Source organism: Musicola keenii (assembly GCF_014855505.1).
GTDB lineage: Bacteria > Pseudomonadota > Gammaproteobacteria > Enterobacterales > Enterobacteriaceae > Musicola > Musicola paradisiaca.
Map to the genome: position 1 here is coordinate 230,285 of NZ_JAAWVW010000004.1, position 57,671 is coordinate 287,955.

A 57,671-nucleotide genomic window follows, 5' to 3' on the forward strand; every position below is an offset into this window, starting at 1 on the left:
CCGGCAAACCGGTCAATACGCCGCGCGAACGCCGTTTTGACGAAACCTACAACGCCACCCGTGGCGATCAGGACACCCTGACTTTCCAGCTCGATCATTCACTCAACGACCGCTGGAAAACCGGGCTTAATTACACCTATAGCCGCAATACCTACAACGACAATCAGGCCCGCGCCACCGCCTTTAACGCTAATACCGGCATTCTGACCCGTCAGGCCGATGCCACCGCCGACGCGCGCAGCCAGTCGCAAAGCGTACAGATGACGCTGAACGGCGATATTGACTGGGGCCGCATCAACCACCAGCTGCTGCTGGGCGTCGATCACGAGGCGGATCGCACCTACCGCGGTGATATGTTGCGCAGCACCCGGCGCTACAGCTTCGATGTCTATAATCCGGTTTACGGCTTGCAGCCAGCCTCCACCACGATCAGCGCGGCGGACAGCGACCAGCGTGAAAACGTCGACAGCACCGGCGTCTTCGTTCAGGACGCCGTTCGCTTGAACGAACACTGGCTGCTGCTGGGCGGCCTGCGTTATGACCATTTCGACGTCATGGCAGGCAAAGGACGCCCCTTCAACATCAATACCGACAGCGCCGACAGCCGTTTAATTCCGCGTGCCGGCGTGGTCTACAACCTGACGCAGAGTTTGTCGCTTTACAGCAGCTACAGCGAATCCTTCAAACCCAATGTCTCCATTGCCAGCCAGATCGGCGCCATGGCGCCGGAGGTCGGCCGGTCGTATGAAGTCGGCGCCAAGCTGGATCTGCCAAACCGCGTCACCGCCAACCTGGCATTGTTCGACATTCAAAAACGCAACGTGATGGTCAGCGAACTGATCGCCGGCGAAACCGTGACCCGTACGGCGGGGAAAGTGCGCTCCCAGGGCATTGAACTGGATATGTCCGGCAAACTAACCAACAGCCTGAGTGTCATTGGTTCCTACGCCTTCACCGATGCGCGCGTCACATCCGATCCGGACAATCAGGGCAACGAAATGGCTAACGTGGCACGCCACACTGCATCGCTCTTCCTGACCAACGACTTCGGCGCGCCCGGCCTGCATGCCGGCGACAATCTTCGGGCGGGCGTGGGCGCACGCTATGTTGGCCGTCGTCCCGGCGATGCCGCCAACAGTTTTTACCTTGACGACTATACCGTAGCCGATGCTTTCGTCGCCTATAGCCTGCCGCTCAACGGTTACAAGGTAAAATGGCAGCTCAACGTCAAAAACCTGTTCGATAAGACCTACTACCCGTCGAGCGGCAACAACCTGCGTGTCGCCATCGGCGATCCGCGGGAAGTGGTGCTGCGCGCCAGCGTCGACTTCTGATCACCAAAACCGCGCAGCCTGCCTCTGGGCTGCGCGTCCTTCATTTCCTTATGACGATCGTATCCGCTAATCACACCGCAGCGGAAAATCCGGAATCGACATCAAGGCCATTCATGTGTCGACAAGTCAGGCGTTGTACTGGCGGAACAGCGCCCTACCGCGCAGCAGGCGCAACCCCAGCCAGCCACCGCATAGCGACAACAGCAGCGCCGACAACGGCGGCAAACCTACCCACAGCCATCCGTTAGGCTGCCAGGGGAAATCAAATACCCGGCGCTGCAACAGCCACAACGCTACCTCCGCGCCGATCGCCGCCGCCACGCCGGCCGCCAGCCCCAGCACCGCGAACTCCCACCACAGGGTGCCGCGCAACAAACGCTGACTGGCGCCCAACGTGCGGTACACCATCAGTTCTTGGCGACGTTGCCGCATGCCCACCTGAATCTGCGCCAGCAGCAGCAGCGCGCCGCAGACGATCACCAGAATAACCATCACTTCCAGCGCCAGACCGACCTGCTGCAACACCTGACCAATCTGTTTCAGGATGGCGCCGACGTCCAACACCGTCAGTGTCGGAAACTGGCGATTCAATTGGGCTATCAAATTATCGCCGCCGTCGTGGCGAAAGCTGGTCAGGAAGGATTGCGGCTGAGCGGCCAGATCGCCCGGGGGAAAGATGAAAAAGAAGTTAGGTCGCAGGCTCTCCCAGTCCACCTGTCTAAGGCTGGAAACCCGCGCGCTGAACGGCTGGGTATCGCCGGTAAACGTCAAGGTATCGCCGATATTCACCCCCAGCCGCTTGGCCACGCCCTGTTCGATAGACACTTCGCCAGGTTTAGGCGGCCAGGTGCCGGCCAGCAGCGGATTATGCGCCGGCAGCGCCGCCAGCCAGGTCAGGTTCAGCTCACGATTGACCGTTTCACCGCCGGGATCGTTTTCCCGAACCACCTCCGTGGATTTCCGACCGTTAATTTCAGTCAGCCGCGTGCGAATAATCGGGTAGAAAGTTTGCGGCGCGACCTGGTGTTCGGCCAAAAATGCCTGTACCGGCGCCACCTGTTCCGCCGCGATATTCAAGACGAAATAGTTGGGGCTGCCCGGCGGCAATTGCTGCTGCCAGCGCTCCATCAGATCACCCCGCAACAGCAGCAACAGCGCCAGCAGCATGAACGACAACGAAAAAGCGGCCAGTTGCCCCAGCGTCTCCCAGGGCTGGCGCAGCAGGCGATTGACAGCCAGCCGTAACGCCAGCCGCTTGAGCGTCAACCGCCGCAACAGCAGCAGGCCGCCCCAGCCAATCGCCGCCAGCAGCGCAGATACCGCCAGCACGCCCCCCAATAATGACCACAACAGCGCGCCGCCGCCGGAGATCGCCGCCAGCAACGCAATCACCACCCCGACCGCCGTCGGTAGGTAATAACGCAACGGCCAGACCTGCGCCGTCACATCCTGGCGTAACACCCGCAGCGGCTGCGTCGCCAGTAGCAAACGATACGGCCGCCAGCCGACCAGCAGGGAAATCAGCACCAGCGACCCCAGCGCCCATCCCCACGGCCACAGCCCTGCGGCAGGCAGGGCCGCAGGCAACACAGGCGCCAGCAACGTCATCAATATCGCTTCACCCACCATCCCCAACACACTGCCGCACACCCCGGAAAACAGCAGCAGCGACAGCCACTGGCCGACGATCAGTTTGCGCAGCGCCTGCCGGCCGGCGCCCAGCGTTTTGAGAATAGCCACCAGATCGTAGCGACTACGGCAATAATGCCCCATCGCCACGGCGACCGCCGCCACCGACAACAACAGCGTCAGCAAGGCCGACAGCAGCAGAAACTGTTGGGCCCGTTGCAGGGTTTTCCCCAGCGCATTTTGCGAATCCTCCACGCCATACCAGCGCTGATCCGGTTTCAACTGCGGCGTGACGATATCGCCGAAACGGGCAATCTGCCGGGCGTCGCCGGCGAACATATAGCGCCAGGTGATACGTCCGCCGGGTTGCACCGCGCCGGTTTTTTCCACATCCGCCATGCTGATCAGCACACGCGGCGCAGTATCGAACGGATTAAACCCGGCGTCAGGCTCCTGCACCAGCTCGCCGGCAATACGCAGCGTGGTATCACCCACGTCCAGCTTGTCGCCGACGTTCAGATTCAGCAGCGCTAGCAGGCGCGGCGCCACCAGCGCGTTACCGGCGGATGCCCGCAGCCCGGCGGGCCGGGTCTGTAATTCGCCGTACAGGGGATAACGATCGTCGGCGGCTTTCACCTGCGCCAGTTGCGCATTGTCGCCGGCATACGTCATGGTCATGAACGACACTTGCCGGCTGACCGCCAGTCCCTGCTGCCCAGCTTGTTGCAACCACGATTCATCCACCGGCCGGGCGGCGCGTAACACCCGGTCGCCCGCCAGAAAATCCCGGCTCTGCTGGCTGAGGCCCTTGTCCATCCGATCGCTGAGCGTCCCCAATGCCAGAACGCACGCTACCGATAGCGTCAGCGCCACCCAGACGATCAACAACGACGGCGATCGCCATTCCCGCCAGAACCAACGCCAAATCATGCATCCTCCCATAACTGGCCGTCCCGCAGCCGCAACCGACGCTCGCAACGCAGCGCCAGACGTTCGTCATGAGTCACCAGAATCAAGGTGGTGGCGAAATCGCGATTCAGGGAAAACAGCAGATCGGCGATGCGATCGCCGGTATGACGATCCAGATTGCCGGTCGGCTCGTCGGCGAACAGCAAACGAGGGCGACCGCTGAAGGCGCGCGCCAGCGCAACCCGCTGCTGCTCGCCGCCGGAAAGCTGCGCAGGCAGATGCGTCAGCCGTTCCCCCAGACCCAGTTGTTGCAACAGTTGTTCCGCCTGTTGCCGGCTCTGTGTGTCGCTTTCACCACGCAGCAACGCGGGCAATTGCACATTCTCCAGCGCCGTCAGCGTCGGCACCAACATGAATGATTGAAAAACAAACCCCACGTCCCGCGCCCGCAACGCCGCGCGGCCTTCCTCATCCAGCCGATCCAGCCGTTGCCCCAACAGCGAAACCTCGCCGCCGCTGCCATCATCCAGGCCGGCCAAAATGCCCAGTAGCGTGGACTTACCGGAACCGGACTCGCCCACCAGCGCAATGGTCTGAGCAGGTTTGACAACCAGCTCAACTCCGGTAAGGATGGAGAGCTGATGTTCCCCTTGACCAACGTGCTTATTAAGATGATGAACTTCAAGAATGTTTTCCGCTGGCATCTCGTTGTCTCTCTGTTTCTGTGCCTGTTCAGTTTACGTGCGCTGGCGACGGACACCCTGCTGGTGCTGGGCGACAGCCTGAGCGCGGGATACCGGATGGCGGGCAATCAGGCGTGGCCGGTATTGCTCAACGATCGCTGGCGCGCCCATACGCCGGATATTCAGGTGGTCAACGCCAGCATCAGCGGCGATACCGCCGCCCAAGGACTGGCTCGACTGCCCGCACTGTTGAACCAGCATCAACCGCGCTGGGTGCTGATCGAACTTGGCGGCAACGACGGGCTGCGAGGCTTTCCCCCGCAAAACCTGGAGCGGGATCTCAGCAACATCATCGCGCGGATCAAAATAGCCAACGCCGAACCGCTACTGATGCAAATCCGCTTGCCAAGCAACTATGGTCGACGTTATACCGAAACGTTCAGCGCCGTTTATCCGCGCCTGGCCCAACAATTTTCGATTCCTCTGCTGCCGTTTTTCATGGAGCAGGTCTATCTGAAGCCGGAATGGATGCAGGATGACGGGATCCACCCAACACGCGATGCCCAGCCGTTCATCGCCGATTGGATGGCCAGACAGCTTGAACCGTTAGTTAACCACGACTCTTGATATTTAGAGCTTTTTAGTTAGGTAAAGTTATGCAAAAAGCGGTTTTGATTACCGGCTGCTCCAGCGGCATAGGACTGATTGCCGCCCAGTATCTGCAACAACGCGGCTATCGCGTGTTGGCGGCCTGCCGCCGCCCCGAGGATGTGGCGCGCATGAATACACTGGGTTTTGAAGGGATCGATCTGGATTTAGATAACAGCGCCAGCGTCAAGCAGGCGGCTGCTGCCGTGATCGCCCTGACAGGCAACCGGCTGTACGGATTGTTTAATAACGCCGGCTATGGCCTGTACGGCCCGCTGAGCACCATCACCCGGCGGCAACTGGAACAACAGTTTTCCAGTAATCTGTTCGGCACGCACCAACTGACCCAACTACTGCTGCCAGCCATGCTGCCGCATGGCGAAGGCCGCATTATCCAGACCAGTTCCGTGATGGGATTGATCTCCACGCCCGGCCGTGGCGCCTACGCGGCCAGTAAATATGCGCTGGAAGCCTGGTCCGACGCACTACGGATGGAACTGCACGGCAGCGGCATCCGCGTTTCCTTGATTGAACCCGGCCCGCTGACCACCCGGTTTACCGACAACGTCAGCCAGACCCGCCAGGAAAAACCGGTGACTAACCCCGGTATCGCCCGGCGCTTTACCCTGCCGCCGGAAGCCGTGCTGCCCAAGTTGCTGCACGCACTGGAAAGCCCACGGCCGCACCTGCGCTACCCTGTCACCGTGGTCGCCCACGCCATGAGCGTACTGCGCCGGGTACTGCCCGGCTGCGCGCTGGATTACCTGTTGCGGACAAAATCCTAAAAAGGCTTGAACCGGAGCGTTTCTGCCCCCATTACACCTGAAAATGGTGAAGAGAGAACAACATGCTAGAACAACACGCCAACGTGATTGATATCAATGAAACTAACCTGCATCAGGTGCTGGAACAGTCCATGAGCGCCCCGATCATGTTCTACTTCTGGTCTGATCGCAGTGCCCACTGCCAGCAGTTGGGGCCGATGCTGGACAAACTGGCTGCGGAATATGCAGGTCAGTTCGTTCTGGCCAAAGTGAACTGCGACATCGAGCAGCGCGTGGCGGCACAATTTGGTTTACGCGCCATCCCCACCGTTTACCTGTTCAAGGATGGGCAACCGGTCGACGGTTTCCAGGGGCCGCAGCCGGAAGAGGTCATCCGCGATCTGTTGCAACAGGTTTTACCGAAACCTGAAGACGTGAAACTGGCGGAGGCACAACAGCATATTCAGGAAAATCAACTACCGGAAGCCTTGACGTTGCTGAAAGACGCCTGGGCCCTGGCGCCTAAGCGCAGCGACATCGCGCTGCTGCTGGCGGAAGTGCAAATCCAGCTCAACCGGGCGGATGACGCCGAGGCCGTGCTGGCCGCCATCCCATTACAGGATCAGGACACCCGCTACCACGGGCTGGTCGCGCAGATCGAATTGATGCGTCAGGCTGCCGATACTCCGGAAATTCAACAGTTGCAGCAACGATTGGACGCCGATCCGCAAAATGCCGACCTGGTAGTGCAGCTCGGTCTGCAATTGCATCAGGTAGGCAGAAACGAAGAAGCGCTGGAATTACTGATGGGGCTGTTGAAAAAAGACCTGAGCGCCGCCGACGGCGCAGTACGCAAAACACTGATGGATATCATGGCCGCACTCGGCACCGGTGATGCGCTGGCAGCCCGCTATCGCCGCCAATTGTACTCTCTGCTGTATTGAGCCTTAATCCTCTGCACGAGCCCGGCATCCACCGGGCTCGAGTCTAATGGTGCCCCGACTACAGTGTTTCCACCACAGTGATCCACCCGTGACCGCCATACGGCGACCAACCATTCAGCCAGCGCCGCAGCATGTTCATCGCCAGCATCGATACCATATCCTGATAGGTTTTCCGGTGATAACGCCGGGTATTGAAATGCACTGTCTGGGCGAAAGCTCCGTCCGGGGTATGCAGTACGATCGACACTGTATCGTCCTGCCAGCCGCCGACATAGAGCGCCAGCGCCGCACCCTGCTTTTCCGCCAGATGACGACTTTCCGCCGCCAGCAACGACAGCGCCACCGCTGACTGCTGCGCCAGCAGTTCGCCGCCCACCAGCGGCGTATCCGCATCACGCAACTGCCAGTTCAGCAGCCCGGCGGTAAAATCCTCCGCCACCGCCAATTGCAACCCACGCTCTCTTAGACGGCGGGCCAGATGCCCCGGTAGCCCTTCCGTTCCCTCAAAGATCGCATTTTCGCCGGCAACCTCCCGCACCCGTTGCCACAGCGCTTCCATTTCCGGTAGGCGCGCCGCCGGGCCGGTAAGTTTCAACTCGATGATCGGCATGGAGGAGCGATACCCCAGCACCACATCTGGCGGCAATGGCAAGCCGTCCAGCTCGTTAGCCAGATCGCTTTCAGAACGGCCGAAGGTGGTCAAACGCAGGCAACGCGGCGCGTCGGCGACGGCAAAGCGCTGACGCAGACGCGGCACTATCTGCTGCTCCACCATTACCTTGAATTCGGAAGGCACGCCGGGGGTAAAAAACATCAGGCAGCGGTTCAATTGTATGGCGAAACCGCAGGCGGTGCCGACCGGGTTATCCACCAGCTCGGCGCTGGCGGGCAGCTGCGCCTGCTTACGGTTGCTGGGCGCCATCACCCGCCCACGCTCGGTGAAAAACGCCTCCATACGCGCTATCCAGGCGGCGTGCTCCACCAGTTCCTCACCGGCTGCCGTCGCGGCGGCCAACGAGCTCAGATCGTCGCTGGTCGGCCCCAGCCCGCCGTTAACGATCAGCACATCGGCAATCTGGCTGCGCTGCGTCAGCGCGGAGACCAGCGCGTCAAGGTTATCCCCGACCGTCATACGGCTCGCCATCGGCAATCCCTGCTCAAACAAATAATCCGCCAGCCAGGCGGCATTGGTATCCACAATTTGCCCATGCAGCACTTCATCGCCGGTACACAACATTTCAACCCTAAGCATCCGCGTCACTCCCCTGATGGTTTTCCCCCACTTTAAAAACTCGTTGTGACAAACACAACGATTGCTTATGGCTGGACGAAGACGTAACGGCAAGAACGACAAGGGGAAACCACCAGGCAGGCGAAAGACACAAAAAAACATAGCGAAGCCGCAATCTCCGGCCACGAATGGCGCTCACGCCGCCGCTCACAATGTGCCGATACGGCGTAAGACGCCTCATAGTCCTGATGGTGTCTACGACGAGGGGTTTTCTATAACCACATGATTTTACAGGAAGGATACTAGCAGCACACGGCAAAGCGGAAGGCGCGACGGACGATTACCCGCCCATCCGCGCCGCACGATAACATCAGAAGTTCAGGCCCAGACCAACATAGGCGGTATCCGCCACTTTGTTGTCATTCTCGCTCTTGCCGGACGCCATATTAATGTAACGATAGCCGACATCCAGGGATAACGGACGGAACGGCTGCCACCGCACGCCGCCGCGCGCTTCGACATAGTGATCGACATGGCTGGAGAATGCGTCCGGCGCGTAATAGCCTTCGCCAAACAGCGAGATGTCGTTGCCGACCGGTACCTGTAAGCCGCCGCCCAGCGCTACGCCGTAACCATCGTCAAACTTGTTCTGGTTCAGGTATAACCCCTTGGCGCCGACCTTCAGCGAGGCATTACTCAGGGCGAAGGTGTAATCCAGACCCGCGCTATACACGTCGTTGCTGTGTTTTTCGTCATGACCCCAACCCGCATTGGCGGACAACCCCGGGATCCCAAGCCCCATATTGGCGTTGGCGCCGACATAGTCACGTCCGGTCTCACCAGAAATACTCACCGCATGCGCAGAAACCGTCGCCAACATCAGACTACCCGCACCGGCCATAACCCACTTTTTCATCATCACTATCCTTCAAGGCAAGAATACAATAGTCATCTAACCATCTATGCTAACACGAATTTTAGCCTAATCATTTCTGTAAAACAGGATAAATAACCACGCTATCCCCTCAATAATTCGCGAAATAGGAAGGCGCAAGCGAGTGAATTCCGGTGGGTTGACTGCGGAAAGAGAACCGGGTGAACGCCAAATTGGCGTAAACCGATTTGAACGCCGCAGGCTGCGGCCCCGAAGGGACGAAGCCCATGGAATGGGCCGAGTAACACGGCCAATGCTCCTGCAACGAGAAGCCTGACGGATAGATGAGTCTGATGCGACAACGGTTAACGCGACGGTGAACCATGGCCAGCCACACCGGGCGCATCATTGTGCACGCGATTGTTGCGCCACCCAATTTGCGAGCTGCTGACGGGAAATTTTGATACCGCCGTTTTTCAACGCATCAGGCAATAGGAAATAAGCCACCGGGCGCTGGAACCCTGCCAGTTGCGGCGCAGCCCAGTCTCGCAGCGCATCGAACGACAAGGAAGAGGCGAACTCCACCACCGCGACCGGACGATGCCCAAACTCCGCATCCGCCACCGGCACCACACAGGCATAGCTGACATCCGGATGTCGCAACAGCACCGCCTCCACGTCCTCCGGCTGAACGCCTTCCCCGCCACTGAAAAACTGGTTATCCAATCGCCCTAGCACTCGCCATTCGCGGCCGTCCCACTGCCCGCGATCGCGAGTATGAAACCACCCCAGCTCATCGGTCAGCGGCTGCAACCGGCCGTTGCGCCAGTAACCGGACGCCATACTCGCGCCACGCAACAGAATTTCGTCATGTTCCAGACGAATCTCCCGCTCGGCCAGCGGCAGGCCGACGCCCGGCTTGCCGTCGGCGCGCTTGGCACAAACGGTGGACGCCAGCTCCGTCAAACCATAGCCGCACCAACACCGGATACCGCGCGTTTCCGCCTGTTCGGCCAGGCTGGGCGCGATCATAGCGCCGCCCAGCAACACGGCCCGCAAGCTCGCCGGCACGGCGTCCTGCGACAGTAAACGCCAGAGTTGCGTCGGCACCAACGACGCATGGGTACAGTCATTCAGCGCGTCTTCCAGCGGCATGTCCGGCTTCACCACCAGCGTGGCGCCCGCCGCCAGCCAACGCCAGACGATCCCCTGCCCGGAGACATGAAACAGCGGCAGTGACAACAGCCAGCGATCGCCTGAGGAAAACGCCATCAACTGCAGTACGCCCTCCGCGCTGGCCAGATGCGCCGCAGCGGTGTGCACCGCTGCTTTCGGCATACCGCTGGAGCCGGAGGTCAGCGTCATGGTCGCTAAACGCGACGCCTGCCACGCCAGGCGCGGCATGTGCGCGTCGACAATCGCGTCTACCGGCAATAGCGAGCGGATGCCGGCCGGCCATGAATGCGGACTGAAACAGATCCCGGCATCAATATTCAGCGTAGGTAACAGGGTTTCGACCAATGCGTCCGGGAGTTGGGGATTGAGCGGCAACAGGCGCGCGCCGCACTGCAACAACGCCAGATAACACAACAGCATGTCCGTACTGTTACGGCCCCGCAACGCGATACCCATCCCCGGCTCGACGCCCTGACGCACAAATCCGGCGGCCAACGAATCCACACGCTGGGCCAGATCGGCCCAGCGCCAGACGCCGTCGTCATGTATCAGCGCGGGCGCCAGCGGTTGCTGCTGCGCCCAGACGTGCCAGGGCCAGTCCGTCAGGCTTGCCATACCCGTTCCAGCTCTTGCACCGCGATCAGCGGCAATCCGCTGTCCGGCCAGGGGCGCACCACCTGCGCCTGCATCAGTTCCAGCGTATCCAGCCCGGGGATTACCTCAGGCGTCAGCCAGCATGCCAGCCGGGCAAGCTGCGTCAATCCAAGGCTGGATTCGATACTGGAGCTGATTACCGCCGTCAGCCCGGCCTGTTGCGCCTGCTGCGCCAGTTCGCGACAACGGGCGATGCTGCCGGTCAGCGACGGTTTGATCACAATGGCGGCAACACCCGGTTCGGCTTCGACACGAAAATCCGCTTCGCGCACGCTTTCGTCCCAGGCAATAGCGATGCCGCTGGCACGGGCAAAATCCCGCGACTCATCACGGGTTTTGCAAGGCTCTTCCAGAAACGCGATGCGGGAGCGGTAATCAGGGTTGACGTAACGGACGAAGCCCTCGGCTTTAGCTCGCGTCCAGCTGCGATTGGCGTCCAGACGCAGGCGCAGCGTCGGCAGCGCCTCCAACAGCAGATTGACGATCATGCCGTCGCGCACCGCCTCATACAGCCCGACCTTCACTTTAGCCACCGGATCCGGCAGATTCTGCAACATGGCGAACAGCTCATCCGGATCGCCGCTGCACAGCGGCGCTTTGCGGTAATCGGCCGTTTCGGGCAACTCGCCGGACAGCTCCGCCAACGCGCAGCTCAACCCGAAATCTACGGACGGAATACCGCATTCGGCGATATCGCCGCCGGCCTGCCAACTCCGCAGTTGCGTCAACGCCGCGGCTTCCGCCTCCGCCAGCGTTTCACGGCTAAACTGCGGCAGCGGCGCAATTTCCCCCCAACCTTGCCGATCGCCGTCCTGTAGCTGGACGATTAACCCATCGCGTGTTTTCAGGCGCTGGTTACGCAACACCACGCCCGCGTCCATCGGCACGTGGTAACGAGAGAGAGTGGCCTGTCGCATCAAGGATTCCGCTTGAATTTACTGAAGTCGGGCTGACGTTTTTCGTTAAAGGCATTACGGCCTTCCTGCCCTTCTTCCGTCATGTAGAACAGCATGGTGGCATTGCCCGCCAGTTCCTGCAGCCCGGACTGACCGTCGCAATCCGCGTTCAGCGCCGCTTTTAGGCAGCGCAGCGCCATCGGGCTGTTTTGCAGCATTTCCCGACACCAACGCACGGTTTCGCGCTCCAGTTCGGCCAACGGCACCACGGTGTTTACCAGCCCCATATCCAGCGCCTGCTGCGCATCGTACTGGCGGCACAGGAACCAGATCTCGCGTGCTTTTTTCTGGCCAACGATACGCGCCATATAGGACGCGCCCCACCCCCCATCAAAAGAACCGACGCGCGGGCCAGTCTGACCAAAAATGGCGTTTTCCGCCGCAATGGTCAGGTCACACATCATGTGCAGCACATGGCCGCCGCCGATGGAATAGCCCGCCACCATCGCCACTACCGGTTTCGGGCAGGTACGGATCTGACGCTGGAAATCCAGCACATTGAGGTGATGCACGCCGCTGTCGTCTTTATAGCCGCCGTAATCGCCGCGTACTTTTTGGTCGCCGCCGGAGCAGAAGGCTTTCTCGCCCGCGCCGGTCAGAATAATCACACCGATACCGTCGTCATGGCGGGCATTTTCCAGCGCCTGAATCATCTCTTTGACGGTTTGCGGGCGGAACGCATTACGCACTTGAGGGCGATTGATGGTGATTTTGGCAATGCCGTCGGCAGATTTGTGATAGAGGATGTCGACAAAATCACCGCTGCAATCGTGCCATGCGATCGGTGCGTAAAGCAGTTCTTCACTCGGATAAAGCATATGGATTATTCCTCTGCGGGATGCGAAACAAATTCGCGAATCCGGGCGCCGAACGCCGCGGGATTCGCCTGATGTGCGTTATGACCCGCGCCGTCCACCGTCAGTACCCGAAATCGGTACCGGGCGGCCAGCGCCTGAAACTTGTTATCGAGGCTACCACACAGGTAGCCGAACGGAATGTCGAGCCGGCACAGCGGCTCCGCCAGCAACGGCTGACGGGATAGCGAAGTGGCTTCCAGCATATCCGCCACTGCATTGCCCTGATTATGCGCACGGCGTTCGGTCAGCGCGGCGCGCTGCGCGTCGGAAAGATCGGCGAACACCGGCTGGCGGTACCAGTCGGCCAATACCTGCCTGATGGGTTCCCGGCGAAAACGTTGCGCCCAGCCCGCATCATGCAACGCCCGCGCTTCGCGCTCAGCGGCCGTCGTCAACCCAGGGTGTCCGCCTTCCACCAGCAGACCGCTCAGGCCGCTGCTGTCGCCATGACAGGCATGATACATAGCGATGCGTCCGCCGAGCGAATACCCCATCAGCCAATAGGTTTCAATACCTTGTTGCGCCAGCAACGCATTAAGTTGGCGACTCACATCGGGAAAACCGTCGGTGCGGCAATCGCGGGAAAGGCCGTGCCCTGGCAAATCCACCAGCAATACCGGCCAGTCGGCAAGATGCGGCAGGAACAGCCGCCAGTCTTCGCCGCTGCCCAGCAGACCGTGCAGGATCACCAGCCAGGGAGCGCCCGGACGCGCCTGCCCCACCTGACGCCCCTGCATCACCATGAAGGGACTCCATCCAGCAGCCGGCGCATCATCTCGGCACCCGCTTTAGGTTCCACCACCACTTCCACCAGCGTCGCGCCGCACTGGCGCCAGCCGGCCGTCACGGCGGTCTGCACTTGCTCCCAGTCGGCGGCACGGGCATACCGTAGGCCGAACAGCGCCGCGGCATGGCTGAAATCCACCCCTTGCGGCATGCAGTAGAACGCATCGCGATGCTGCTCCGGGGTCGGCAACAGCGAAAAAATCTGACCGCCGTCGTTATTCACCACCACCAATACCAGCGGTGCCGGCGCCTGCCGCAGCAAGGCCAGCGCATTCACGTCGTACAGCGCGGACAAATCGCCGATCACCGCCAACGTCGGGCGGCCATTGGCGCGTTGTACGCCGGCCAATGTCGAAATCAGCCCGTCGATGCCGCTGGCGCCGCGGTTACTGTAAACCGGATAGCCGGCCGGCAACGTCGCCAGCGCATCCACTAATCGTACGGTCAAACTGTTGCCGACAAAAAACTGCCCATCCGGCGGCAATAGACGTGGCAGGCGATGTGCCAGTTGCGCTTCGCCGAATGCGTCATCGGCAAAATATTGCTGCACGCGCTGGCCGATGCGTCTGGCGCAGGCGTCCGCCTGCCGGGCCCAGAGTGGCCTTTCGATCGACGGATGCGCCGTCAGCCAATCGCCGATATCCGCCATCAGTCGACGCCCTTTATGCCATGTCGGGTCGAGTCGCCCCGGCATCTCATCCACCAGCCAGTATTGCGCCGGGCGAACCGCCGCCAACCACTGCAACAGACGCTTACTGGTCAGGCTTGCCCCCAACTGCACCACGATATCGGCCTGATTCAGCTCTTCCGCCTGCGGGTGCGTCAGCCATAAATCAGCACAGGCCAGCGGCTGGCCGGTTTGCGACAGGACATCACCAATCAACGGCCAGCCCAACTGCTGAGCCCAGCGGGCGATGCGCAAGCCTTGATCGGCCGGAACCCGACCCACGACCACCACGCCGCGTCGCTCGCGCCAATGCGTCCAATCTGGTTGTGTTGCCGCCTGCGGCGTCGCGTCGCGCCCCTGTAACCAGGGATGTGGTTCACGCCACCAGTCTCCCAACGCCTGCAACCATGCCTGATCCGCGTGCGGATCGTCTTTACCATACAGGGGTTCGGCAAACGGACAGTTGATGTGCAGCGCGCCATGCCGTAACCGGTTCATCGCCTCATCGATGGCCGATGCCAGCCAGCAGGCCGGAATGTCCGGTGTAGGGCGCGGCAGCGTTAATGCCTGCGAGGGATGAGAGGCAAACATGCCGGGCTGGCGGATCGCCTGATTGGCGCCGCTGTCGATCAACTCCGGCGGGCGATCAGCCGTCAATACCACCAGCCGCTCCCCGGTTAACCCAGCCTCAATCACTGCCGGGTACAGGTTTGCCGCCGCAGTACCGGACGTCACCACCAGTGCAACCGGCTCGCCGGAGGCCTTCGCCAGCCCGAGCGCCAGATGCCCTAAGCCGCGCTCGTCGAAATGAGTATGACAAATCAGCGCCGGGTGCTCAGCCGCCGCCAGGGTCAACGGCGTAGAACGCGAGCCCGGCGCAATACAAACATGACGCACGCCTTGCCGACTCAGCGTTTCAAACAGCACGTTCGCCCAATGGCGGTTAAAAACATGTGTGGACATATTCGACTCAATAGCAGTGACTAAACTATTCTGTTCGCAGGGCAATAATTATATTTTTTTTCATTCTGCCAACTTTGATGTAAACCAGTAACTGACGCAACAAGCATAAAACGTTACCGGTTATACCCCTTAGCACCTATTGAGATAGGTTTTTAATCAGTAGTAGTGCATCGCACCGCGCGTCTAGGCGATATCGTCATCCAGCAACGATCGCAGCCCAGCCGCCTTGTTCTCCAGTTCTTGCCATTCCTGCTCAGGATCCGACCCTGCGACGATGCCCGCTCCGGCATACAGCGTCAGGTCATTATCCATCACATTGGCGGAACGCAGTGCCACGCTAAATTCGGCCTGTTGGCGGGAAAGATAACCGGCCGACCCGGCGTACCATCCGCGTTGAAACGGCTCATGCCGGGCCAGAAACTCTCTGGCTACCCCTCGCGGCAACCCGGCTACCGCGGCCGTCGGCTGTAACAGCGACTGACATTCGCTATCGCTCGCCTGACGCAGCGTGGCCTGAATGGTGCGCCGCAGATGTTGCACCCGTCGCAGGCGCACCACCTCCGGCGGCATGACATCCAGCGACTGCGCCGCCTGATGCAGGCGCTGACAAATATCGTCCACCACCAGCATGTTTTCGCACTGATTTTTGCGGTCGTTCATCAACCAGTCCGCCAGTTCGGCGGCGCGGACATCATCGAGATGCCCGGCGACCGTTCCGGCCAGCGCTTCGGTTTCCAGCGCATGCAGACGCCGGCGATAAAGACGTTCGGGACTGGATCCCATGAATGCCTGAAATGGAGCGAATGCGAGCATAAAGTGATAACAGTGGTGATTTACCGCCCGACTGGCCGCCATGAATGTCGTGGCGCGTAACGGCGTATCAAGGCTAAGCGTGGTGGCCCGTGCGGGCACCACCTTTTCCATGTTGCCGCGCTGAATCTCCGCTAATGCCAGATGGAGCAGTGCGATCCACTGTTGACGATTCGGGCAATGCCGAATACCGAGAATACGGTTTTGCAGCTGCGGCAACGGCGCCAAAGGGCGCAATCCGGCGATAAATGCCTGAGCCTGAAGCGCATCGTCAGACAGCGAACGCGCACTAAACAAATTGACCCGCACCCGCAGGCGATCGCCCTGCCTAAGCAGCGCGACTCGCGGCAAGAACAGGAAACTGGTTCGGGCTTTCCCCGCCACCACCTGCTGATCAAAAGCGTTCAATCCCCAGATCCGCACACTGTTATCGGTGTTGTAGCGTTGCAGGAAACGCTCGGCTTCCGCCATCGTGTCGAAATCGCAAACCTGCCCACAGACTGCAGCCTCTTCGTCATCCTGACGGTGCTGCCAGTAAAATTGCGGGTAGACGGGTTGAGCCGCCAGCCACGCCAGCAATAATCCGGCATCAGCCAACGTCACCGACAGCGTTACGGCATGAAAACCCGGCCGGTTCGGCAAAGGTTTGTCGAGCGCCTTTTGTATCTGCCCCAATAAGTCAGTGAGTTGCTGCACGTGAACCCCGATCCCCTAACCGAAAGTAGGGAATTATACGGGGCTATACGCAGAAAAAAAGCTATCCATCACCGGGATGACGGTGACGCCGCACCCAATGTTATTGTTTTGACTGGCCACCCGCGCGTCAGCAGCGATGCCAGAACACGCGACACCGGATCCAGACGGTGAATACGCTGGGATATCAAAAAATACGCCCGGTCGATAATACGACGCTGGACACCCGAATAAAAAACACGGCCAGAATTAATCAGGTCAATTAACAAAAATCACCCGACTTTTTTCTCGTTGTAAATAGGTATGTTTATATTCATTCAGAAATGATTTCGGATTAAAAATGATTCATTGCTGCTAATTTCCGCACCCAAGAATCAGTGGCATGTATAAATAAACGCCCTCCCAAATAATGATAGAGAAATAATCTCCCATCACACCATGAGCCCGAATTGGGTATTATGCTAAAAGCAATACAGGATGCCGTACCCATCGGTTTCATCACCATAAATCCGACTTTTCGCCCCCCTACACCCTAAATAATTCGGGTTGCAAGAAGGCGAATGCTGATGCGTTAAATGATAAAAGCCGGCGCAATAATAAACGTCCAGAATTATATTGCCGTCACCATTTTCTTTATTTCGCCACGCCGTATTTATTCACCCAACACCGCATCAATATTGCAGCATTAAGTGATCAATCTTTTGCAGTCGTCAGACTTAGAATGACGTCGCTGTCATCAATTAACTATTCCGCTTTATCATTAGTGATCTTCCGATTGCCGGTTTATCCGGCATTTTTTTTATCACGAAACACCTTTTCTTTATCAGCAACCTGAATGCAAATAGGCTATATCTCCCCGACGGATGCCCACTGTCATCGCATCTGCATCGATCACCCTCGACGATTGTGGTAAAAAGACTTTTCTGTCCGGTTTACAGCGATACTTTTCAACGATGAATGCTTATTTACGTCTCTGCATGCTTGCGTTTTCACCTGTTCAGCCCGCCAGGCGAATGCGGCCTCTGCTCCGACCAACACCGGCGTCCAACAGAGATTACCGCGGAATGTCGTCCGCATTGCCGTTTGCGGTATGTGGAGCCTGAATCTCATGCCAACCGTCATCATCCGTTTTTTCGCACTGTTTACCCTACTGCTGGTGCTGATCAGCGGGGCTTACAGTTACAACTACATCAATAGTACGCTGACCGAAAAACGCAACGACCTTGTCGACATCGCGGAAGACATGCAGAAGCGCATTGATACTTATCGCTTTTTTACTGATCAGATTTACAAAAACCTGCTCAACGAAGCCAGTTCCCCAGCAGATGATAACGTCAACCTGATTACGCTGGTGCCAAATGTATTTTATGCAGAGAAAAGCGGCCATAAAGTTGATGCGCTGATTTTCGGCCAGCATGACAAAAGCACACTCGGCTCGCTGCACCGTATATCGCAGTATCTGGACATCTTGTGGGGCGCAAAAACCGATATCTATTCGATGTACTACCTCAATGGTCAAGACAACAGTCTGACCATGGTTTCCACGCAGCCACTAAAAGATATTTCGTCCCAATTTCGCGGGAGTTATCTGTCCAATATGGTGGAAGCGCGCAAAGCGGAAATGCTACAACAGGCCAACACGCTGGATGAACGGGAAAGCTTTTCTCCATTGCGCAAACTGCGTTTTTACAACGACTACTACTTCACGCTGCGTACTACCTTCAATCAGCCTGGGCATTTGGCTACCGTCATCGCGTTCGATCTCTCCATCAACGATTTGATCCCGCGCACTTTGTCGCGGGAAAATTTTATGCTGCGCACGCAGACGCCACCGGTCAACGTTGACGCCAATGCGGAGAGTGAAATCCCGACGGACATTCATCGTTCCGGGTCGCTACTGGAAGTGTCGGCACAGTTGATGAATGCGCCGATCAAAATCATTTATGTCATTCCACTGGAACGGCTGATCGCCGACATGGTGCGCAATAATGTCTGGATGATCGTACTGAATCTGGCACTCCTGATCGTCGCGCTGGCGGGATTCTATGCTTTTCGTCGTTTCTACACCCGCCCGCGGGAAGATCTGTCTCACCGGATGCAACGACAGCAACACATGTACGATGAAATCGTCAATCGCGTGCCGGTTGGAGTCTTGATCTACGATTTCGACGACAATCGGATAGTCGTCGCCAATGCCCTGGCGGAACGCCTTTATCCTCATCTGAGTCTGAAAAAAATCGCCACGCTGGCCGAAGAGCATCAAGGCGCGATTCAAGCCTCGGTGGAAAACGAAATGTTCGAAGTGCGCGTCTTCAATAGCCAGCACATTCCCGGCTATTGCCTGTTTCTGCTACGCGAACAGGACGAAGAGATTCTGGTAGCCAAAAAACTGCAGTTGGCACAGCGGGAATATGACAAGAATGTCGCCGCCCGCCACCAGCTATTCCAGCATTTGAGTCAGGAACTCAAACAACCTTTGTCCACCGTACACCAACTGGCGCAGTCGCTACGCTGTATCAATGCTTCGGCAGAACAGCAAACGGCGATTCAACACCTGATCACCGAAGCCGCCGACGCAATGAGGCTCACGGAAAATATCGCCCTGCAGACCAGATTGGAAAATCAGGATTGGAAGTTGGTGCAAGATTCCTTTTCGCCGCTGACGCTGATTGACGATTTGCTGCTGGAGTTACTGCCGCGTATCCAGCAGAAAGGCTTGTCGTTATTCAACCACTATCGCCCGGATATCCGCCAACACTGGCATGGAGACAGTGAATTGCTGAGGAAAACGCTGTCGCTGTTGTTGGATTATGCCATCACCAATACCGATTACGGCAAAATCACGTTGTCGTGCGAGCAGTCCCCTCAATCGGCTGGACAGCTCATCATCAGCCTCAACGACACCGGCGCCAACGTCTCCGGCAAGGTATCGGAAAACCTGCGGCACCCTTATTCAACCGACCCACGGTCAGACCGTTACCGTCGGAATTCAGGACTAACCTTATTCTTGTGTAATCAGCTATGTAGCAAACTGGGCGGCCAATTGCAGATCAACAGCCGTCCGGGACTGGGTAGTCAATATGTCCTGACGGTGCTAATGGAGCCGGATGCTCTGCCAGAGGAAGAAGAAGAAAAATTACTGGAAGGCATCACGCTGTTGCTGGATATCACCTCCGATGAAGTACGCGCTATCGTCGGCCGAATGGTGAATCAGTGGGGCGCGGAAGTGGTGGTATACGATGAGCGGCTGGTGAGCCAGGATGCGGAAATCACCATTACCGACAGTACGGAAAAAGTGGCCGACGATACGCTACTGGTCACTGGTGACGATACCCGGTTGGTGCCGCTTGGACGCCGTCGCCTGCGCACTAATTACAATATCAGCCAGTTATTGCTGGACGGATTGCTGAAGCTTATCGAACAGCAATTGGACACTTCCTCTGAGGATGGGCAATCGGAAGAAGGGCATGATATCGGGTTTTATGCCCGCCAACTCCGCCACAGTGACTACTATTCTCTGTTTGTTGAGACAGTACCGGAGGATTTAAAGAGACTGTATACTGAAACCCGGAATGGCGATTTTTTATCACTTGCACAAACGGCACATCGCCTCAAAGGCGTTTTTGCCATGTTGAATCTTCATCCCGGCAAGCAGTTGTGTGAAACGCTGGAAAAGCTTATCGCCAGCCAGGATTGTGCGCAAATTGAAGATATCCTTCATCAGATAGAAGGGTTTGTCGCTGCGCTGCTGCAGCCTGGCAGCCAACAATATGAGTAAAAAACAATGAGCACTTTAAACGTCATTATTGCAGACGACCATCCGATTGTTCTTTTCGGCATCAAGAAATCCCTCGAACAGCTCGACTGGGTGAACGTGGTCGGTGAATTCGAAGACTCGACATCGCTGATCAACAACTTACCCAAACTGGATGCCAGTGTATTAATTACCGACCTGTCGATGCCCGGCGATAAATACGGCGACGGCATCACGCTGATCAAATACATCAAACGACACTTCCCGCATCTTTCGATCATCGTGCTCACGATGAACAACAACCCGGCGATCCTCAGCGCCGTGCTGGAACTGGATATCGAAGGGATTGTGTTGAAGCAGGGAGCCCCCACCGACCTGCCAAAAGCGCTCGCCGCATTGCAGAAAGGCAAGAAATTCACACCGGAGAGCGTCAGTAAAGTGCTGGAAAAAATCAGCGCTAGCGGTTATGGCGACAAACGCCTTTCCCCCAAAGAAAGCGAAGTGCTGCGTTTGTTTGCCGAAGGTTTTCTGGTGACGGAGATCGCCAAAAAACTCAATCGCAGCATCAAAACCATCAGCAGCCAGAAGAAATCAGCCATGACCAAGCTGGGCGTGGAGAATGACATCGCACTGCTGAACTACCTCTCCTCCGTCGGCGTATCGCCTGCCGACGCCGACAGCGAATAACCCCGACAGGCAGGGAGATTCACCTCCCTGCCCCCGTCACATACCACTCAATGTTTATCATGACGACACGTTGTCGTTCTTGCTTTGCCTCACCAGGTTACTGTAGTAAGACAAGGACTGCTGCAACGTCTCCAGCGTTACCGGTTTGGAAAGGCAGTTATCCATACCGGCCTGAAGACAACGCTGACGCTCTTCCGCCAGCGCGTTGGCGGTAACGCCGATGACCGGAAAAGTCTGCGCCATTTCCCTCAGCCGTTGGGTAAAGCGGTAGCCGTCCATGTTGGGCATGTTGACATCCGTCAACACGATATCGACCGGATTTTTACTTAAAACATCCAGCGCATCCAGACCGTCCTTGGCGGTAATAACCTGATACCCCAGCGAACCCAATTGATCAGCCAGCAATCGCCGGTTTATCGGATGGTCATCCACCACCAAAATCCGGATATCGCCATTTGCGGTACGGTCGTAACTGGCGCTCGGCAATACCGGCGCTTCGCCCGGCAGCGCCTCCGCCCCTCGATAAATACGCTGTAGCAACAACGGCAAATCATGGAGAGCGGCCGTGCTGTGTACCCACTGGCCGGCACCGGTTTCCTGCGCAGTGCCGGTGTGCATACCGCTGATAAAAATGCGGGCGTGGGGATTCAGCGCGATATCCAGCGAGTCATCAAAAATAACCACATCTTCCGCACCGACCGCCGGTTCCTCACCATATCGTACCGCCATACCACAAGCAGACAGCAATGCCTGCAGGTAACGCTCCATATAGCTATTTTTTATCCACAGCCAGCACACCTTGCCCTGCAACTCCGGATTGACGAGCGTTTGTGGATATTGCGCCTGATACAAGGGAATACGCACGCCAAACAAACTTCCGAGACCCGGTTCAGATTCGATGGAAATATCGCCATCCATCAGACTGACCAGTTTCTCGCAGATAGCCAGCCCCAACCCCGTCCCCTGAAAGTGGCGCTGTACGCCGGTACCGGCTTGGTAGAAAGGATCGAACAGTTTCATCACCGAACGAGGATCAATCCCCACCCCGGTATCACGCACCTGAAACGCCAGATAACCGTCATGTCGCTGCTGAACCTGTAACACAATGCATCCGGTATCAGTAAACTTGATGGCATTGCTGAGCAAATTAGACAAGACCTGCTGCAGGCGCACCGCGTCGCCCAGTATGCTCACCGGAACCGAAGGCTCGATATAGCAATAAAGCGTCAACCGTTTCTTCACCACCAGGGGCAGGTAATTGCTAATGATATGGTTGATGACCTCGCGCGGCGCAAATCTGCCCGGCTCAATCTTAAGCTGTTCGGATTCAATTTTAGAAAAATCGAGAATGTCGCTGATGATTTTTAACAGCAGCGACGATGAGTTCTGCATCGCCTCAACCAACCGATTGGCATCGCGTGACAATGACTTCGTCCGCAGCAGGTCGAGATTGCCGATAATGCCATACAGCGGCGTGCGCAATTCGTGGCTGACGGTCGCCAGGAACATAGACTTAGATTGGCTGGCCTGCTCGGCCGCGTTGGCCATCTCCTGCAGCGACTCCTCCATCCGCACGCGGGCACTGACGTCCAGCAAGACGCAAATCGCCACGTTCTCATTGCGATAGCGGGAATGCACAAAGCTGATTTGCAAGTGATGATTACGGCTGGTCACTACGTCCAGCGATTTGGATTGCTGCTCGCAAATAATTTTGGTGATGCGCGTCCGGTCTTCATAGGCCAGCAGGTTAAGATAGTTATGCGCCAGTTCGTTGCTGATCATGTTGGTGCCGTCGCTGATGCGTAAAATACTGATGCCGACCGGCGCAGAAGCCACAATCTTGCGATTAAACTGCTCATTCTCCTCCAGTTGAAGGGCGTTCCGCTCGGCCGGCAGGAAAATCCGGCGCTCAAACAACCGCGTCAGCACCAACAACACGATGGCGCCGGCCAGATTCAGCAATACCAGATTCACGATTTGTGAATTCAGCGTGGCCAGAATGCTTTCCAGCGGCAATGAATACACCACGCTGAGCGTCGTTGGCGGCAACGCCTTTTTCATAATCAGCGTGTTGTAACCATCGATATAGCCAAAATAATCGAGCGCGTCCGGGTAGAGGTTGCTGCCTACGCCATCCGCAAGCTGTAACAACGGCTTATTGTTTTGATCGAGCAGCTTGACGCCCAACGGCAAATCGTTACTCAGCACAAAATCATCCAGCCGAATAGCCTGTTCAATGCCGATGGTCGTCACTAATTGATTATCCACATAGACCGGCGTCAGCGAATAGAGATAGCCCGTGTCGGACGATGGGCCGGGGGTTATCCAAAAGAGGCTGTCATCACGCCTGCCGGTCAACCGATTAGTCTGCTGATCCTGCAGATGCTCCTGCACATTCCGCAGTAAACCATCCCGATCCAACGACGGGTTGCGAATACCGAAATCGACGATGCACTGCTGCGCGTTGTCGATAAAGAACAGACGGTTTAGATCGTAAATCGAAGAAAAATCATCGCGCCATTGGGTAAAAAAACGGGTCAACTGTTGCAGTTTGGCGGCATTTTTTTCATACAGGGATCCGCAATCCACACTTTGTGACAACGGGTAAACCGCAAACGACGGTGCCTTGACCGGCGCCAGCCGATCCTGGCGAACCGGAACCGTAGCGAGCCGGTTCGCCGCGATATACTTCAACTCGTGGGCGACATCGTTCACATGGTGAATATAGCCAAGCGATTGATCGAAATTCAGCGCGAAAATCTGACGCAGGTAGGACTCGCGTTCATGCAACGCCTTGTTGAAATAGAACGCCGAAATCACCATACCCAGCAACCACAACACCATTGACAGTACACGGAACATGTACCGTGAAACTTTTAGTGTGGTCTGAAAGGAAGCGACGATTTTCACAGGTGTACCATAAGGTGATCAGATCAGGGGAACAGGCCGAAACAGCCGATACAGTACCATTCCGCATAAAAAAAGCCAGCGCACCGGACGCTGGCTTGGTATCGAAAACGCGAGGACTTATTCGTCGTCCACCGGCGCGTCATCCTCGTTATCAGGCTCATCTGGCATGTCTTCCGCCAGCTCTTCACCGTCCACGGCGACAACGCCATCCAGTTCATCATCCTCTACCGGTTCCGCGACGCGCTGCAGGCCGACTACTCGCTCTTCCTCTGCGGTACGAATCAGCGTCACGCCTTGTGTATTACGGCCCACAATGCTGACTTCTGACACACGAGTACGCACCAACGTGCCGGCGTCAGTGATCATCATGATCTGATCGGTGGTATCCACCTGAACCGCGCCGACCACTTTACCGTTACGCTCGCTGACCTTGATGGAAATGACGCCCTTGGTGGCGCGAGATTTGGTCGGGTAGTCGTTAATAGCCGTGCGCTTACCGAACCCATTTTCGGTTACGGTCAGGATATCGCCTTCCCCACGCGGCACAATCAGCGATACCACGCGATCGTCATCCTGCAGATTGATGCCACGCACCCCGGTAGCAGTACGGCCCATGGTACGCACCGCCGACTCGGAGAAACGCACCACTTTACCCTCAGCGGAGAACAGCATGACTTCGTTGCTGCCGTCGGTAAGATCGACGCCAATCAACTCATCGCCTTCATTCAGATTGACGGCAATGATGCCGGCGCTACGCGGACGGCTGAATTCAGTCAACGCCGTTTTCTTCACCGTACCACTGGCCGTAGCCATAAATACGTTCAGGCCTTCTTCGTATTCACGTACCGGCAGAATAGCGGTGATGCGCTCATTCTGCTCCAACGGCAACAGGTTGATGATCGGCCGGCCACGAGCGCCACGGCTGGCCTCCGGCAACTGATACACCTTGAGCCAATAGAGGCGACCGCGGCTAGAGAAGCACAGGATGGTGTCGTGAGTATTCGCCACCAGCAACTGATCGATGAAATCTTCTTCCTTGATGCGAGCCGCCGATTTGCCCTTGCCGCCGCGGCGCTGGGCCTCATAGTCGCTCAACGGCTGGTATTTCACATATCCCTGATGCGACAGGGTCACTACCACGTCTTCCTGGGAAATCAAATCTTCGATATTGATATCGGCGCTATTGTGGGTGATTTCGGTGCGGCGCTGATCGTTGTACTGTTCCTTGATCGCCTCAAGCTCTTCACGGATCACCTCCATCAGGCGCTCTGGGCTACGCAGGATGAACAACAGCGCGGCGATCTGCGTCAGCAGTTCCTTATACTCATCCAACAGCTTTTCATGTTCCAGCCCGGTCAGTTTCTGCAACCGCAGATCCAGAATCGCCTGCGCTTGCTGCTCGGTCAGGTGATATTTGCCGTCACGAATGCCGAACTCCGGCTCCAGCCATTCCGGACGCGCGGCGTCATCACCCGCACGTTCCAGCATAGCGGCCACGCTGCCCAGCTCCCACGCCTGCGCCACCAGGGCTGCTTTGGCGTCAGCCGGGGTAGAGGCGTGACGAATCAACTCAATGATCGGATCGATGTTGACCAGCGCGACCGCCAGCCCTTCCAGGATATGGGCCCGTTCCCGTGCTTTGCGCAGTTCGAAAATGGTACGGCGCGTCACCACTTCACGACGGTGGCGTACAAACGCGGCCAGAATTTCCTTCAGTGTCATCAACTTCGGCTGCCCCTGATGCAGGGCTACCATGTTGATGCCGAACGACACTTGCATCTGGGTCTGGGAATACAGATGGTTGAGCACCACCTCGCCGACCGCATCGCGTTTGATTTCAATCACGATGCGCATCCCATCTTTGTCAGACTCGTCACGCAGCGCGCTAATGCCCTCAATACGTTTGTCTTTGACCAGTTCGGCGATTTTTTCGATCAGTCGCGCCTTGTTCACCTGATAGGGAATTTCATGCACGATGATGGTTTCGCGGCCGCTTTTCTCATCCGCTTCCACTTCGGCGCGCGCACGAATGTACACTTTGCCACGGCCGGTGCGGTACGCTTCTTCTATGCCGCGCTTACCGTTGATGATGGCCGCCGTCGGGAAGTCCGGGCCGGGAATATAGGTCATCAGCCCTTCAACGCTGATGTTCTCATCATCGATATAGGCCAGGCAGCCATCAATGACTTCAGACAGGTTATGCGGCGGAATGTTGGTCGCCATCCCCACCGCGATGCCGGAGGAACCATTGACCAGCAGGTTCGGGATGCGGGTAGGCATAACATCAGGGATCTGCTCTGTGCCGTCATAGTTGGGCACAAAGTCCACCGTTTCTTTATCCAGGTCGGACAGCAGTTCGTGGGCAATTCGGGCCATACGGACTTCGGTGTAACGCATCGCTGCGGCGGAGTCGCCGTCGATGGAACCGAAGTTGCCCTGCCCGTCCACCAGCATATAGCGCAGTGAAAACGGCTGAGCCATGCGCACAATGGTATCGTAGACCGCGCTATCACCATGCGGGTGATATTTACCGATAACGTCCCCGACCACACGGGCCGATTTCTTATAAGGCTTGTTCCAGTCATTGCCCAGCACACTCATCGCGTACAGTACGCGGCGGTGCACCGGCTTGAGACCATCGCGAACATCCGGTAACGCACGCCCGACGATAACGGACATGGCGTAGTCCAGATATGAACTTTTCAGCTCTTCCTCGATGTTGACCGGTGTAATTTCTCTGGCAAGGTCGCTCATGGAGCCGCTATCCCTCTATTCATACCCGAGTTTAAAAGGTGGAAAATCATATCACAAAGCGGGGTTTCAGGGGAAATTCCACGGCGTTTCCTTCCGTCTTCTTTTCAGCGGGATAACGCCTCGCCGGGCGGCGAATCCCGCTCAAGCGACTACAACATCCGCCGGGGGACGGATATACTCGCCACAGCGCAAATAATGAAAGGTTACTCCCCCCATGAATGCAGAAACATCCGTTCCAAACGTCGACCATGACGAAATCGCCAAATTTGATGCGGTAGCCTCCCGCTGGTGGGATCTGGAAGGCGAATTCAAACCGCTGCACCGTATCAACCCGCTGCGCCTGAACTACGTCATCGCGCGCGCAGACGGCCTGTTCGGCAAAAAAGTGCTGGATGTCGGCTGCGGCGGCGGCATTCTGGCGGAAAGCATGGCGCGGGAAGGCGCGCAGGTCACGGGCCTGGACATGGGCAGCGAACCGCTGATGGTGGCGCGGCTGCACGCGCTGGAAAGCGGCGTCGCCGTAGAATACGTACAGGAAACGGTGGAAAGCCATGCGTCAGCCCACGGCGGCGAATACGACGTAGTGACCTGTATGGAGATGCTTGAACACGTACCGGATCCGCGCTCGGTGGTTGAAGCCTGCGCCCGGCTGGTCAAACCCGGCGGCCACGTCTTTTTCTCCACCATCAACCGCAACCCCAAAGCCTGGCTGATGATGATCGTCGGCGCCGAATACCTGACCGGCATGGTGCCGCGCGGCACCCACAACATCAAAAAATTCATCCGGCCGGCGGAATTGCTGGGCTGGATAGACGACACGCCGTTACGCGAGCGCCACATCACCGGGCTGAGCTATCAGCCGCTTACCGACAGCTTCCGCCTGGGGCGCAACGTCGACGTCAACTACATGGTTCACACTTGGCGCGACGACGCTCCCGCCGGTCATTAATCATTTCCGCATCCTTGCCGTAAGTTTCTCGAAAATGCCGCGCCGATGGTTTGCTTCATCGGCGTTCGAGCAGGATACATTTTCGTCAAACACCACCGCCGGGCAATGCGTCGCCGATAAACATCAAGGATGCCGCGCACCGCTCACGCCATTCGCATCGGAATCAAGTTGACGTTTTTCAGCGTCGCGCAAGAAACCGGCACTCGATCAATTTTTTTATTTTCCCTCACGGCTGATTGACAGAAAACAAAGCCGCACCACGGCTGGGATGCAGCATTTTTGCAACACATCTTCCCTATGTTATCCACAAAAACAGGCGCTTTTGTTCTCTTGCAATACAACATTTTTCACATTATCTTGTTATCAAATTCAACCCCACCCCCTATATATAGTGTTTTCTTCTAGTGAGAGGCACTATTTTTCATTTACATTTTCAGCCATTGAAAATGAAAGGGGTAAAAACCACACAGGTACCAGCTCAATGAACCAGAGTCTGCTCGTTACCAAACGCGATGGCAGTAAAGAACGCATCAATCTGGACAAAATCCACCGGGTGATTACATGGGCGGCAGAAGGTCTGCATAACGTCTCTGTATCGCAGGTGGAACTGCGTTCCCACATCCAGTTCTATGACGGCATCAAAACTGCGGACATTCATGAAACCATCATCAAGGCGGCCGCTGACCTGATCTCCCGCGAAAGTCCGGATTATCAGTACCTTGCCGCCCGCCTGGCCATTTTCCACCTGCGCAAGAAAGCCTTTGGCCAGTTCGAACCGCCCACACTGTACGACCACGTAGTGAAAATGGTCGATATGGGTAAGTACGACCGCCATCTGCTGGAGGATTACAGCCAGGAAGAGTTCACACTGATGGACGCTTTCATCGATCACTGGCGGGATATGAATTTCTCTTACGCTGCGGTGAAACAGCTGGAAGGGAAATATCTGGTTCAAAACCGAGTGACCGGTGACATCTACGAAAGCGCCCAATTCCTGTACATTCTGGTGGCGGCCTGCCTGTTCTCCGGTTATCCACGCGAAACCCGTCTGGACTATGTGAAGCGTTTCTACGATGCGATTTCCACCTTTAAGATTTCGCTGCCGACGCCCATCATGTCCGGCGTGCGCACCCCGACCCGTCAGTTCAGCTCTTGCGTGCTGATCGAATGCGGCGACAGTCTGGACTCCATCAACGCCACTTCCAGCGCGATCGTCAAATACGTCTCCCAGCGCGCCGGCATCGGCATCAATGCCGGTCGCATCCGGGCATTGGGCAGCCCGATCCGTGGCGGCGAAGCGTTCCACACCGGGTGCATTCCGTTCTACAAACATTTCCAGACGGCGGTGAAATCCTGTTCTCAAGGCGGTGTCCGCGGCGGTGCCGCCACGCTGTTCTATCCGTTGTGGCATCTGGAAGTGGAAAGCCTGCTGGTACTGAAAAACAACCGCGGCGTCGAGGGCAACCGCGTGCGCCATCTGGACTACGGCGTACAGCTCAACAAACTGATGTACCAGCGTCTGGTAAAAGGCGAGGACATCACGCTGTTCAGCCCTTCCGACGTTCCGGGGTTGTATGACGCCTTCTTTACCGATCAGGATGAATTCGAGCGTCTGTACGTGCAATACGAACAGGACGACAGTATCCGCAAGAAACAGCTCAAGGCGGTGGAACTGTTTTCTCTGATGATGCAGGAACGTGCCTCCACCGGGCGTATCTACATCCAGAACGTTGATCACTGCAATACCCACAGTCCGTTCGATCCACTGGTTGCGCCGGTTCGCCAGTCCAACCTGTGTCTGGAAATCGCGCTGCCGACCAAGCCGCTGGAAGACGTCAACGACGAGAACGGTGAAATCGCGCTCTGTACGCTGTCCGCCTTCAACCTCGGCGCCATCAGCGATTTGAGCGAACTGGAAGAGTTGGCGACATTGGCGGTACGCGCGCTGGATGCCCTGCTCGACTATCAGGACTATCCGATCCCGGCCGCCAAACGCGGCGCCATGGGGCGTCGCACGTTAGGCATCGGCGTCATCAACTTCGCCTACTATCTGGCAAAACACGGCGTCCGTTACTCCGATGGCAGCGCCAACAACCTGACGCACCGCACCTTTGAAGCCATTCAGTATTACCTACTGAAAGCCTCCAACGTTCTGGCGCAGGAACAAGGCGCCTGTCCGTGGTTTGGCGAAACCACCTATGCGCAGGGCATCCTGCCGGTCGACACTTACAAACGCGATCTGGACAGCGTCTGCAACGAAGCCTTGCATCTCGACTGGGAAACGCTGCGCGAGAGCATCAAAACCCACGGCCTGCGTAACTCGACGCTGTCCGCGCTGATGCCGTCGGAAACGTCATCGCAGATCTCCAACGCCACCAACGGTATCGAGCCACCGCGCGGCCATATCAGCATCAAAGCGTCCAAAGACGGTATTCTTCGCCAGGTCGTACCGGAATATGAAACGCTGAAAGACGCCTACGAACTGCTGTGGGATATGCCGTCCAACGACGGCTACCTGCAACTGGTGGGGATCATGCAGAAGTTCGTTGATCAGGCGATTTCCGCCAATACCAACTATGATCCGTCTCGTTTCCCCTCGGGCAAGGTTCCGATGAAACAGTTGCTGAAGGATTTGCTCACGGCGTACAAGTTCGGGGTGAAAACGCTTTACTACCAGAACACCCGCGACGGCGCCGAGGATGTTCAGGACGACCTGCTGGACACCACGCCTCAGGACGACGGCTGCGAAAGCGGCGCGTGTAAAATCTGAGCCAGAAATGGCTGTTTGCCGCACGGGCGCCCGCCGTGGTGTTCCGTGCGGTCGATAACAGCAATGTCGTCATTGCGTCATACCTGCCCTGCAGGTATCCATCCTGATACCAACAATATACTGACGATGGATCCCCCCGCTTATCGGGGATGACATAATCCGGTCACTGCACGTTGTCAGAGTTCGGCGTCGCAGCCCGTCGCCGAACGGTTTGGAGATACCATGGCCTATACCACTTTTTCACAAAACAAAAACGACCAGCTACAGGAACCGATGTTCTTCGGTCAACCGGTCAACGTAGCGCGTTACGATCAGCAAAAGTATGAAATCTTTGAAAAGTTGATTGAAAAACAGCTTTCCTTTTTCTGGCGTCCCGAAGAGGTCGACGTGTCCCGCGACCGTATCGACTACCAAGCGTTGCCGGAACACGAAAAGCACATTTTCATCAGCAACCTGAAATACCAAACGCTGCTGGATTCCATTCAGGGCCGCAGCCCCAACGTGGCGCTGCTGCCGCTGATCTCCATCCCGGAACTGGAAACCTGGGTGGAAACCTGGTCATTCTCGGAAACCATTCACTCCCGCTCCTACACCCACATCATCCGCAATATCGTCAACGATCCGTCGGTGGTCTTCGACGACATCGTGACCAATGAGGAGATCCTCAAGCGCGCGCGCGACATCTCCGGTTTCTATGACGAACTGATTGAACTCACCAGCTATTACCATCTGCTGGGGGAAGGCACCCATCAGGTCAACGGCAAGACGGTGGACATCAACGTCTACGAGCTGAAGAAAAAACTTTACCTGTGCCTGATGAGCGTCAATGCGCTGGAAGCTATCCGCTTCTACGTCAGCTTCGCCTGCTCCTTCGCCTTCGCCGAGCGTGAATTGATGGAAGGCAACGCCAAAATCATCAAACTCATCGCCCGCGACGAAGCACTGCATCTGACCGGCACCCAGCATATGTTGAACTTGATGCGTTCCGGCCAGGACGACCCGGAAATGGCAACAGTGGCGGAAGAATGCCAGCAACAGTGCTACGACCTGTTCGTGATGGCGGCCCAGCAGGAAAAAGAGTGGGCGGAATATCTGTTCCGCGACGGTTCGATGATCGGCCTGAACAAAGATATTCTTTGCCAGTATGTGGAATACATCACCAACATCCGCATGCAGGCCGTCGGGTTGCCGCTGCCGTTTGAAACCCGCACCAACCCGATCCCGTGGATCAACGCCTGGCTGGTGTCCGACAACGTGCAGGTAGCGCCGCAGGAAGTCGAGGTCAGTTCTTATCTGGTCGGCCAGATTGATGCGGAAATCAACGCTGACGATCTCAGCGATTTCCAGCTATAACCGCCATGAGTATCGCTACCGTCACACTGCGCATCTCCGGTGCGCAGTTGATGTATTCCGACCAGCATGACTCCCTACTGGATGCACTGGAATCCCAGCGCGTCAAGGTGGAATATCAGTGCCGCTCCGGTTATTGCGGCTCCTGCCGCCTGCGTCTGCTCAAAGGCAAGGTCGTCTACCGGGAAACGCCGCTGGCCTGTCTGCAACAGGACGAGATTCTGCCCTGCTGCTGCCGCCCGTTGGACGACATCGAACTGGATATGTAAACGGTGTCCTTTTTCACGTCGTTTCGGCGGCGTGAACCTGTTTTTCGCGGCCGCATGCCGCTCGCAAAGATCGCATCCCTGTTCACCTTCTCATTTGCTTTTTAGCCAGCTGCGCTACACTGCCGGATAGCACAGGCACATGGAGAAAATGCAAGATGCTCACTTTTATTCCCGTTTTGGTTGTCGTCGCTCTCATTATCGTCTGGTCAGGCATCAAAATCGTACCGCAAGGCTATCAATGGACGGTTGAACGCTTCGGGCGTTACACCCGCACGCTACAGCCGGGGCTGAACCTCATCGTGCCGTTTATGGATCGCATCGGCCGTAAAATCAATATGATGGAGCAGGTACTGGATATTCCGTCCCAGGAGATCATCTCCAAAGATAACGCCAACGTCACCATTGATGCCGTCTGCTTCATCCAGGTGGTAGATTCCTCCCGCGCCGCTTATGAGGTCAGCAACCTGGAACTGGCGATCATCAATCTGACCATGACCAACATCCGTACCGTGTTGGGGTCGATGGAGCTGGACGAGATGCTTTCACAGCGCGACAGCATTAATAGCCGGTTGTTGCATATTGTGGATGAAGCCACCAATCCGTGGGGCATTAAAGTTACCCGCATTGAGATCCGCGATGTCCGTCCACCGGCAGAGCTGATTGCATCAATGAATGCCCAGATGAAAGCGGAACGCACCAAACGAGCGGATATTCTGGAAGCCGAAGGGGTACGTCAGGCGGCGATTCTGAAGGCAGAAGGGGAAAAACAGGCGCAGATCCTGATGGCGGAAGGGGAACGGCAGTCGGCTTTTCTGCAGGCGGAAGCCCGCGAACGTGCGGCGGAAGCGGAAGCCAGAGCCACCCAGATGGTGTCTGAAGCGATCGCCGCAGGCAATATTCAGGCGATCAACTACTTCGTAGCACAGAAATATACCTCGGCGTTGGAAACCATCGGTGCGGCGAACAACAGCAAGGTCGTCATGATGCCGCTGGACGCCAGCAACCTGATGGGCGCCATCGGCGGCATCACCGAGCTGCTCAAAGAAAGCAAAGCCGATCGGAGCAAAGCGCATGATTGAGCTGCTACAGGGGAATAGTCACTGGTTCTGGCTATCGCTGGGCGGTTTACTGCTGGCGGCGGAAATGCTGGGCGCCAGCGGCTATCTGCTGTGGAGTGGCTTATCAGCCATGCTGACCGGCGTACTAACCTGGCTACTGCCGCTGGACTGGGCCTGGCAAAGCGTTAGTTTCGCCCTGTTGACCATCATCACCGCGTTGCTCTGGTGGCACTGGTTGCGGCAACGTAGCCGTAAAGAACCCGTCTCCACGCTCAATCAACGTGGCCGGCAGTTGCTTGGCCGGCACGCCACACTGACGGAACCGTTAGTCAACGGCATCGGCCGCATCGACATTGGCGACAGTAGCTGGCGCGTCCAGGCGGAGAGGGATCTTCCCGCCGGCACGGTGGTGGAAATCGTGGATGTGGAAGGCATCACGCTGAAAGTCAGACCGCCGGCCTAAACCCGACCGGTGGGGAAACGCAGGGGGCGGTTCCCGGCGGGACGCCTCACCCCTGCGGTCGCCCCGCCGACCAGACTGCGCCTGGCCGCATACTGCGGCGCTTAACTGAACCATAGCGGCCGAACACCGAATACCTTATCGCCCGCCTTCATCGTCGATATCGCTTGAAGGCCCCCGATGGCAACAGCCGGCCAGATGAGAAATGATGGGGCAATCGGCGCTGTTATCGCCGGGACAACTATCCGCCAACACCAACAAACGCTGGCGCATCTCTCGCAGTTCCTCAATCTGTTTTTCAATATCGTGCACTTTTTGCAAAGTACGAGATTTCACATCTGCGCTATGCCGCTCTGGATCATTGAACAACACCACCAGCTCGCGGCACTCCTCAAGCGTGAAACCGACCTGGCGGGCCTGGCGCAGCAGCGTCAGCTCTTCGATATGATGCGTATCGTAACTACGGTAGCCGTTTTCACAGCGCAGCGGCGCCGTCATGACCCCTTTTTCCTCGTAAAAACGGATGGTCTTGCTGGTAAGGCCGGTTTTTCTGGCAACATCACTGATATTCATTTTCCCCCCTTGACCCTGACCTTGCTGGAAGGTTTACGCTCACTACAACTAATCAAAATCACCCTCTTGGTCAACGCCTTTGGCGTCCGACTGTGATCACGGAGAAATACTATTATGTCGCAAACCGTTTTGTTATCGCTCCAGGGCTTATCCTGCGAGCATTGCGTCGGCAGAGTTAAAAAGGCGCTGGAATCACGCCCTGACGTGGAAAAAGCTGACGTATCATTGACCTACGCCAACGTTACCGGCGAAGCGGACAACGCGGCGCTGATAGAAACAATCGTTCAAGCCGGGTATGAAGCCAGCCCGGCCACTACGCCGGACACCACGTTGTCGCTCTCCGGCCTCAACTGTCAGCATTGCGTCGCCTCGACCCGCAAGGCGCTGGAAGCGGTCGCTGGCGTCAGCGCCGTAGAAGTCTCGCTGGAACAGGCCCGGATTTACGGCAGCGCCGATGCGCAAACACTGGTCAGCGCCGTCGAGCAAGCCGGATTTCATGCGGCCCCGGCAGAGGCGTCTTCACTCCCAAAATCTGAGCCGCTGGCACCGACAGACGCTTCGCCGGAGCACCTGTCAGCGGCATCTGCAACACATCCGGCCAACACCGCCTCCGGCGACGATGACGACAGCGTACAGCTCTTGCTGGAAGGCATGAGCTGTGCCAGTTGCGTCGCCCGGGTACAACAGGCGCTGCAAAACGTTCCCGGCGTGAAGCAAGCGCGCGTCAATTTGGCCGAGCGCAGCGCGCTGGTCAGCGGAAATGCGCCGCATCAAGCCCTGATTAGCGCAGTGGAAAACGCCGGGTACGGCGCCGAAATTATTTTAGACGAGGCGGAACGCCGCACCCGACGCGAGCAGACAGCCCAGGTAGCCATGCGCCGCTTCCGCTGGCAGGCGGCATTGGGGATGCTGTTAGGCATTCCGCTGATGCTATGGGGTCTCTTTGGCGACGGTATGATGCTGACCGCCAGCAACCGCGCCGGCTGGCTGGCGATCGGCGTTCTGACGTTGGCGGTGATGGCGATCGCCGGCAACCATTTCTACCGCAATGCCTGGCGTAGCCTGCGAAACGGCAGCGCTACCATGGATACGCTGGTGGCGCTGGGCACCGGCGTAGCCTGGCTTTACTCCATCACCGTCAACCTGTGGCCCGACAAGTTTCCGATGGAAGCACGCCACCTGTATTACGAAGCCAGCGCCATGATCATCGGGTTAATCAACCTCGGTCATGCGCTGGAACAAAATGCCCGCCAGCGTTCATCGCAGGCGCTGGAACGTCTGCTCGACCTGACGCCACCAACGGCCAGGCTGGTCACGCCGCAGGGCGATCGCCAAATCCCGCTGTCCGAGGTACAGGCAGGAATGCGCCTGCGGCTGACCACCGGCGACCGCGTCCCGGTCGATGGCCGCATTGAACAGGGCGAACTCTGGCTGGACGAAGCCATGCTGACCGGGGAGCCGCTCCCACAGCAAAAAAACGGTGGCGATGCTCTCCACGCCGGGACACAGGTTCAAGATGGCAGCGCGATTTTTCAGGCTCAGGCTATCGGCAACCAAACGACACTGGCTCGGATTATCCGGCTAGTGCGTCAGGCACAGAGCAGCAAGCCGGCGATCGGGCAACTGGCAGATCGTATCTCGGCGGTCTTCGTGCCCGTCGTGGTGGCGATCGCATTGCTAAGCGGCGCCATTTGGTATGCCGTCGGGCCGGAACCCCGGCTGGTTTATACGCTGGTTATCGCCACCACCGTGCTGATTATCGCCTGCCCTTGCGCTCTGGGCCTGGCCACGCCGATGTCGATCATTGCCGGCGTTGGCCGGGCGGCGGAACTGGGCGTTCTGGTCAGGGATGCCGACGCGCTGCAACAGGCCAGTCAACTGGACGTTCTGGTGTTCGACAAAACCGGCACGCTGACGGAAGGGAAACCCCGCGTGGTCGCCATCCATACATTTGGCGGCGCCAGCGAACAGCAGGCGCTGGCGTGGGCGGCTTCGCTGGAACAAGGCGCCAGCCACCCGCTGGCGCGAGCCATCGTCGAACGTGCACAGGGCGTTCCGCTACACATCATTGATACATTCCGCACCTTGCCGGGGCTTGGAATCAGCGGTCAATGCGGAACAGTCGAGCTGCTGTTGGGCAATCCGGCGTTACTGACCCAGCATGGCATCAACCTGACGGTGCCGACGGGTGAACGCTCGCCGCAGCAAAGCCTGGAACAGTTGGCACGGCAAGGGATCACACCGGTGTTACTGGCGGCGGACAACAACGTCGTGGCACTGTTCGCTATTCAGGACACCTTACGGCAGGACAGCATCCCCGCGCTGAAACGCTTGCATCGCCAGGGTTATCAGCTGGTGATGCTGACCGGCGACAATCCGGCCACCGCCCACGCCATCGCGCAGGAAGCCGGTATCGATCAGGTTATCGCCGGCGTTCTGCCAGACGGCAAAGCCGATGCCATCCGGCAGTTGCAGGCGGGCGGACGGAAAGTCGCGATGATCGGCGACGGCATCAACGATGCCCCGGCACTGGCGCAGGCGGATGTCGGCATCGCCATGGGCGGCGGCAGCGATATCGCGGTGGAAACGGCGACCATGGCGTTGATGCGTCACAGTCTGCAAGGCGTGGCGGATGCGCTTGAACTGTCGAAAGCCACGCTGGGCAACATGAAGCAGAACCTGCTGGGCGCCTTCGTCTATAACTCGCTGGGGATCCCCATTGCTGCCGGTTTACTCTACCCGTTCACCGGCACCCTGCTCAGCCCGGTGGTGGCGGGTGCGGCCATGGCACTGTCCTCCATCACCGTGGTCAGCAATGCCAACCGGTTACTGCGTTTTTCACCCGGTGCCAGATAAACGCTTCGCCGCCAACCGCTAACCCATACAGCGGGGAAACGCAAGGGGAGGTTCCCGGCAGGGCGCCTCCTCCTGCGGTCGCACCACCGGCCTCGGCACCCGACCACCGTTATATCCACGCGAGCAGTTCAAATGTCATGCTTAATTGCAGCGCCTTGCCGAATCCGTTTAGCATAAGGGCTTCGCCATCGGAGACATCGACATGAAGCATCTGCTGCGCCGGATTGCCGCATTTCTCGGCCTACTGCCCTCGTCACATTACCGCTATCCCGCAGTAGACGTTGAGGTTGAGCCACAACGCCACTTTCATCTGGTGGGCAGCATCCATATGGGTACCGTCGATATGAGCCCGTTGCCACCCGCGCTGCTACAGCAGTTGGATGGCGCCGCCGCGCTGATCGTCGAAGCGGACATCGCCGACAGCGGTTCCCCGTTTGACACCATCGGCGCCGAACCGCCGATGGCGGAACGGCTGACTGCGGATACGCTACAACGCCTGCAACGCTTGTGCGACGAACTGTCATTCAGCTACGCCAGTCTCGATCACCTGCCCGCCTGGCAGGCTGCACTGATGCTGCAGGCGAGGCAGGCAATGATGTTAGGGCTAAGGCCGGGTTACGGTATTGACTATCAACTGATTCACGCCGCCCGGGAGCGTACGCTTCCCATCATTGAACTGGAAGGCCAGCAGAGCCAAATGGAACTGCTGCTGCAATTACCCCAGGATGGGATGCTGTTACTGGAAGACACGTTACATCACTGGCATACCAACGCCCGTCTGCTGCAAACCATGGTCAGTTGGTGGGTCAGCGATAAGCCGGTACACATCGGCAACGTGCCCCCGACGTTTGGCAATCAAATGACGGAGATGCTGATGCATCAACGCAATCAACGCTGGCAACAGCAATTGCTCGCACTCCCTGCCGGCCGGTATGTGGTAGCGGTAGGCGCGTTGCACCTGTATGGCGAAGGCAATTTGTCGCAGTTATTGGCTGGAAACAGCCCCCCATCATAGGCATCTTGCCCATGATGAATCTCCTACGGACAGCGCCCCCATCGTCGAATAGTGAGCGCAATGCAATTCTCTTTCAGAGGTAAGGATCCAACGCTATGACACCTGCAGTAAAACTGCTTGAGAAGAATAAAGTCTCATTCACGATCCACAGTTATCACCATGATGCCGATGACACCAATTTCGGTGAAGAGGCGGCGCGCAAGCTGGGCCTGGATAAGCAACAGGTCTATAAAACCCTGCTGGTATCGTTGAACGGCGATGCTAAACAGCTGGCGGTTGCCGTCACGCCGGTCGCATCGCAGTTGGATCTGAAAAAAGTCGCCAAAGCGCTGGCGGCGAAGAAAGCCGATATGGCCGACCCACAAATCGCGCAGCGCGTTACCGGCTATCTGGTGGGCGGCATCAGCCCGCTGGGACAGAAAAAACTGTTGCCGACGGTGATTGACGATATGGCGCAGCAGTTCGGCACCATTTTTATCTCCGGCGGCAAACGAGGGCTGGATATTGAACTGGCCGCTGTCGATCTGGCCCGTTTGCTGAAAGCGCAGTTCGCCGACATCGCCAAGCGCGACTGAAGACGACAGCAGAGGACTCCACGGCCAGTGTTGCCCTCTGCTGCCGCTTCATAACGGTTGCTTCGGTAGTTAGCGGGTAACGTTGGCCCCTTTATCCAACTGTACGGCGTCACCTTTCTGGATATTCAGCGCCATCCCTTTCGTCGCCAACGCCGCATTGCGCACCCGCAGCCCTTGTTCAGCCTCAATCCGCACCTGCTCAAATTGGAAGCCGCTCAACGGCGCTTCCGGCACGCCGATAATATACCCGGCGGCTTTGCTATGACCGGTCGATTCCAGATCGATGATTTTAACCTGGCTGAAATGCGGCGTTTTCACCTTGTCGAACGGTTGTGCCGGCTCGGTATCCGGCGGATAAATCTGCTCACCCAGCATGAATCCTCCCGCCAGCAGTAATTTATCCACCTCCGCTTGTACAATCGGCGCGGCTTGATAATAGCCGGAGAACACCAGCGGCACGCCCACATCCACCATCCGCGTATGACGATAGGTCACGTTTTTCACCTCTCCGCCCTTGCCGCGCAGCGACTTGATGCGAATACCGTACATCGATCCCTCGAAACGGTTGTTTTCCACCAAGACATTGTTAACGCCGCCGGAGGTTTCGCTACCGATGGAGATACCGCGCCCCTGCATTAACACATTGTTGGCGATGTAGATATTGTCGACCACCCCGTCCGGAAAACGGCTGTCCGGTTTCTCCGCTTTGATGGCGATATGGTCATCATTGCAGTCGATATAGTTATTGGTAATACGAATGTTCTGGCTGTCGATAGGATCGATGGCATCAGTGTTCGGCGCATGCCAGGGCGCGATAATGCGAGCGCCGTTTACCGTCACATCACGGGCGTAACGCATCACCACATGGAAGCTGGGAGAGTTAGTCAGCGTCACGCCGTCAATCAGTACCCGGCTGGAACGGGTCACGTAAATTAACCGTGGACGGTCGGTTCCGCCCTTTTTGCCTGTCGCACGGATTGCCGCACGCCAACGCTCCCACCACACCGCCCCTTGACCGTCGATGCTGCCTTCGCCGGTAATGGCGACGTTTTGCGCATCGGCAATACTGATAAACGGCAGCCAGCCGTTTTCCGCCTCGGCATAACGGGTGCTATCGGTGGCGCGGTAGGCGCTCTCTCCGGTTGAAGCCACCAGCGTGGCGTTTTTTTCCAAATGCAGGCGCACATTGCTTTTCAGAAACAACGGTTCCACCAGATAGTTGCCCGCCGGCACCAGCACAGTGCCGCCGCCGGCGGCTGCGCATTCATCAATCGCTTTCTGAAACGACGCCGTATTCAGCGCTATCTGCAGACGCTGCCCCTCAGCGCCATAGTGAGTCACATCGCATACCCGCTCGGGGAAGGCTATCTTTTCCTCCGCCTGCGCCGCCAGGGCACAGGAGGCCAGTACCGACAACACCACACCTTTATGCATAGTCATCCCCAAAAATAAAACACCGTTTCATTTATTTGAATGTAACATTGCCGACGACCTAAAACGGCTGTGGCGATCACGCTTTAGAAAGCAAAACAAGAGTTTGGGGAGTTGCCCGGTTTTTGGTGCAAACAATAGGGTAAATGCCCAACACCTCAGCGCTGCGGCGCTAAATCCGATTAAACCTGGCCCGATACCCTATCTGAAGTGACATTGCCGATGCAGTAATCCAGCGTCCTCAATGAGGACGCCTTCCGTCAACGTATGGCAATATCCGAGCCACGGTAAAGGATCAGCGCCGACGCCAACAGGCGCCATTGGCACTGCCAGCTTGGGCCCGAACGGTGTGAAGACAGCATGCAATGCATCTTGCACGGATGGGGCAGTTGCCCGCCCACACTGGCAAGCAGGCGAGTAAACCGGTACAGACCCACAGAACGTGGGGGGTTCGAGCACTGAGCGGGGGCCGGATGGCGAGCAAAAGAGCCTATTGAGATAGGCTCCTTCTTATAAGCTGCTTAACGTTTCAGCAAGGCCACGGGGGATACCGTCCGCGCGTCGTCCTGCCGCCCGTTGCCCTCGGTGTTAAAATACGCAACGGACTCCTTCAGCCGTTGGGACTGAACCTCCAATTCGTTTGCTGACGCCACCGTCCGTTGTACCAACGCGGTATTTTGCTGCGTGACCGAGTCAATCTGGACAATCGCCTGATTGATGAGGGTGATACCTTTACTCTGCTCCTCGGTTGCCGTAGAGATCTCCGCCATAATCTCCGCCACGCGCTGTACCGCCCCAACCACATCGGCCATACTGCTGCCTGCCTGTTTTATCTTCGTTGAACCGCTATTGACGCGGGAAACTGACTCCTCGATCAACGATTTGATCTCTTTAGCCGCATCCGCACTACGCAAAGCAAGGCTACGAACTTCACCTGCTACGACAGCAAATCCCCGCCCTTGTTCACCCGCACGGGCGGCTTCCACCGCGGCGTTCAGGGCAAGAATATTGGTCTGAAAGGCAATGTTATTAACGACTTCAGTGATGTTGGCGATTTTATCCGAGCTCTCGGAGATCCCCTTCATGGTGTCGTTGACTTCCTGCATCACAGCCCCGCCGCGGGAAGCGATATCCAGAGCGGAATAAGCCAGCTGGCGCGCCTGGCCGGTGTTTTCCGCATTCTGTTTCACGGTGGAGGTAATTTCTTCCATACTGGCAGAGGTACTCTCCAGAGACGCCGCCTGCTGTTCAATATGTGATGATAAATCCACACTACCGGCGACGATCCCATCGCTGCTGCTGCTGATGGTTTCAGCTCCGGAGCGAATTTCGCTAATCACGGTAGTCAAACGTTCCCGCATCACGCCCATTTCATATAACAAACTGACGTTGTCGCCAGATACTGTGTTAATCGGATAGGAAAGATCGCCCGCAGCAATACGCGCCGCCACTTCCGTGGCATAAGTCGGTTCGCCGCCCAGGGTGCGTAAAATACTGCGGTTAATATAATAGGCAAAAAAGAAAAGCACGCCGCTGACCACGATAAAGATGATTCCATTCTGATACAGCGCAGAATAAAAGGCATCATCAATATCATCGACATAAAGCCCGGTGGTGACTATCCAATCCCAAGGCTCATAACGCGAATTATAAGCCACTTTAGGTTTGGGATCGGTCGAACCGGGTCGGGGAAAATCATACGTTGTGTAAGCAGATTGGCCATTTTTTGTTACCGCCACCATCTCCCGATAAATATAAACACCATTAGCATCTTTGACGTCATTTCCCAAACCTATCAACTTCTCGTTTGTTGGATGCATCAATACCCGCGGTTGAGAGTTAAGTATGGTGAAGTACCCGGCTTCACCATAACGCAGTTCTTTGATCTCCCTCAGCGCGCGTTGCTGCGCTTCATCCTGAGAGATTTGGCCGCTCCGGGCCAGCTCTGCGTTGGTTTTTACCACACTCATCGCCATTTGGGTAAGGTGCATTAATTCACCTTTTCTGAGTGCGGTTTGATCCTGTTTAATCTTTAATGAATTATGAAAAAGCGTTCCAGCCAGAAACAGCAAACTAATAGCGAGAGGAAACCACAGTTTCCTGACGAGGGATATTTTCATTTATTTACCACCCGTTATTGAAATATAAGTCATGCTACCAAGCCTTTTTATGAAACATCCAAACACCATAGTGAAATGTTGAATAGAGTCACAATTATTCCCCACTGCCAATAGCCGAGAATATAAACGTGCTTATCTTTTTTTCTGTCTGAAAAAATAAAACCCATCAATAATTATGATTTAATCCTAACCCAATAATGCCATCCTCATTCAGGGAAATAGTAATCATTCCGTAGCCGGATACAGACCGTCATAATAATGTGCGCAATCATTTTCGGTATTCCCTAAATAATTCGACGTGCAGGGCAACACATGGAGGTTGAACAACGCAACGTCTTAGCCCTTTAGGGCAAACGCGGCAAGTGAGCGAATCCTCATAAATTGACGGTGGTCAGTGATGCGGGGAAGTGACAAATCCGCTGTGAACCGATGTGAACGCAACTTGCTGCGGCCAAATCGGGCGAGTCATCAGGCCAAACACGCCTGTAACGGGAAATAGGGCGGGGATATCGTGCACCACGCATCGTCGCAGATCATCAGGAAAATAAAGACCTGCTGGCTGAACCGGTTTACAAGACGGAGGTATCGGCGAGAAAAAAGGGGGGTTCAATCCATCGTCAGGACAGAAACCACCCTATATTCAATTTAAAAAGACAACCCGGTTATTTATAAACGATCTCGCCTTTAGGCTCGTAATCGGCGACTTTCAGCGGGGAATTTTTCTCAACATACTGTCTTAATACTTCCGCATCCACAAAACCGGTATTCACATAACTCGGCAAGGTATTGATCTTCGGATAACCGTCGCCACCTGTCGCATTGAAACTCAGCGTAGAGATGCGATAGGTTTTATCAGCTTGCAGCGGTTCACCTTTGATTTTGACGTTTTTCACGCCGGTACCGTCAGCTTCAAGGCTCACATTCAGAAATTGTGCATAACCGCCGGAGTCCACCTTCTTATTGGCGACCACCGCCAGATATTTCTCCACATCACTGCCTTTCATGTCGGCATAAACCAGCGTATTGCCAAACGGCTGAACCTTCAGCAGCGTTTTATAGGTAATATCCCCCGCTTCGATCGAGTCACGCACGCCGCCGCCGCTCATCACGGCAAAATCAGCCTTGGCGCGTTCCAATTGGGCAGACAACAAGACGCGCGCCAGATTCGTCTGCACAAAACGCACTTTATTGCGATCCCCTTCCAGGTGCCCATCCACACTACCGACTTTCACCTCTAACTGCGCTTTTCCCTTCTCCTGGAAAGGCGTCAGCATTTTCAGCATTTCCGGGTTCTGGGTAATTTCCTGCGTGTAGTAAAGGCGCTCGCTGGTTCCATCCGTTTTTTCCACTTTCTTCTTCAGATTGACCGGGATCAGTTGGTAGTGTTCCAGTTTTAATTCACCGTTACGAAACGTGAAATCGGCGCGTCCCACATATTTGCCCCACTCATGGGCCTGAACAATCCAGGTGCCGTTCTGACGATCCGGCGCGCAGGGCGTACCGGGAACATAATTCACCTGTTTTTTATCTTCGCTGGCCATGCACACCGGATCCTGCGAATGACCCCCCACAATCATATCCAGATAACCAGCAGGCAGGCTGCGCGCCATTTCCACATCGCCCGGCGCATTCGAACCGTGTTCGCCATTGTCATAGTGCCCCATATGTGTGGCGGCGATAATGACGTCCGGCTTCTCGTTCTTACGCAGCTGTTCGACCACTTTTTTCGCTTCCACCGCCGGCGTGCGGAATTCGATATCGGTGAAATACTCTGGATTGCCGATCTTGGCGGTATCGTCCGTCGTCAGGCCAATCACTGCAATTTTGATCCCCTGACGACTAAACAGTGCGTAAGGCTTGAACAACCGCTTTTTGGTGCTTTTTTGATAGATATTGGCGGACAACAAAGGGAATCCGGCCCATTTTTCCTGCTGGCGCAGCACTGACATCGGGTTATCGAATTCATGATTGCCGATCGCCATGGCGTCATAACCCACCAGCTTCATACCGCGAAAATCGGGTTCGGCGTCTTGAAGGTCGGATTCCGGCACACCGGTATTGATATCCCCGCCCGACAGCAGCAGCACACTGCCGCCCTTGGCCGCCACTTCCTTACGAATCTGATCCACCAGCGTTTTCTGTGCCGACAAACCGTATTCGCCGTAGTCGTTCTGCCAGAAGTGTCCGTGATGATCATTGGTATGCAAGATGGTGATGGTGTAAGTCTTATCTTTTTCCCATGCCATTGAATAGGGTGATGCCAGTGCCAGCGCCAATGCCGTCGCGCCACCCAAAGTCTTAAAAGAAAAACGCATAGCCGATCTCCGTAATATGAATTTCTTATAAATGATTAACCCGTTGCTGATTTAGGTGACTCATCTGTTCAGCGTATCCATCCGTTTTACCTAAAAACGCCAGATTGGCACGCTTAATGGCCTTATCCAGCCTACACTTATTAATCAGGAGCACAACTTAACACAAATTTTATTAATGCCGTTGACGCCTTTATGAATGCTTGAGGAAAAAAATGCGTCATCGGCGGGTCATTTCATTGTGCAATAGCTTGTTGCGGAAACCGAAACCGGAGCAAAGACTATGCTATTGCATTAGCACCATAGACAGCATTTAAATTCACTATATATATCAAAGATAAAATCAATATTTTATATGAAAACATATGTTACACTGATTTAAAGGGTGGAAGACAACATTTATCACACTCTGTGATTTTCCGGGTTCAATCTGTTCCTCATGGTGTTTCCACCTTTCTAATGCACATTCATGGGCTGATTATTCAGGCGCCATGATCACTCCGAGCCCCGGCACGGCAGCGCCGCAGGCTTTGGATATCCTCCCATCTGGTTGCACATAGCAAAGGAGTCGGAATGCATGAGACAACACCGTTAATTTCCACCATGGCGATGGGACTGGTTCTGGCTTTCTTGCTGGGCATTTTGGCTAACCGCCTACGCATTTCCCCGCTGGTGGGATATTTGCTGGCGGGCGTCCTGGTCGGCCCTTTTACGCCCGGATTCGTCGCCGATACCAAACTGGCGTCGGAAATTGCAGAATTGGGCGTCATCCTGTTGATGTTCGGTGTTGGGCTGCATTTCTCCTTGCGAGACCTGCTGGCGGTAAAGTCGATAGCCATCCCTGGCGCCGTAGTGCAAATCATTATGGCGACGTTACTGGGGGTTGGATTATCCACATTGTTGGGATGGAGCCTGACTGAAGGGTTGGTCTTCGGCCTATGCCTGTCGACGGCCAGTACCGTGGTATTGCTGCGAGCGCTGGAAGAACGTCAGCTAATAGACAGCCAGCGTGGTCAAATCGCCATCGGCTGGCTGATCGTCGAAGATTTGGCGATGGTCTTGACGCTGGTGCTACTACCGGCATTTGGCGACATGCTGAACACCTCGAGCACCAACACCGGCAAACTGTTGAGCGATCTGCTGTTCACCCTCGGTAAAGTCGTCGCATTCATCACTCTGATGGTCGTTGTCGGGCGGCGCGTCGTCCCCTGGGTGCTGGCAAAAAGCGCCAGTACCGGCTCGCGCGAGCTGTTCACTCTGGCGGTACTGGCGCTTTCGCTGGGGATCGCCTTCGGTGCGGTTAAACTGTTCGACGTGTCTTTTGCCCTGGGTGCGTTCTTTGCCGGCGTGGTGTTGAACGAATCGGAACTCAGCCAACGCGCCGCACATGACACCCTGCCGCTGCGCGATGCCTTCGCCGTGCTGTTTTTCGTGTCCGTCGGCATGCTGTTCGACCCAATGGTGCTGATCAATGAACCACTGGCGGTACTGAGCACATTACTGATCATCGTCTTCGGTAAATCCATGGCCGCCTTCTTTCTGGTGCGACTGTTCGGCCACTCTAAACGCACCGCGCTCACCATCTCGGTCAGTCTGGCGCAAATCGGCGAGTTCGCTTTCATTCTCGCCGGGCTCGGCATCGCGCTGGGCATGCTGTCTGATAATGGTCGGCACCTGGTGCTGGCGGGCGCCATTTTGTCGATCATGCTCAACCCCTTGCTGTTTTCGCTGCTGGAACGGTATCTGGAAAAGCACGAAACCATTGAAGAACAGATCGTCGAAGAAGCCATTGAGGAAGAAAAACAGATCCCTATCGACCTGTGCAATCACGCTTTGTTGGTCGGCTACGGTCGCGTCGGCAGCCTGATCGGCGCCAGGCTGCATCAAGCCGGTATCCCGATAGTGGTGATTGAGACGTCACGGGCCCGGGTCGATGCGCTGAGGGAACAAGGTATTAAGGCGGTACTGGGCAACGCCACCCGTCCCGATATCATGGAAATTGCCCGGCTGGATTGCGCCAGCTTTCTGTTGCTGACCATCCCCAACGGGTACGAAACCGGTGAAATCGTCGCCTCGGCCCGCGCCCGACGGGCCGACATAAAAATCATCGCCAGGGCGCATTATGACGACGAAGTTGCCTACATTACCGAGCACGGCGCAGATTATGTGGTGATGGGGGAACGCGAGATCGCAGAAACCATGATTGCCATGTTGAATATCGAGGATATCCTCGCCGCACAACCCAAGGAATGCCCGATTTGACAGCATACGACGAGGCGCGCCCCCGCCTCGTCGCCTGGCTTGACGCGACGGGATCCGTCAGTCAGACGATGTCGTCAGTTGTTGCAGCAACGCAATATGCAGCGGGTCGTCATTCAGGGCCGGGATATACGTAAAAGAGGCGCCGCCCGCATGCAGAAACAGCTCCCGGTTCTGCTCCTTGATTTCCTCCAGCGTTTCCAGACAATCCGCCGCAAAGCCGGGGCAAATGACCTGAATATGCCGGACGCCCTGAGCAGGCAGTTTTTCCATGGTTTCATCCGTATAGGGCGTCAGCCAGGGTTCGCGGCCGAAACGCGACTGAAACGTCATCAGTACCTGTTCCGGCGGTAAACCGAGCGCTGCCGTCAACGCCCGCGTCGTGGCGGCACAACGCTGCGGATAGTCGTCGCCTTCATCCGCATAGCGCTGCGGAATACCGTGGAACGACACCACCAGACGATCCGGTACGCCATGTTCGGCGAACGAGGTTTCCACCCGATGTTTCAACGCCGCAATGTAAGCCGGATGTTCTGCGTAATCACGAATAAACCGGACGCCCGGTATGCTGCGCCGGCCTTGCAGGCAGCGAGCTACGCCATCCCATACGGATGCCGTGGTAGAACAGGAATACTGCGGATACATCGGCAGAACAGTTAGCTGCGTCACCCCCTGCGCCAGGAGCCGGTCAATCGCGGACTGTAACCCTGGAGCGCCGTAGCTCATGCCCAGCTCCACCGGCGTATCGCCAAGACGCTGCGCTAACGCCTGCTGCTGCCGTCGACTAAACACCAGCAACGGCGAACCTTCTGCCGTCCAAATGGAACGATACAGCCTGGCGACACGGGGAGAACGAGTGGGCAGGATGATGCCGTGCAACAGCGGGTACCATAGCCACGGCGACAGATCCACCACTCTACGGTCATGCAAGAATTCCGCCAGATAACGCTTTACTGCTTTGGGCGTCGGTGCATCCGGCGTCCCCAGATTCACCATCAATACCCCCTGCTTCTCTTTCGGCATTGCTCCCTTCCTCATACGTCCGATAGCGCGGCTATCGCGTCTTTCACCAATAACAGGCAGCTATTGTAGCGAAAAAGTGACGAGGAAGAATGGCCGGCCCGGCGGTAAAAACCGATGCCAGCAATCGTCAGTGCTGATAGCCCAGACGCAACCTACCGGCAGCACGAATCTTCACCGCACTGCAACGAAAACCGCGTCAGGAGCGCTTATCACCACCTAGACGCCCCCTACCGGCGGGTATTCCCCCTAAAAAAAATGCCAGACATGAGTCTGGCATTTTTCGATATCGCCGAAGAATCAGCCCAGAATACGGGCCAGTTCAGCGCTGACATCGCTAACGGCGCGAGTGCCGTCGATTTTGTGGTAACGGGTGTTGCCGGCGGCGGCTTCTTGCTGATAGTAGTCAACCAGCGGAGCGGTCTGCTGATGATATTCCACCAGACGTTTACGCACGGTGTCTTCCTGATCGTCTTTACGGACGGACAGATCTTCGCCCGTCACGTCATCTTTACCTTCCACCTTGGGCGGATTGAATTTTACATGGTAGACGCGACCGGATGCCGCATGCACGCGGCGGCCAATAATGCGTTCGACGATCAGTTCATCCGGCACATCGAATTCGATCACGTTGTCGACGCTGATACCCGCCTCTTTCATGGCGTCTGCCTGAGGAATCGTGCGCGGGAAGCCATCCAGCAGGAAACCATTGCGACAATCGTCCTGAGCGATACGCTCTTTTACCAGGGCAATCACCAGTGCGTCAGTCACCAGCTTACCCGCGTCCATGATTTCCTTGGCCTGCTTGCCCAGTTCAGTACCGGCTTTTACCGCCGCTCGCAGCATGTCACCCGTAGAGATCTGCGGAATCCCGTATTTCTCCATGATGAACTGAGCCTGAGTACCTTTGCCTGCGCCCGGAGCGCCCAGCAGAATAATACGCATCGCGTAATTCCCCTTGCTATGTAGTTTTTAAAAAAAATTTGAAAAACGCTAAACCATACCATTCCGCAGGGTCTTCCTCAAGGAACGGGCTCGGTTCAGCGGCGATTCGATGCCTAAAATCCATCAAAAACTGACAAATAGCGCGTGACGCCCCTAAAACGGCTAAAAAGCCCAATATTCACTGGCACTGATCCGAAATATGTTCGGACGTTCTGAAAGTGTAGACGAAGGTACTGGGACGGGAAAACCGCAGATAACAGAAACGAATGACTACGTGGCAGACCAATACGTCGGAATATAGCTCATGAACAGCACGGTAAATACGACGACGGCGCCGTTTCTCCGGCGCCGTCGTTATCCCCCTCACTCCGCAATAGCGGAAATCAGGTTATATTCCGCTCAGGCGGTAAGCAGTTGGTTCATACGACGGATAAACTGATTGGGATCTTCCAGCGTACCGCGCTCAGCCAGCAAGGCTTGATCGAGCAGCAGTTCCACCCACTCGCCGAACCGCCCTTCATCGCCGGTATCGGCGGCACGTTTCACCAGCGGGTGCTCCGGGTTCAGTTCAAAAATGTACTTCACTTCCGGCGCATTCTGACCCGCAGCGGCAAACAGTTTCGCCATCTGGGTGCTCATGTCGTTGGCATCCGTCGTGACGATAGCAGGCGTATCGGTTAAACGATGCGTCAGCCGCACATCCTTCACTCGTTCGCCCAACAACCCTTTTACACGCTCGATAAACGGTTCCAGCGCTTTATCCGCCTCTTTCTGGCTGTCATCCGTTTCGTCCGCCAGCTTGTCCAGCGACTCATCCGCCTTGCTGACAGACTGGAAGGATTTGCCATCGAACTCCGTCAGATAGCTCATCATCCATTCGTCAATACGATCGGACAGCAGCAGCACTTCGATACCTTTCTTACGGAACAGCTCCAGATGCGGGCTGCTCTTGGCGGCGGCATAGCTGTCGGCGGTGATGTAGTAAATCTTATCCTGGCCTTCCACCCTACGGCCGACATACTCTTCCAGCGATACCGTCTGCGCGGAGCTGTCGGCGTGGGTGGAAGCGAAACGCAGTAGTTTGGCAATCGCTTCACGGTTGCCACCGTCTTCCGCCGGGCCTTCTTTCAGTACCTGACCAAATTGTTGCCAGAAAGTCTGGTATTTTTCGCTGTCATCCTTCGCCAGCTTTTCCAGCATCTGCAATACACGTTTGGTCAATGCAGTACGCAGATTCTGGGTGACGCGGTTGTCCTGCAGAATTTCACGGGAAACGTTAAGCGGCAGATCGTTAGAATCGATCAGACCGCGCACGAAACGCAGATAGGTTGGCATGAACTGTTCCGCGTCATCCATGATGAACACGCGCTGCACATACAGTTTCAGCCCGTGCTTGTGATCGCGATTCCACATATCCCATGGCGCCTGGGCCGGAATATACAACAGGCTCGTGTACTCCTGTTTGCCTTCGACCCGATTGTGGCTCCACACCAGCGGATCCGTGAAATCATGGGCAATGTGTTTGTAGAATTCTTTATAGTCTTCATCACTGATTTCAGACTTGCCGCGAGTCCACAGCGCCTGGGCCTTGTTGATCTTCTCCCAGCTGACGGTGGTTTCACCGCCTTCCTCTTCGCTCTCGGTGCGGGTTTCGATTTCCACCGGCAACGCGATGTGATCGGAATACTTACTGATGGTGGAGCGAACGCGCCAACTATCGAGAAATTCGTCTTCCCCCTCACGCAGATGCAGCGTAATTTCAGTCCCACGCTCAGGCTTGACGATCTCGGCGATGGTGTATTCGCCTTCGCCGGTGGACTCCCAGAACACGCCTTGATCCGCACCCGTACCTGCCGCGCGGGTACGCACCGTGACTTTGTCCGCCACAATGAACGCCGAGTAGAACCCGACCCCAAACTGACCGATCAGTTGGCTATCTTTCGCCTGATCAGAACCCAGAGACTCCAAGAACGCTTTGGTACCGGAGCGAGCAATCGTCCCGAGGTTATCGATCACTTCATCATGACTCATACCGATACCGTTATCAGAAATCGTCAGAGTACGCTTGTCGTTATCGATGGAAACCCGAACCCGCAGCTCGCCGTCGCCTTCATACAGCTCAGGGGCAGACAACGCGCGAAAACGCAATTTATCAGCCGCATCCGACGAGTTGGAGATCAATTCACGCAGGAATACTTCCTTGTTGGAATACAGCGAATGGATCATCAGGTGAAGCAGTTGCTTTACTTCTGACTGGAAGCCACGAGTCTCTTGGCCTTTCATACTCATTGTCACTTACCTCAATACGTAATTATTCAGGCTGATTAGCGGAAGATGAGCAACAGATGGGGATCGTCATCCCGGATTTCAAGGGGGAAATCGACCATCAACGACGCAGATGGCGCGATACATGATCATAAAGAAACAGCCGGGCAACCGGCTGCATGATTCCGTTGGGAGGAGGTTCAGAATTTGATCGGATGACGGCCGGCCAGCGAATGAGACAACGTGGTGCCATCCACCATTTCCAGCTCGCCGCCGACCGGCACGCCGTGGGCAATACGGCTGGCCATCACGCCATGTTCGGCGCAAAGTTCAGCAATGTAGTTGGCCGTAGCATCCCCTTCGACCGTAGGATTGGTGGCCAGAATCACTTCGCTGATGGATTCAGTCGCCAGACGCTCTTCCAGCCGATCCAACCCGATATCACCCGGCCCGATGCCATCCAGCGGTGACAGGTGCCCCATCAATACGAAGTAACGCCCTGCAAACTGCCCGGTCTGCTCGATGGCGTGGATATCCGCCGGGCTTTCCACCACGCAAATCTGCCCGTTCTGTTGACGGCGCGGATTGGCGCAAATCGTGCAAACGTCCTGCTCGGTGAACGTCCGGCAATCGGCGCAATGACCGATCTCCGACATGGCGCGGGTCAGCGCCTGCGCCAACCGCATGCCGCCGCTGCGATCGCGTTGCAACAAATGAAAAGCCATGCGCTGCGCTGACTTGGGCCCGACGCCCGGCAGACAACGCAGCGCGTCCATCAACGATTCAAGAAGTGGGCTGGTTTGCATCAGAACGGCATCTTAAAGCCCGGCGGTAACGGAATACCGCTGGAAACCGACGCCATTTTTTCCTGCTGCGCTTCGGCGATGCGACGGGCGGCATCATTGAACGCCGCGGCGATCAGATCTTCCAGCATTTCTTTATCGTCTTCCATCAGGCTGGGATCGATCTCAACCCGGCGGCAGTTATGCGCGCCATTGATAGTGACTTTGACCAGACCGGCGCCGGACTCGCCGGTGACTTCCATACTGGCAATCTCTTCCTGAGCCTTCTGCATTTTTTCCTGCATCTGCTGGGCTTGTTTCATCAGATTGCCTAAACCGCCTTTACCAAACATAGCACTCTCTCTACCACTTAAGGCTGCCGACGGCAGCGGGGTTAAACGGGGCGGATACTCTCTTCGTCCAGTTCCGCGTCAAAAAAACGTCTCAGCGTTTGAATATTAGCATCAGACATAATCGACTGGCGCGCCTGCGCCAGTTTCTCTTCATAAATTGCCTGGCGCCACTCCAGCGGCGTTCTTACCGCCGGGTTGTCATCTTCGGTAACGACCAAATGGATAGGACGACCGTAATGCGCCGCCAACGCATCTGACAGCGCCTTCTGCGCCGCCGCCGTATTCAGATGGCGCTGGGACGAGCGCAAATGCAAGTGCACTTCACCTTCCTGCGGCATTTCCCTGAAAGCGTTCAGCGCCAGCTGCTGCACCAGTTTCGGCAACGGCAAGCTATCGATCTCCGCCGCCCAGGCATCCCGAGACAACGATTCCGCCGCCAGTCTAGCCGCCAGTTCCGGCGTTTTTTCATGCTCCAGAGCGGAACGGAGCGCCTTTGGCGTAGCGACCGCAGTCGTCGGCTGCACTTCCTTTTTCTGTTGCGCCCGCCAACGGTAAGCTTCCGGCTTCTTTTCTGCCTTCTGCTCGGCCGTGCGGGCCACCATCTGCTGCTGTCCTCGCTCCGTTACCGAAGCCAGCCGTTCCAGAGCTGATGTTGCCGGCCGGGCGTTTCCTGACGCCGCCGGCTCAGCCTTTTTTGTCGGGGGCGTCCCCTGACGGCGCAACAATTGACTGCGCGCCTGCAACAGTTGCGCGGTACTGTCTGGCAATGCAGCCGGAGGCTCGTCAGGCATCGGCGGTGCATCCGTTGAGCGTGGCATTTCCATCGCGGGCGGCTCTGCCGCACCCGTGCGTCGGGCCGGTGCCGCCGATGTCATGGGCAGCGTTTCCGTCGCGACCGGCGGTATCGTCACTGGAGCCACAACAGTGGGGGACGGCTCGCTAATCACTTGCTGCGGATGAAATGCCAGCGCCCGCAAAAGCGACATTTCTACCCCCATGCGCCGATCCGGCGCATGGGGGAGTTCTTTGCGCCCAACCAACAACGTCTGGTAATACAGCTGGATTTCCGCAGGCGGAGTCACTCTGGCCAGATCTCGCAACCGCGGCTCAACCGATGCATATTCATCGCCGATCGCAGAAGGCAGCAGTTGCAACATCGCGATGCGATGCAATAGCGTCAGCATTTCTACCAACAGCGCTTCCCAATCCATACCACGCGCCGCAGCCTGCTCCAGTAGCGCCATGACCTGTTCGCCATCAGCTTTCACGACAGCTTCCAGCAACGCCAGCGGTTGCTCATCGTCCAGCGTGCCCAACATGTGGCTGACGACCGTGGCGGAGACGCTACCTTGCCCCATGGCGATAGCCTGATCGGTCAAGCTCAATGCATCGCGCAGGCTGCCATCGGCGGCACGCGCCAGCAGTTGAAGCGCCCGCGGCTCCACAGCCACATGTTCTTCCTGCAGTACATGCTGCAAATGCTGGCGGATCGCTTCAGGATCCAGCGCCTTAAGATGGAACTGGAGACAGCGGGAAAGGATAGTGACCGGTAACTTCTGCGGATCGGTGGTCGCCAGCAGAAATTTGACGTGCGGCGGTGGCTCTTCCAGTGTTTTCAACAACGCATTGAAACTGTGGCGGGAAAGCATGTGCACTTCGTCGATCAGATAGACCTTGAAGCGTCCGCGAGCGGGCGCGTACTGCACGTTATCCAGCAAATCGCGGGTATCTTCCACTTTGGTGCGGGAAGCGGCATCGATCTCAATCAAATCGACGAAACGCCCCTGCTCGATTTCCCGGCAGTTATCACACTGCCCGCAAGGCGTTGCCGTGACGCCCTGTTCGCAGTTCAGTCCTTTGGCCAGCAGTCGGGCAATAGTGGTTTTTCCCACTCCCCGTGTACCGGAAAACAGGTAGGCATGGTGAATACGCTCCATGCTCAAACCGTTGGCCAACGCAGTCAGGACATGCTCCTGACCCACGACATCGGCAAAGGTTTGGGGGCGCCATTTACGGGCAAGAACCTGATAGCTCATCGATACCGCGGCAGTTGAGTAATTGAGGATGTGATGCTAACACAGTCTCGTCGCCATCGGCGAGACTGCCGTCATTAATGGCCGGGGAAGTCGACCAGGCTGTAACAGGCCACACCTACGTTTTCCAGGCGCTGCTGACCGCCGAGGTCGCACAGATTAATAATGAAGGCGGCATCCGCCACTTCGCCGCCCAGACGGCGGATCAGTTTTACCGTAGCTTCTACCGTACCGCCGGTCGCCAACAGATCATCCACGACCAGTACCTTATCGCCTGTGGTAATCGCATCGGCGTGAATTTCCAACGTATCGGTACCATATTCCAGTTCATAGCTTTCACTGATGGTCTGGCGCGGCAGTTTGCCGGGTTTACGCACGGGGACAAAACCGACGCCCAGTGCCAGCGCCACCGGCGCGCCGAACAGGAAACCACGCGCTTCGGTACCGACGACTTTGGTAATACCTGCGCTACGATAGCGATTCACCAGCATGTCGATGCTTGTCGAATACGCTTGAGGGTTTTCCAGCAGGCTGGTGACATCACGGAACAGTATGCCCGGCTTCGGATAGTCGGGAATGCTTTTGATACTGTTTTTAATCAATTCTGGCTGCTGAGTTGCGGTCATAATCTTGTGCCTGATAAAACATTCTGTTTACTAAAGTGCCGGCCGCGGCTGCCATATACCCTACAGCAGTCACCGCACGCCCGGTTGGCCGGCCAATGAAAAGCGACGTTATGCCCGAGGCGTTGCGGGACAATCTCTGTTGGCGAAAAATCGCCTCCCGCTTTTCCCTTCAGACATACTTCATTCCCGTGGTCGGCGAGACCGTCTGCGGAAAAGGCAACATCGCGGCCTGCGCACGAAAACGCTCAAATCTAGTCAAACTGGCCGCCAAATGCAACCAGCCCACCATCGTCAGCGCGTTTTTTGTTGCGTCGGATCAATAACCGGCAACCGCAGCATAAAGACCAACAATCCCGTCAGAATCGCCAGCAATACGCCTCTGACCCAGACGACATCCACCAGCCACAGAGAGAGCGCAAACGTGACGATGACGACAGCCATTGCTTTTCCTTTCACGCCGGGCGGCAACGCACGATGCTGCTGCCAGTGACGCAAATAACCACCGAACCAGGATCGGTAAAGCAGCCAGTAATGAAACCGCGGCGATGAACGGGCAAAGCACCAAGCGGCCAGCAACAGAAAAGGAGTCGTCGGCAACAACGGCAGCACCACGCCGAGTGCTGCCAGTGCGACCGCCAACCACCCAACGACTATCAATGCCATACGATACATGCCATCCTCCCGTGCCCGGCGATTGCTCACAACATCTGGGAATTGTTGTATCATAACCGCACGTTAACTCAATCAATCCGCCGCCGCACATCCATGTTTGACTGTTCGATCCTCGCCCCCATCCATCATTTTCTATTGACCGAAACGCCAGACGAATGGATTCGGGAAGCGCAACGCCCCGAAAATCTGCCCATTCTTTTGCGCGATCACCTGCTATGCGAACTGAAAGCGGCACAAAGCGCCGCCTTTCTGATTCGGCGTTATGCAGTCGATGAACAGGGACGACAGCAACTGACGGAGTGGCTCTCCCCTTACGAAAACTTCGCCTACAAAAGAACAGGATCGCTGGCGTCGTTGCGCGCCACCAGTCACATATCCAAACAGCTTACGCCGCGCCCAGATTGCAGCTACAGTCAGGATATGATCGATAAAATGGTTTTGCTTATCAAAGAAGAGCTGCACCATTTCTATCAGGTACTGGAAATCATGGAACAGCGCGGCATTTCTTATCAGAGCGTTTCCGCCAGCCGCTATGCCAAAGCGCTGACACAATGCATCACCACCCATGAACCCGATGCGTTGGTGGATAAACTGATTATCGGCGCCTTTATCGAAGCGCGTTCCTGCGAACGGTTCGCCAGACTGGCGCCTTATCTGGAAGAGGATTTGCAACGATTCTATATCTCGCTATTGCGCTCGGAAGCCCGCCACTATCAAGATTATCTGGCGCTGGCGGAACAGATCGCCGGCAGAGATATCAGCGCGCGTATCGCATTTTTCGCCGCGACCGAGGCCGAGCTTATCACCCGCCCGGATGCTGATTTCAAATTTCACAGCGGCAGACCGTCGTAAATATACGGTCTAAACGCCCGATGATGGAGGCGTTATCCTCATGAATACGCAGGCTCTGCTGGCGGCGCTTCATCGCCAGATCGAAACGCTGGCCCGGGAAATCGCACCGATCGCCGAACAACAGGCGCGTTCATCCCGCTTTGATCGCCAGTTGTTCGGCGGCCACGACACACGGTTGCGCCACTATCTGGACGAAATACGACAGAACTACCAATACTTAGCATTGTATGTACAAGACCAAAACCATGAGCGCGTCGTGTTTCTGGCGGAGAAGTTGCTGGCTCAAATCACCGCATTGCAACGGGAATTGGCGACTCAGACGCTGCGAGAGCGTGAACCCGTACATGCAGAATCAGCAGATTTGTATCAGAAATTAGCGGAATATCAGGGATATGAACGGCGACTACTGGCCATGGTGCAAGATCGGGAAAGTCTGCTCGCCGCACAAACCCAACTGGATGAACAACAGCGACTACAGAGGGAACTGGCTGCGCTTGAAGGACGCCTGCAACGCTGCCGTCAGGCGTTGAAACGGCTGGAACGCCAGATAGAACGGCAGGAACACGGCCTGTCATAACGACGTAACGCGAGGAGTCATCCTATGCCTCTGAAAGACGAACCCCCGGAAGTCAAACTGGCGGTAGACCTGATTATGCTGTTGGAGGACAACCGGATAGAACCGGCGGTCGTACTGGCGGCACTGGAAATTGTCCGGTTGGACTATCAGAAAAAACTTCGCCAAACACCAACCACGTCGGATGCCTAGTATAAGGCCGGAACAACACTCGCTGTTCCGGCCATGAACATGAGCCTTATTCCGGTTTATCTGGCGCGTCCTGCGCCAACACGCGCGACACTTCTTTTACTTCATTACCTTGTGAATTATGCAGGTACACTTCCAGTTGATTGAAGGCGATATCAATCCCGTTTTCGCGGCAGAGGCGATCGATCGTGCGGTTGAGTTCATCCACGGTATAACTACGATCTCGCAGTTCACGCACATACAATCGCAATTCATGATCGAGCGAACTGGCGCCAAATGACAGGAAAAACACCTGTGGTTCCGGATCCGTCATCACACGTGAGTTTTCGCGCGCCGCCTGCAACAGAACCTCTTTCACTTTGTCCAGATCGGAACCATAGGCCACGCCGATACGAATCAATACGCGGGTGATGGTATCCGACAGCGACCAGTTGATCAGGCGCTCAGTCACGAAGGCCTTGTTCGGAATAATGACTTCTTTTCGGTCAAAATCGGTAATCGTGGTGGCGCGAATCCGGATTTTACTGACTGACCCCGAAAACGACCCGATGGTAATAGTGTCGCCAATACGCACCGGTCTTTCGAACAGAATAATCAGGCCGGAAACAAAGTTGGCGAAAATCTCCTGCAAACCGAAGCCTAACCCCACAGACAACGCAGCGACCAACCATTGCAGTTTA

45 protein-coding genes (2 of these 45 running past the window's edge) are annotated in these 57,671 nt (G+C 56.5%); 20 read left to right on the forward strand and 25 right to left on the reverse strand.

All coding sequences use genetic code 11. The annotated features are described in order from the left end of the window. Positions 1 to 1,334 carry the 3' portion of a TonB-dependent siderophore receptor gene (locus HEP82_RS06210; RefSeq protein WP_192457279.1) on the forward strand. The gene continues 826 nt to the left of window position 1, outside the view, so only the last 1,334 of its 2,160 coding nucleotides appear in the window; its start codon lies off the left edge, out of view; its stop codon occupies positions 1,332 to 1,334. Positions 1,335 to 1,460: 126 nt separating this feature from the next. Here the strand turns inward: HEP82_RS06210 and ybbP are convergent, their stop codons facing one another. Continuing rightward, on the reverse strand, positions 1,461 to 3,893 hold the full coding sequence (gene ybbP / locus HEP82_RS06215) for a putative ABC transporter permease subunit YbbP (RefSeq protein WP_192457280.1): 2,433 nt from the start codon (positions 3,891 to 3,893) through the stop codon (positions 1,461 to 1,463). Continuing rightward, positions 3,890 to 4,576: a putative ABC transporter ATP-binding protein YbbA gene (gene ybbA / locus HEP82_RS06220; RefSeq protein WP_192457281.1), complete on the reverse strand. Its 687-nt coding sequence runs from the start codon at positions 4,574 to 4,576 to the stop codon at positions 3,890 to 3,892. Before ybbA ends, ybbP begins: the two co-directional genes overlap by 4 nt. On the opposite strand from ybbA, the gene tesA reads away from it, so the two are divergent. The 3 genes from tesA to HEP82_RS06235 all read left to right on the forward strand — a co-directional run bounded on the left by tesA (position 4,547) and on the right by HEP82_RS06235 (position 6,911). Beyond that, a complete protein-coding gene (gene tesA, locus HEP82_RS06225) occupies positions 4,547 to 5,182 on the forward strand; it encodes a multifunctional acyl-CoA thioesterase I/protease I/lysophospholipase L1 (RefSeq protein ID WP_192457335.1) in 636 nt (211 codons plus the stop codon). The genes ybbA and tesA overlap by 30 nt on opposite strands. A gap of 29 nt (positions 5,183 to 5,211) precedes the next feature. Next, positions 5,212 to 5,988 carry an SDR family oxidoreductase gene (locus HEP82_RS06230; RefSeq protein WP_192457282.1) on the forward strand — a complete coding sequence of 259 codons (777 nt, stop codon included), beginning with the start codon at positions 5,212 to 5,214 and terminating at the stop codon, positions 5,986 to 5,988. 62 nt (positions 5,989 to 6,050) lie between these two features. Next, positions 6,051 to 6,911: a thioredoxin family protein gene (locus HEP82_RS06235; RefSeq protein ID WP_192457283.1), complete on the forward strand. Its 861-nt coding sequence runs from the start codon at positions 6,051 to 6,053 to the stop codon at positions 6,909 to 6,911. A gap of 58 nt (positions 6,912 to 6,969) precedes the next feature. On the opposite strand, the gene HEP82_RS06240 is transcribed toward HEP82_RS06235, so the two are convergent. From HEP82_RS06240 to menF, 8 genes are all read right to left on the reverse strand, one after another. Then, complete coding sequence (locus tag HEP82_RS06240; protein ID WP_192457284.1) at positions 6,970 to 8,163, reverse strand: nicotinamide mononucleotide deamidase-related protein YfaY; 1,194 nt, start codon at positions 8,161 to 8,163, stop codon at positions 6,970 to 6,972. Positions 8,164 to 8,512: 349 nt separating this feature from the next. Continuing rightward, positions 8,513 to 9,058, reverse strand: coding sequence for a YfaZ family outer membrane protein (locus HEP82_RS06245; RefSeq protein WP_192457336.1), 546 nt, complete (start codon positions 9,056 to 9,058; stop codon positions 8,513 to 8,515). Between the two features lie 363 nt (positions 9,059 to 9,421). Next, positions 9,422 to 10,807: an o-succinylbenzoate--CoA ligase gene (gene menE / locus HEP82_RS06250; protein ID WP_192457285.1), complete on the reverse strand. Its 1,386-nt coding sequence runs from the start codon at positions 10,805 to 10,807 to the stop codon at positions 9,422 to 9,424. Then, positions 10,795 to 11,763 carry an o-succinylbenzoate synthase gene (gene menC, locus HEP82_RS06255; protein ID WP_192457286.1) on the reverse strand — a complete coding sequence of 323 codons (969 nt, stop codon included), beginning with the start codon at positions 11,761 to 11,763 and terminating at the stop codon, positions 10,795 to 10,797. The genes menE and menC overlap by 13 nt, the downstream gene beginning before the upstream one ends. Next, the gene (gene menB, locus HEP82_RS06260) at positions 11,763 to 12,620 is read right to left on the reverse strand and encodes a 1,4-dihydroxy-2-naphthoyl-CoA synthase (protein WP_192457287.1); all 858 of its coding nucleotides are present in this window, start codon (positions 12,618 to 12,620) and stop codon (positions 11,763 to 11,765) included. Before menB ends, menC begins: the two co-directional genes overlap by 1 nt. Before the next feature lie 5 nt (positions 12,621 to 12,625). Continuing rightward, complete coding sequence (menH, locus tag HEP82_RS06265) at positions 12,626 to 13,396, reverse strand: 2-succinyl-6-hydroxy-2,4-cyclohexadiene-1-carboxylate synthase (protein WP_192457337.1); 771 nt, start codon at positions 13,394 to 13,396, stop codon at positions 12,626 to 12,628. Then, complete coding sequence (gene menD, locus HEP82_RS06270; RefSeq protein ID WP_192457288.1) at positions 13,396 to 15,075, reverse strand: 2-succinyl-5-enolpyruvyl-6-hydroxy-3-cyclohexene-1-carboxylic-acid synthase; 1,680 nt, start codon at positions 15,073 to 15,075, stop codon at positions 13,396 to 13,398. The genes menH and menD overlap by 1 nt, the downstream gene beginning before the upstream one ends. Before the next feature lie 183 nt (positions 15,076 to 15,258). Next, positions 15,259 to 16,581 carry an isochorismate synthase MenF gene (menF, locus tag HEP82_RS06275; protein ID WP_192457289.1) on the reverse strand — a complete coding sequence of 441 codons (1,323 nt, stop codon included), beginning with the start codon at positions 16,579 to 16,581 and terminating at the stop codon, positions 15,259 to 15,261. A 1,105-nt stretch (positions 16,582 to 17,686) separates the two neighbouring features. On the opposite strand from menF, the gene rcsD reads away from it, so the two are divergent. Beyond that, positions 17,687 to 20,356, forward strand: a complete 2,670-nt coding sequence (rcsD, locus tag HEP82_RS06280) for a phosphotransferase RcsD (RefSeq protein WP_192457290.1) — start codon at positions 17,687 to 17,689, stop codon at positions 20,354 to 20,356. A gap of 6 nt (positions 20,357 to 20,362) precedes the next feature. Then, positions 20,363 to 21,019: a response regulator transcription factor RcsB gene (gene rcsB / locus HEP82_RS06285; RefSeq protein ID WP_012764663.1), complete on the forward strand. Its 657-nt coding sequence runs from the start codon at positions 20,363 to 20,365 to the stop codon at positions 21,017 to 21,019. A 57-nt stretch (positions 21,020 to 21,076) separates the two neighbouring features. Here rcsB and rcsC read toward each other — a convergent pair whose 3' ends face one another. After that, positions 21,077 to 23,929 (reverse strand): two-component system sensor histidine kinase RcsC, encoded by a 2,853-nt coding sequence (gene rcsC, locus HEP82_RS06290; RefSeq protein ID WP_192457291.1) that lies wholly within the window; start codon positions 23,927 to 23,929, stop codon positions 21,077 to 21,079. 117 nt (positions 23,930 to 24,046) lie between these two features. Then, positions 24,047 to 26,683, reverse strand: coding sequence for a DNA topoisomerase (ATP-hydrolyzing) subunit A (gyrA, locus tag HEP82_RS06295; protein ID WP_192457292.1), 2,637 nt, complete (start codon positions 26,681 to 26,683; stop codon positions 24,047 to 24,049). A 214-nt stretch (positions 26,684 to 26,897) separates the two neighbouring features. Here gyrA and ubiG point away from each other — a divergent pair, with 214 nt between their 5' ends. From ubiG to HEP82_RS06325, 6 genes are all read left to right on the forward strand, one after another. After that, a complete protein-coding gene (gene ubiG, locus HEP82_RS06300) occupies positions 26,898 to 27,632 on the forward strand; it encodes a bifunctional 2-polyprenyl-6-hydroxyphenol methylase/3-demethylubiquinol 3-O-methyltransferase UbiG (protein WP_012764660.1) in 735 nt (244 codons plus the stop codon). Positions 27,633 to 28,113: 481 nt separating this feature from the next. After that, positions 28,114 to 30,402 (forward strand): class 1a ribonucleoside-diphosphate reductase subunit alpha, encoded by a 2,289-nt coding sequence (gene nrdA, locus HEP82_RS06305; protein ID WP_192457293.1) that lies wholly within the window; start codon positions 28,114 to 28,116, stop codon positions 30,400 to 30,402. Positions 30,403 to 30,624: 222 nt separating this feature from the next. Next, positions 30,625 to 31,755, forward strand: a complete 1,131-nt coding sequence (gene nrdB / locus HEP82_RS06310) for a class Ia ribonucleoside-diphosphate reductase subunit beta (protein WP_192457294.1) — start codon at positions 30,625 to 30,627, stop codon at positions 31,753 to 31,755. A gap of 5 nt (positions 31,756 to 31,760) precedes the next feature. Continuing rightward, a complete protein-coding gene (gene yfaE / locus HEP82_RS06315; protein ID WP_012764657.1) occupies positions 31,761 to 32,021 on the forward strand; it encodes a class I ribonucleotide reductase maintenance protein YfaE in 261 nt (86 codons plus the stop codon). 155 nt (positions 32,022 to 32,176) lie between these two features. Continuing rightward, the gene (locus HEP82_RS06320; RefSeq protein WP_192457295.1) at positions 32,177 to 33,100 is read left to right on the forward strand and encodes an SPFH domain-containing protein; all 924 of its coding nucleotides are present in this window, start codon (positions 32,177 to 32,179) and stop codon (positions 33,098 to 33,100) included. Next, complete coding sequence (locus HEP82_RS06325) at positions 33,093 to 33,542, forward strand: NfeD family protein (RefSeq protein WP_192457296.1); 450 nt, start codon at positions 33,093 to 33,095, stop codon at positions 33,540 to 33,542. Before HEP82_RS06320 ends, HEP82_RS06325 begins: the two co-directional genes overlap by 8 nt. A 135-nt stretch (positions 33,543 to 33,677) precedes the next feature. On the opposite strand, the gene cueR is transcribed toward HEP82_RS06325, so the two are convergent. Beyond that, the gene (gene cueR / locus HEP82_RS06330) at positions 33,678 to 34,112 is read right to left on the reverse strand and encodes a Cu(I)-responsive transcriptional regulator (RefSeq protein WP_192457297.1); all 435 of its coding nucleotides are present in this window, start codon (positions 34,110 to 34,112) and stop codon (positions 33,678 to 33,680) included. Positions 34,113 to 34,226: 114 nt separating this feature from the next. Here cueR and copA point away from each other — a divergent pair, with 114 nt between their 5' ends. From copA to ybaK, 3 genes are all read left to right on the forward strand, one after another. Further along, complete coding sequence (copA, locus tag HEP82_RS06335) at positions 34,227 to 36,968, forward strand: copper-exporting P-type ATPase CopA (protein ID WP_192457298.1); 2,742 nt, start codon at positions 34,227 to 34,229, stop codon at positions 36,966 to 36,968. A gap of 202 nt (positions 36,969 to 37,170) precedes the next feature. Then, positions 37,171 to 37,983: a TraB/GumN family protein gene (locus HEP82_RS06340; protein WP_192457299.1), complete on the forward strand. Its 813-nt coding sequence runs from the start codon at positions 37,171 to 37,173 to the stop codon at positions 37,981 to 37,983. A gap of 95 nt (positions 37,984 to 38,078) precedes the next feature. Continuing rightward, entirely contained in the window at positions 38,079 to 38,558 is a 480-nt protein-coding gene (gene ybaK, locus HEP82_RS06345) for a Cys-tRNA(Pro)/Cys-tRNA(Cys) deacylase YbaK (RefSeq protein ID WP_192457300.1), read from the forward strand. 69 nt (positions 38,559 to 38,627) lie between these two features. On the opposite strand, the gene HEP82_RS06350 is transcribed toward ybaK, so the two are convergent. From HEP82_RS06350 to ushA, 3 genes are all read right to left on the reverse strand, one after another. Then, positions 38,628 to 39,992 (reverse strand): glycoside hydrolase family 28 protein, encoded by a 1,365-nt coding sequence (locus HEP82_RS06350; protein ID WP_192457301.1) that lies wholly within the window; start codon positions 39,990 to 39,992, stop codon positions 38,628 to 38,630. A 518-nt stretch (positions 39,993 to 40,510) separates the two neighbouring features. Beyond that, complete coding sequence (locus HEP82_RS06355) at positions 40,511 to 42,109, reverse strand: methyl-accepting chemotaxis protein (RefSeq protein ID WP_192457302.1); 1,599 nt, start codon at positions 42,107 to 42,109, stop codon at positions 40,511 to 40,513. 662 nt (positions 42,110 to 42,771) lie between these two features. Beyond that, positions 42,772 to 44,424 (reverse strand): bifunctional UDP-sugar hydrolase/5'-nucleotidase UshA, encoded by a 1,653-nt coding sequence (gene ushA, locus HEP82_RS06360; RefSeq protein ID WP_192457303.1) that lies wholly within the window; start codon positions 44,422 to 44,424, stop codon positions 42,772 to 42,774. A gap of 570 nt (positions 44,425 to 44,994) precedes the next feature. On the opposite strand from ushA, the gene ybaL reads away from it, so the two are divergent. Further along, positions 44,995 to 46,683 (forward strand): YbaL family putative K(+) efflux transporter, encoded by a 1,689-nt coding sequence (gene ybaL / locus HEP82_RS06365; RefSeq protein ID WP_192457304.1) that lies wholly within the window; start codon positions 44,995 to 44,997, stop codon positions 46,681 to 46,683. Between the two features lie 57 nt (positions 46,684 to 46,740). Here ybaL and hemH read toward each other — a convergent pair whose 3' ends face one another. The 7 genes from hemH to apt form a co-directional block, all read right to left on the reverse strand. Further along, positions 46,741 to 47,703: a ferrochelatase gene (gene hemH / locus HEP82_RS06370; protein ID WP_192457305.1), complete on the reverse strand. Its 963-nt coding sequence runs from the start codon at positions 47,701 to 47,703 to the stop codon at positions 46,741 to 46,743. A 297-nt stretch (positions 47,704 to 48,000) separates the two neighbouring features. After that, on the reverse strand, positions 48,001 to 48,645 hold the full coding sequence (gene adk, locus HEP82_RS06375; protein WP_192457306.1) for an adenylate kinase: 645 nt from the start codon (positions 48,643 to 48,645) through the stop codon (positions 48,001 to 48,003). Positions 48,646 to 49,044: 399 nt separating this feature from the next. Further along, a complete protein-coding gene (gene htpG / locus HEP82_RS06380) occupies positions 49,045 to 50,928 on the reverse strand; it encodes a molecular chaperone HtpG (RefSeq protein ID WP_192457339.1) in 1,884 nt (627 codons plus the stop codon). 182 nt (positions 50,929 to 51,110) lie between these two features. After that, entirely contained in the window at positions 51,111 to 51,716 is a 606-nt protein-coding gene (gene recR / locus HEP82_RS06385) for a recombination mediator RecR (RefSeq protein ID WP_192457307.1), read from the reverse strand. After that, complete coding sequence (locus HEP82_RS06390) at positions 51,716 to 52,045, reverse strand: YbaB/EbfC family nucleoid-associated protein (RefSeq protein WP_012764642.1); 330 nt, start codon at positions 52,043 to 52,045, stop codon at positions 51,716 to 51,718. The genes recR and HEP82_RS06390 overlap by 1 nt, the downstream gene beginning before the upstream one ends. Positions 52,046 to 52,086: 41 nt before the next feature. Then, positions 52,087 to 54,081, reverse strand: coding sequence for a DNA polymerase III subunit gamma/tau (gene dnaX / locus HEP82_RS06395; RefSeq protein WP_192457308.1), 1,995 nt, complete (start codon positions 54,079 to 54,081; stop codon positions 52,087 to 52,089). Positions 54,082 to 54,155: 74 nt separating this feature from the next. Next, complete coding sequence (gene apt / locus HEP82_RS06400; RefSeq protein WP_012764640.1) at positions 54,156 to 54,704, reverse strand: adenine phosphoribosyltransferase; 549 nt, start codon at positions 54,702 to 54,704, stop codon at positions 54,156 to 54,158. Between the two features lie 95 nt (positions 54,705 to 54,799). Here apt and HEP82_RS06405 point away from each other — a divergent pair, with 95 nt between their 5' ends. After that, complete coding sequence (locus HEP82_RS06405) at positions 54,800 to 55,027, forward strand: hypothetical protein (RefSeq protein WP_192457309.1); 228 nt, start codon at positions 54,800 to 54,802, stop codon at positions 55,025 to 55,027. On the opposite strand, the gene HEP82_RS06410 is transcribed toward HEP82_RS06405, so the two are convergent. Beyond that, positions 54,996 to 55,376, reverse strand: a complete 381-nt coding sequence (locus tag HEP82_RS06410) for a DUF454 family protein (protein WP_192457310.1) — start codon at positions 55,374 to 55,376, stop codon at positions 54,996 to 54,998. The two genes, HEP82_RS06405 and HEP82_RS06410, sit on opposite strands and share 32 nt — an antisense overlap. A gap of 93 nt (positions 55,377 to 55,469) precedes the next feature. On the opposite strand from HEP82_RS06410, the gene miaE reads away from it, so the two are divergent. The 3 genes from miaE to rsmS are packed head-to-tail and all read left to right on the forward strand — an operon-like array spanning position 55,470 to position 56,994. Continuing rightward, complete coding sequence (gene miaE / locus HEP82_RS06415) at positions 55,470 to 56,228, forward strand: tRNA isopentenyl-2-thiomethyl-A-37 hydroxylase MiaE (RefSeq protein ID WP_192457311.1); 759 nt, start codon at positions 55,470 to 55,472, stop codon at positions 56,226 to 56,228. A 40-nt stretch (positions 56,229 to 56,268) separates the two neighbouring features. After that, complete coding sequence (priC, locus tag HEP82_RS06420) at positions 56,269 to 56,805, forward strand: primosomal replication protein PriC (RefSeq protein ID WP_192457312.1); 537 nt, start codon at positions 56,269 to 56,271, stop codon at positions 56,803 to 56,805. A gap of 24 nt (positions 56,806 to 56,829) precedes the next feature. Beyond that, entirely contained in the window at positions 56,830 to 56,994 is a 165-nt protein-coding gene (gene rsmS, locus HEP82_RS06425; RefSeq protein WP_192457313.1) for a pleiotropic regulatory protein RsmS, read from the forward strand. A gap of 46 nt (positions 56,995 to 57,040) precedes the next feature. Here rsmS and mscK read toward each other — a convergent pair whose 3' ends face one another. Beyond that, positions 57,041 to 57,671, reverse strand: the final stretch of a protein-coding gene (mscK, locus tag HEP82_RS06430) for a mechanosensitive channel MscK (RefSeq protein ID WP_192457314.1). Its footprint extends 2,756 nt past the window's final position; the window shows 631 of its 3,387 coding nt (coding positions 2,757–3,387); its start codon lies beyond the right edge, outside the window — the gene reads right to left on this strand; the stop codon is at positions 57,041 to 57,043.

Coding starts and splice junctions, on each gene's coding strand:
- ybbP (WP_192457280.1), bottom strand. CDS start 3,893: ATGATTTGGCGTTGGTTCTGGCGGGAATGGCGATCGCCGTCGTTGTTG.
- tesA (WP_192457335.1), top strand. CDS start 4,547: ATGAACTTCAAGAATGTTTTCCGCTGGCATCTCGTTGTCTCTCTGTTT.
- ybbA (WP_192457281.1), bottom strand. CDS start 4,576: ATGCCAGCGGAAAACATTCTTGAAGTTCATCATCTTAATAAGCACGTT.
- HEP82_RS06230 (WP_192457282.1), top strand. CDS start 5,212: ATGCAAAAAGCGGTTTTGATTACCGGCTGCTCCAGCGGCATAGGACTG.
- HEP82_RS06235 (WP_192457283.1), top strand. CDS start 6,051: ATGCTAGAACAACACGCCAACGTGATTGATATCAATGAAACTAACCTG.
- HEP82_RS06240 (WP_192457284.1), bottom strand. CDS start 8,163: ATGCTTAGGGTTGAAATGTTGTGTACCGGCGATGAAGTGCTGCATGGG.
- HEP82_RS06245 (WP_192457336.1), bottom strand. CDS start 9,058: ATGAAAAAGTGGGTTATGGCCGGTGCGGGTAGTCTGATGTTGGCGACG.
- menE (WP_192457285.1), bottom strand. CDS start 10,807: ATGGCAAGCCTGACGGACTGGCCCTGGCACGTCTGGGCGCAGCAGCAA.
- menC (WP_192457286.1), bottom strand. CDS start 11,763: ATGCGACAGGCCACTCTCTCTCGTTACCACGTGCCGATGGACGCGGGC.
- menB (WP_192457287.1), bottom strand. CDS start 12,620: ATGCTTTATCCGAGTGAAGAACTGCTTTACGCACCGATCGCATGGCAC.
- menH (WP_192457337.1), bottom strand. CDS start 13,396: ATGCAGGGGCGTCAGGTGGGGCAGGCGCGTCCGGGCGCTCCCTGGCTG.
- menD (WP_192457288.1), bottom strand. CDS start 15,075: ATGTCCACACATGTTTTTAACCGCCATTGGGCGAACGTGCTGTTTGAA.
- rcsD (WP_192457290.1), top strand. CDS start 17,687: ATGCCAACCGTCATCATCCGTTTTTTCGCACTGTTTACCCTACTGCTG.
- rcsB (WP_012764663.1), top strand. CDS start 20,363: ATGAGCACTTTAAACGTCATTATTGCAGACGACCATCCGATTGTTCTT.
- gyrA (WP_192457292.1), bottom strand. CDS start 26,683: ATGAGCGACCTTGCCAGAGAAATTACACCGGTCAACATCGAGGAAGAG.
- ubiG (WP_012764660.1), top strand. CDS start 26,898: ATGAATGCAGAAACATCCGTTCCAAACGTCGACCATGACGAAATCGCC.
- nrdA (WP_192457293.1), top strand. CDS start 28,114: ATGAACCAGAGTCTGCTCGTTACCAAACGCGATGGCAGTAAAGAACGC.
- nrdB (WP_192457294.1), top strand. CDS start 30,625: ATGGCCTATACCACTTTTTCACAAAACAAAAACGACCAGCTACAGGAA.
- yfaE (WP_012764657.1), top strand. CDS start 31,761: ATGAGTATCGCTACCGTCACACTGCGCATCTCCGGTGCGCAGTTGATG.
- HEP82_RS06320 (WP_192457295.1), top strand. CDS start 32,177: ATGCTCACTTTTATTCCCGTTTTGGTTGTCGTCGCTCTCATTATCGTC.
- HEP82_RS06325 (WP_192457296.1), top strand. CDS start 33,093: ATGATTGAGCTGCTACAGGGGAATAGTCACTGGTTCTGGCTATCGCTG.
- cueR (WP_192457297.1), bottom strand. CDS start 34,112: ATGAATATCAGTGATGTTGCCAGAAAAACCGGCCTTACCAGCAAGACC.
- copA (WP_192457298.1), top strand. CDS start 34,227: ATGTCGCAAACCGTTTTGTTATCGCTCCAGGGCTTATCCTGCGAGCAT.
- HEP82_RS06340 (WP_192457299.1), top strand. CDS start 37,171: ATGAAGCATCTGCTGCGCCGGATTGCCGCATTTCTCGGCCTACTGCCC.
- ybaK (WP_192457300.1), top strand. CDS start 38,079: ATGACACCTGCAGTAAAACTGCTTGAGAAGAATAAAGTCTCATTCACG.
- HEP82_RS06350 (WP_192457301.1), bottom strand. CDS start 39,992: ATGCATAAAGGTGTGGTGTTGTCGGTACTGGCCTCCTGTGCCCTGGCG.
- HEP82_RS06355 (WP_192457302.1), bottom strand. CDS start 42,109: ATGAAAATATCCCTCGTCAGGAAACTGTGGTTTCCTCTCGCTATTAGT.
- ushA (WP_192457303.1), bottom strand. CDS start 44,424: ATGCGTTTTTCTTTTAAGACTTTGGGTGGCGCGACGGCATTGGCGCTG.
- ybaL (WP_192457304.1), top strand. CDS start 44,995: ATGCATGAGACAACACCGTTAATTTCCACCATGGCGATGGGACTGGTT.
- hemH (WP_192457305.1), bottom strand. CDS start 47,703: ATGCCGAAAGAGAAGCAGGGGGTATTGATGGTGAATCTGGGGACGCCG.
- adk (WP_192457306.1), bottom strand. CDS start 48,645: ATGCGTATTATTCTGCTGGGCGCTCCGGGCGCAGGCAAAGGTACTCAG.
- htpG (WP_192457339.1), bottom strand. CDS start 50,928: ATGAAAGGCCAAGAGACTCGTGGCTTCCAGTCAGAAGTAAAGCAACTG.
- recR (WP_192457307.1), bottom strand. CDS start 51,716: ATGCAAACCAGCCCACTTCTTGAATCGTTGATGGACGCGCTGCGTTGT.
- HEP82_RS06390 (WP_012764642.1), bottom strand. CDS start 52,045: ATGTTTGGTAAAGGCGGTTTAGGCAATCTGATGAAACAAGCCCAGCAG.
- dnaX (WP_192457308.1), bottom strand. CDS start 54,081: ATGAGCTATCAGGTTCTTGCCCGTAAATGGCGCCCCCAAACCTTTGCC.
- apt (WP_012764640.1), bottom strand. CDS start 54,704: ATGACCGCAACTCAGCAGCCAGAATTGATTAAAAACAGTATCAAAAGC.
- HEP82_RS06405 (WP_192457309.1), top strand. CDS start 54,800: ATGAAAAGCGACGTTATGCCCGAGGCGTTGCGGGACAATCTCTGTTGG.
- HEP82_RS06410 (WP_192457310.1), bottom strand. CDS start 55,376: ATGTATCGTATGGCATTGATAGTCGTTGGGTGGTTGGCGGTCGCACTG.
- miaE (WP_192457311.1), top strand. CDS start 55,470: ATGTTTGACTGTTCGATCCTCGCCCCCATCCATCATTTTCTATTGACC.
- priC (WP_192457312.1), top strand. CDS start 56,269: ATGAATACGCAGGCTCTGCTGGCGGCGCTTCATCGCCAGATCGAAACG.
- rsmS (WP_192457313.1), top strand. CDS start 56,830: ATGCCTCTGAAAGACGAACCCCCGGAAGTCAAACTGGCGGTAGACCTG.